Source organism: Cytobacillus sp. Bac17 (assembly GCF_024519925.1).
Taxonomy (GTDB): domain Bacteria; phylum Bacillota; class Bacilli; order Bacillales; family Cytobacillaceae; genus Cytobacillus; species Cytobacillus pseudoceanisediminis.
In genome coordinates this window covers 1-57474 of sequence record NZ_JALJRC010000023.1, presented here as the reverse complement: position 1 = coordinate 57474, position 57474 = coordinate 1, and the positions used below count along the sequence as shown (strand labels likewise).

62 protein-coding genes are annotated in these 57474 nt (G+C 40.5%); 17 read left to right on the top strand and 45 right to left on the bottom strand.

The genetic code is table 11. The features are described from left to right. Positions 1-316 precede the first annotated feature (316 nt). Positions 317-1138, top strand: a complete 822-nt coding sequence (locus tag NR125_RS21695) for an EcsC family protein (RefSeq protein WP_256816120.1) — start codon at positions 317-319, stop codon at positions 1136-1138. Positions 1139-1158: 20 nt separating this feature from the next. On the opposite strand, the gene NR125_RS21690 is transcribed toward NR125_RS21695, so the two are convergent. The 9 genes from NR125_RS21690 to NR125_RS21650 all read right to left on the bottom strand — a co-directional run bounded on the left by NR125_RS21690 (position 1159) and on the right by NR125_RS21650 (position 8811). Then, the gene (locus NR125_RS21690; protein WP_071157309.1) at positions 1159-1734 is read right to left on the bottom strand and encodes a TlpA disulfide reductase family protein; all 576 of its coding nucleotides are present in this window, start codon (positions 1732-1734) and stop codon (positions 1159-1161) included. Between the two features lie 89 nt (positions 1735-1823). After that, positions 1824-2612, bottom strand: a complete 789-nt coding sequence (locus NR125_RS21685; RefSeq protein WP_019379668.1) for a hypothetical protein — start codon at positions 2610-2612, stop codon at positions 1824-1826. Positions 2613-2816: 204 nt separating this feature from the next. Then, entirely contained in the window at positions 2817-4157 is a 1341-nt protein-coding gene (locus NR125_RS21680) for a S8 family peptidase (protein ID WP_217026252.1), read from the bottom strand. Between the two features lie 263 nt (positions 4158-4420). Then, complete coding sequence (locus tag NR125_RS21675; RefSeq protein WP_009332530.1) at positions 4421-5266, bottom strand: patatin-like phospholipase family protein; 846 nt, start codon at positions 5264-5266, stop codon at positions 4421-4423. Positions 5267-5360: 94 nt separating this feature from the next. Continuing rightward, positions 5361-6137, bottom strand: a complete 777-nt coding sequence (locus tag NR125_RS21670; protein ID WP_256816119.1) for an ABC transporter permease — start codon at positions 6135-6137, stop codon at positions 5361-5363. Beyond that, positions 6134-7039 (bottom strand): ABC transporter ATP-binding protein, encoded by a 906-nt coding sequence (locus NR125_RS21665; protein ID WP_009332532.1) that lies wholly within the window; start codon positions 7037-7039, stop codon positions 6134-6136. Before NR125_RS21665 ends, NR125_RS21670 begins: the two co-directional genes overlap by 4 nt. Before the next feature lie 2 nt (positions 7040-7041). Next, positions 7042-7239 carry a PLD nuclease N-terminal domain-containing protein gene (locus NR125_RS21660; protein WP_009332533.1) on the bottom strand — a complete coding sequence of 66 codons (198 nt, stop codon included), beginning with the start codon at positions 7237-7239 and terminating at the stop codon, positions 7042-7044. Between the two features lie 138 nt (positions 7240-7377). Further along, entirely contained in the window at positions 7378-8340 is a 963-nt protein-coding gene (locus NR125_RS21655) for a helix-turn-helix transcriptional regulator (protein WP_157380202.1), read from the bottom strand. A 132-nt stretch (positions 8341-8472) separates the two neighbouring features. Beyond that, positions 8473-8811 carry a DUF4870 domain-containing protein gene (locus NR125_RS21650; protein WP_009332537.1) on the bottom strand — a complete coding sequence of 113 codons (339 nt, stop codon included), beginning with the start codon at positions 8809-8811 and terminating at the stop codon, positions 8473-8475. A 232-nt stretch (positions 8812-9043) separates the two neighbouring features. Between NR125_RS21650 and NR125_RS21645 the strand changes: the two genes are divergently transcribed. From NR125_RS21645 to NR125_RS21630, 4 genes are all read left to right on the top strand, one after another. Then, positions 9044-9823, top strand: coding sequence for an undecaprenyl-diphosphate phosphatase (locus NR125_RS21645; RefSeq protein ID WP_034296678.1), 780 nt, complete (start codon positions 9044-9046; stop codon positions 9821-9823). Positions 9824-9846: 23 nt separating this feature from the next. Continuing rightward, positions 9847-10431, top strand: a complete 585-nt coding sequence (gene uptA / locus NR125_RS21640) for an undecaprenyl phosphate transporter UptA (RefSeq protein ID WP_009332540.1) — start codon at positions 9847-9849, stop codon at positions 10429-10431. Positions 10432-10573: 142 nt separating this feature from the next. Next, positions 10574-11698, top strand: a complete 1125-nt coding sequence (locus tag NR125_RS21635) for an amidohydrolase (RefSeq protein ID WP_009332542.1) — start codon at positions 10574-10576, stop codon at positions 11696-11698. Between the two features lie 313 nt (positions 11699-12011). Then, positions 12012-12572 carry a GNAT family N-acetyltransferase gene (locus NR125_RS21630; RefSeq protein WP_009332545.1) on the top strand — a complete coding sequence of 187 codons (561 nt, stop codon included), beginning with the start codon at positions 12012-12014 and terminating at the stop codon, positions 12570-12572. Positions 12573-12625: 53 nt separating this feature from the next. Here the strand turns inward: NR125_RS21630 and NR125_RS21625 are convergent, their stop codons facing one another. Then, positions 12626-12784 (bottom strand): hypothetical protein, encoded by a 159-nt coding sequence (locus tag NR125_RS21625; RefSeq protein WP_192908920.1) that lies wholly within the window; start codon positions 12782-12784, stop codon positions 12626-12628. A 233-nt stretch (positions 12785-13017) separates the two neighbouring features. Here NR125_RS21625 and NR125_RS21620 point away from each other — a divergent pair, with 233 nt between their 5' ends. Continuing rightward, positions 13018-14382 carry an MATE family efflux transporter gene (locus tag NR125_RS21620; RefSeq protein ID WP_009332551.1) on the top strand — a complete coding sequence of 455 codons (1365 nt, stop codon included), beginning with the start codon at positions 13018-13020 and terminating at the stop codon, positions 14380-14382. Between the two features lie 42 nt (positions 14383-14424). Here the strand turns inward: NR125_RS21620 and NR125_RS21615 are convergent, their stop codons facing one another. Continuing rightward, positions 14425-15198, bottom strand: coding sequence for an SDR family oxidoreductase (locus tag NR125_RS21615; protein WP_009332552.1), 774 nt, complete (start codon positions 15196-15198; stop codon positions 14425-14427). 228 nt (positions 15199-15426) lie between these two features. Here NR125_RS21615 and NR125_RS21610 point away from each other — a divergent pair, with 228 nt between their 5' ends. Further along, entirely contained in the window at positions 15427-15909 is a 483-nt protein-coding gene (locus NR125_RS21610) for a hypothetical protein (protein WP_009332554.1), read from the top strand. 13 nt (positions 15910-15922) lie between these two features. Beyond that, on the top strand, positions 15923-16417 hold the full coding sequence (locus NR125_RS21605; RefSeq protein ID WP_009332556.1) for an Hsp20/alpha crystallin family protein: 495 nt from the start codon (positions 15923-15925) through the stop codon (positions 16415-16417). Here NR125_RS21605 and NR125_RS21600 read toward each other — a convergent pair. The 7 genes from NR125_RS21600 to NR125_RS21570 all read right to left on the bottom strand — a co-directional run bounded on the left by NR125_RS21600 (position 16414) and on the right by NR125_RS21570 (position 22242). Next, complete coding sequence (locus NR125_RS21600) at positions 16414-16911, bottom strand: GNAT family N-acetyltransferase (RefSeq protein WP_009332558.1); 498 nt, start codon at positions 16909-16911, stop codon at positions 16414-16416. The two genes, NR125_RS21605 and NR125_RS21600, sit on opposite strands and share 4 nt — an antisense overlap. A gap of 172 nt (positions 16912-17083) precedes the next feature. Next, positions 17084-17866, bottom strand: a complete 783-nt coding sequence (locus NR125_RS21595) for a CAP domain-containing protein (RefSeq protein WP_019379680.1) — start codon at positions 17864-17866, stop codon at positions 17084-17086. Positions 17867-18315: 449 nt separating this feature from the next. Then, on the bottom strand, positions 18316-18777 hold the full coding sequence (locus NR125_RS21590) for a FixH family protein (protein ID WP_256816118.1): 462 nt from the start codon (positions 18775-18777) through the stop codon (positions 18316-18318). A gap of 17 nt (positions 18778-18794) precedes the next feature. Beyond that, entirely contained in the window at positions 18795-20198 is a 1404-nt protein-coding gene (locus NR125_RS21585) for a sensor histidine kinase (RefSeq protein WP_217026250.1), read from the bottom strand. Further along, positions 20195-20869, bottom strand: coding sequence for a response regulator transcription factor (locus tag NR125_RS21580; protein WP_009332562.1), 675 nt, complete (start codon positions 20867-20869; stop codon positions 20195-20197). Before NR125_RS21580 ends, NR125_RS21585 begins: the two co-directional genes overlap by 4 nt. A gap of 1 nt (position 20870) precedes the next feature. After that, positions 20871-21851, bottom strand: a complete 981-nt coding sequence (locus NR125_RS21575) for a YncE family protein (protein ID WP_009332563.1) — start codon at positions 21849-21851, stop codon at positions 20871-20873. Between the two features lie 124 nt (positions 21852-21975). After that, complete coding sequence (locus NR125_RS21570) at positions 21976-22242, bottom strand: hypothetical protein (protein WP_009332564.1); 267 nt, start codon at positions 22240-22242, stop codon at positions 21976-21978. A gap of 115 nt (positions 22243-22357) precedes the next feature. Here NR125_RS21570 and NR125_RS21565 point away from each other — a divergent pair, with 115 nt between their 5' ends. Next, a complete protein-coding gene (locus NR125_RS21565; RefSeq protein WP_009332565.1) occupies positions 22358-22600 on the top strand; it encodes a hypothetical protein in 243 nt (80 codons plus the stop codon). Positions 22601-22645: 45 nt separating this feature from the next. Here the strand turns inward: NR125_RS21565 and NR125_RS21560 are convergent, their stop codons facing one another. From NR125_RS21560 to NR125_RS21550, 3 genes are all read right to left on the bottom strand, one after another. Continuing rightward, on the bottom strand, positions 22646-23479 hold the full coding sequence (locus tag NR125_RS21560; RefSeq protein ID WP_009332566.1) for a hypothetical protein: 834 nt from the start codon (positions 23477-23479) through the stop codon (positions 22646-22648). Positions 23480-23605: 126 nt separating this feature from the next. Next, complete coding sequence (locus NR125_RS21555; protein ID WP_256816117.1) at positions 23606-24526, bottom strand: CobW family GTP-binding protein; 921 nt, start codon at positions 24524-24526, stop codon at positions 23606-23608. Then, entirely contained in the window at positions 24519-24920 is a 402-nt protein-coding gene (locus NR125_RS21550) for a hypothetical protein (RefSeq protein ID WP_019379686.1), read from the bottom strand. Before NR125_RS21550 ends, NR125_RS21555 begins: the two co-directional genes overlap by 8 nt. 115 nt (positions 24921-25035) lie before the next feature. Between NR125_RS21550 and NR125_RS21545 the strand changes: the two genes are divergently transcribed. Next, a complete protein-coding gene (locus tag NR125_RS21545; protein WP_019379687.1) occupies positions 25036-25650 on the top strand; it encodes a class I SAM-dependent methyltransferase in 615 nt (204 codons plus the stop codon). A gap of 61 nt (positions 25651-25711) precedes the next feature. Here the strand turns inward: NR125_RS21545 and NR125_RS21540 are convergent, their stop codons facing one another. From NR125_RS21540 to NR125_RS21530, 3 genes are all read right to left on the bottom strand, one after another. Beyond that, complete coding sequence (locus tag NR125_RS21540) at positions 25712-26641, bottom strand: LCP family protein (RefSeq protein WP_254786579.1); 930 nt, start codon at positions 26639-26641, stop codon at positions 25712-25714. 127 nt (positions 26642-26768) lie between these two features. Then, positions 26769-28265, bottom strand: coding sequence for a lmo1851 family serine protease (locus tag NR125_RS21535; RefSeq protein ID WP_009332571.1), 1497 nt, complete (start codon positions 28263-28265; stop codon positions 26769-26771). 132 nt (positions 28266-28397) lie between these two features. Then, positions 28398-28604: a heavy-metal-associated domain-containing protein gene (locus NR125_RS21530; protein ID WP_256816116.1), complete on the bottom strand. Its 207-nt coding sequence runs from the start codon at positions 28602-28604 to the stop codon at positions 28398-28400. A gap of 281 nt (positions 28605-28885) precedes the next feature. On the opposite strand from NR125_RS21530, the gene NR125_RS21525 reads away from it, so the two are divergent. Beyond that, complete coding sequence (locus tag NR125_RS21525) at positions 28886-29131, top strand: hypothetical protein (RefSeq protein WP_009332573.1); 246 nt, start codon at positions 28886-28888, stop codon at positions 29129-29131. 19 nt (positions 29132-29150) lie between these two features. On the opposite strand, the gene NR125_RS21520 is transcribed toward NR125_RS21525, so the two are convergent. Continuing rightward, positions 29151-30032, bottom strand: a complete 882-nt coding sequence (locus NR125_RS21520; protein ID WP_009332574.1) for a D-Ala-D-Ala carboxypeptidase VanY — start codon at positions 30030-30032, stop codon at positions 29151-29153. Between the two features lie 226 nt (positions 30033-30258). Then, positions 30259-30963, bottom strand: coding sequence for a purine-nucleoside phosphorylase (gene deoD / locus NR125_RS21515; RefSeq protein ID WP_009332575.1), 705 nt, complete (start codon positions 30961-30963; stop codon positions 30259-30261). Positions 30964-31118: 155 nt separating this feature from the next. On the opposite strand from deoD, the gene NR125_RS21510 reads away from it, so the two are divergent. Together NR125_RS21510 and NR125_RS21505 are read left to right on the top strand one after the other, a co-directional pair. Next, entirely contained in the window at positions 31119-31247 is a 129-nt protein-coding gene (locus NR125_RS21510; protein ID WP_009332576.1) for a hypothetical protein, read from the top strand. 14 nt (positions 31248-31261) lie between these two features. Then, positions 31262-31411: a hypothetical protein gene (locus NR125_RS21505; protein ID WP_009332577.1), complete on the top strand. Its 150-nt coding sequence runs from the start codon at positions 31262-31264 to the stop codon at positions 31409-31411. 327 nt (positions 31412-31738) lie between these two features. On the opposite strand, the gene NR125_RS21500 is transcribed toward NR125_RS21505, so the two are convergent. Beyond that, entirely contained in the window at positions 31739-32047 is a 309-nt protein-coding gene (locus NR125_RS21500; protein ID WP_009332579.1) for a YodL domain-containing protein, read from the bottom strand. 295 nt (positions 32048-32342) lie between these two features. Between NR125_RS21500 and NR125_RS21495 the strand changes: the two genes are divergently transcribed. Next, complete coding sequence (locus NR125_RS21495) at positions 32343-33200, top strand: glycerophosphodiester phosphodiesterase (RefSeq protein ID WP_251175752.1); 858 nt, start codon at positions 32343-32345, stop codon at positions 33198-33200. 82 nt (positions 33201-33282) lie between these two features. Here NR125_RS21495 and NR125_RS21490 read toward each other — a convergent pair whose 3' ends face one another. After that, a complete protein-coding gene (locus NR125_RS21490) occupies positions 33283-34053 on the bottom strand; it encodes a sporulation protein (RefSeq protein ID WP_256816115.1) in 771 nt (256 codons plus the stop codon). Positions 34054-34391: 338 nt separating this feature from the next. After that, positions 34392-34565 (bottom strand): YozD family protein, encoded by a 174-nt coding sequence (locus NR125_RS21485; RefSeq protein ID WP_009332582.1) that lies wholly within the window; start codon positions 34563-34565, stop codon positions 34392-34394. A 178-nt stretch (positions 34566-34743) separates the two neighbouring features. On the opposite strand from NR125_RS21485, the gene NR125_RS21480 reads away from it, so the two are divergent. Next, complete coding sequence (locus NR125_RS21480) at positions 34744-34905, top strand: hypothetical protein (RefSeq protein ID WP_019379694.1); 162 nt, start codon at positions 34744-34746, stop codon at positions 34903-34905. 25 nt (positions 34906-34930) lie between these two features. On the opposite strand, the gene NR125_RS21475 is transcribed toward NR125_RS21480, so the two are convergent. From NR125_RS21475 to NR125_RS29655, 16 genes are all read right to left on the bottom strand, one after another. Beyond that, positions 34931-35626 (bottom strand): hypothetical protein, encoded by a 696-nt coding sequence (locus tag NR125_RS21475; RefSeq protein ID WP_019379695.1) that lies wholly within the window; start codon positions 35624-35626, stop codon positions 34931-34933. A gap of 432 nt (positions 35627-36058) precedes the next feature. Further along, positions 36059-36280, bottom strand: a complete 222-nt coding sequence (locus tag NR125_RS21470) for a YozE family protein (RefSeq protein ID WP_256816114.1) — start codon at positions 36278-36280, stop codon at positions 36059-36061. Positions 36281-36405: 125 nt separating this feature from the next. Beyond that, positions 36406-36699 carry a YokU family protein gene (locus NR125_RS21465; RefSeq protein WP_009332585.1) on the bottom strand — a complete coding sequence of 98 codons (294 nt, stop codon included), beginning with the start codon at positions 36697-36699 and terminating at the stop codon, positions 36406-36408. Positions 36700-36709: 10 nt separating this feature from the next. Next, entirely contained in the window at positions 36710-38140 is a 1431-nt protein-coding gene (gene kamA / locus NR125_RS21460) for a lysine 2,3-aminomutase (protein ID WP_256816113.1), read from the bottom strand. A gap of 166 nt (positions 38141-38306) precedes the next feature. After that, the gene (locus tag NR125_RS21455) at positions 38307-39749 is read right to left on the bottom strand and encodes a sigma-54 interaction domain-containing protein (RefSeq protein ID WP_071157290.1); all 1443 of its coding nucleotides are present in this window, start codon (positions 39747-39749) and stop codon (positions 38307-38309) included. A 73-nt stretch (positions 39750-39822) separates the two neighbouring features. Beyond that, positions 39823-40698, bottom strand: coding sequence for a putative beta-lysine N-acetyltransferase (ablB, locus tag NR125_RS21450; protein ID WP_009332588.1), 876 nt, complete (start codon positions 40696-40698; stop codon positions 39823-39825). Between the two features lie 321 nt (positions 40699-41019). Further along, positions 41020-42441: an aldehyde dehydrogenase family protein gene (locus NR125_RS21445; RefSeq protein ID WP_256816112.1), complete on the bottom strand. Its 1422-nt coding sequence runs from the start codon at positions 42439-42441 to the stop codon at positions 41020-41022. Between the two features lie 11 nt (positions 42442-42452). Continuing rightward, on the bottom strand, positions 42453-43787 hold the full coding sequence (gabT, locus tag NR125_RS21440; protein WP_256816124.1) for a 4-aminobutyrate--2-oxoglutarate transaminase: 1335 nt from the start codon (positions 43785-43787) through the stop codon (positions 42453-42455). Between the two features lie 11 nt (positions 43788-43798). Next, complete coding sequence (locus NR125_RS21435; protein ID WP_071157286.1) at positions 43799-45064, bottom strand: peptidase; 1266 nt, start codon at positions 45062-45064, stop codon at positions 43799-43801. Between the two features lie 48 nt (positions 45065-45112). After that, positions 45113-45775 carry a 3-oxoacid CoA-transferase subunit B gene (locus NR125_RS21430; protein WP_009332592.1) on the bottom strand — a complete coding sequence of 221 codons (663 nt, stop codon included), beginning with the start codon at positions 45773-45775 and terminating at the stop codon, positions 45113-45115. Further along, the gene (locus NR125_RS21425; protein WP_009332593.1) at positions 45760-46452 is read right to left on the bottom strand and encodes a CoA transferase subunit A; all 693 of its coding nucleotides are present in this window, start codon (positions 46450-46452) and stop codon (positions 45760-45762) included. The genes NR125_RS21430 and NR125_RS21425 overlap by 16 nt, the downstream gene beginning before the upstream one ends. Before the next feature lie 2 nt (positions 46453-46454). Beyond that, positions 46455-47813 carry an aspartate aminotransferase family protein gene (locus NR125_RS21420; RefSeq protein ID WP_019379704.1) on the bottom strand — a complete coding sequence of 453 codons (1359 nt, stop codon included), beginning with the start codon at positions 47811-47813 and terminating at the stop codon, positions 46455-46457. 212 nt (positions 47814-48025) lie between these two features. Then, positions 48026-52231: a tetratricopeptide repeat protein gene (locus NR125_RS21415; RefSeq protein WP_256816111.1), complete on the bottom strand. Its 4206-nt coding sequence runs from the start codon at positions 52229-52231 to the stop codon at positions 48026-48028. A gap of 120 nt (positions 52232-52351) precedes the next feature. After that, positions 52352-53329 carry a S66 family peptidase gene (locus NR125_RS21410; RefSeq protein ID WP_019379706.1) on the bottom strand — a complete coding sequence of 326 codons (978 nt, stop codon included), beginning with the start codon at positions 53327-53329 and terminating at the stop codon, positions 52352-52354. Between the two features lie 129 nt (positions 53330-53458). Beyond that, positions 53459-54925 carry an NAD(P)/FAD-dependent oxidoreductase gene (locus NR125_RS21405; protein WP_019379707.1) on the bottom strand — a complete coding sequence of 489 codons (1467 nt, stop codon included), beginning with the start codon at positions 54923-54925 and terminating at the stop codon, positions 53459-53461. A gap of 228 nt (positions 54926-55153) precedes the next feature. Beyond that, positions 55154-55324, bottom strand: a complete 171-nt coding sequence (locus tag NR125_RS29655; RefSeq protein ID WP_009332599.1) for a YjcZ family sporulation protein — start codon at positions 55322-55324, stop codon at positions 55154-55156. Between the two features lie 190 nt (positions 55325-55514). Here NR125_RS29655 and NR125_RS21395 point away from each other — a divergent pair, with 190 nt between their 5' ends. Both NR125_RS21395 and NR125_RS21390 read left to right on the top strand, forming a co-directional pair. Beyond that, entirely contained in the window at positions 55515-56606 is a 1092-nt protein-coding gene (locus tag NR125_RS21395; protein WP_019379708.1) for an SGNH/GDSL hydrolase family protein, read from the top strand. 31 nt (positions 56607-56637) lie between these two features. Beyond that, the gene (locus NR125_RS21390; protein WP_009332601.1) at positions 56638-57237 is read left to right on the top strand and encodes a DUF502 domain-containing protein; all 600 of its coding nucleotides are present in this window, start codon (positions 56638-56640) and stop codon (positions 57235-57237) included. Positions 57238-57474: the final 237 nt, after the last annotated feature.

Genomic DNA, 57474 nt, shown 5'->3' with positions numbered 1-57474 from the left:
TCGCAGAAAAGGCGTCTTTTGCCTTTTTGGGAGGATTGGCTTGTGACCTCGAGGGGGTAGGCGCTGGAGCTAGACAATCATTAGAAAAGCGCATGTTCCTGCATCTCTGCTAATAAAACCGGGTCACGGACTAAGAGGGCGTACCCTCATCACCGCCGGTTGGGAATTTCACCCTGCCCCGAAGGAAATCCTATTCTATTATAAGAATCTTACCATGAATAGTCGGAATATACAAAGAGAATTGTTTATAAAGAATTGAAACTTTTGCTTTAAACTGACGTATAGGTAATTATAGAAGAAGGAGAGGAATTTAAATATGATTGAACCGAGGGAACTTCTTATAAATGAACTAAAAAAATGTGAAGAATGGGAAAAAGACCAAGGTGATTTATGGTTTTGGGAGAAGCTGGGAAGACTCCCTTTTAAGTTAATTGATAGATTCACACCGGAGTTCATACAAAAAAAGGTTGGAGTGATTCTTGATGAGCTTGGCACATATATTCAATCAGGAGGAAGATATTTAAGTTCAGCTTCGGCGTTAAAGAACTATTATCCTGAACAAAATATTCATACCTTAGAGGATGTAGAAAGCCTGCCCATATCAAAGATGGATGAAGCCGCTGGAAAGCTAAGCTCAAACCGTAAAAGAACCGCTGCATTGCAAGGTGCCAGTACTGGGGTTGGAGGGATTTTCACCCTGACGATTGATATCCCTCTTCTACTTGGCATTCAGCTAAAAACCCTTCAGGATATCGCGATTTGCTATGGCTTTGATCCAGCTGATAAGAATGAAAGAATGTTCATCGTAAAAATTCTGCAATTTGTTTCCAGTGACATTGTAGGAAAAGAAGCCATTCTGCAGCAGCTTTCCATGTTTGGTTCTAAAGAAGCAGGAGCAAAAAGGGAAGTCGTTTCCGAGCTTCAGGGGTGGAGAGAAGTTGTGTTTTCTTACAGGGACCAAATTGGCTGGAAAAAACTTTTTCAAATGATCCCGATAGCCGGACTGCTGTTTGGGGCTTTCATAAATCGCTCAGCCGTAAATGATATTGCCGAAGCAGGCATTATGCTATACCGAAAAAGAGTAATCGTTAATCGTCTGCACCAGAATATGATTACAGAAATAAAACCGGAGAGCTGACAATGGCTCTCCGGTTTTATTTATGGAAGCTTTTTGATTTCCTTCTCCATATACTCTTCATTTAAAGCTCCCAAAACTTTCTCTCTAATAACACCATCGGAATCAATAAAATAGCTTGTAGGATAGGCCATTATATTATAGTCAGAACCTGCCTCGCCTTTTACATCCATAGGAATTGTAAAAGTCAGCCCCAGCTCTTTTACGAATTTCTCTGCGTCACCGCTATTTTTTTCAGTGTTTGTAAGATTGACTGCAAGAATATCGAAATTTTCATCTTTATACTTATTATACAGCTTCTCCATATGCGGCATTTCTGCACGGCAAGGAGGACACCAGCTTGCCCAGAAATTTAACAAAACTGCCTTGCCTCTATAATCGGAGAGTTTTACTGGGTTTCCTTCCATATCTGTCAGTTCAAAATCAGGAGCAAGGTTTCCTTTCTCCAAACCAACAGGCAAATCTTCAGGGTCTTCCATTTTATCGTATTTCTGCATTTGTCCGGCTTGCTCTACTACCCCTTTTTCCTTGAGAATTGTTTTGTCAACAATAAACAGCAAAACGACAATAACTGCGGCTGCGAATAGAAACTTTTTCATTCCAACACCTCTATACTGATATCCCTATATTTAAACTGAACTTATCATACTATATGGGGAATATAGAATCTATAAATGTGCACTCTGTTTTAGTGATTGCGGTAAAGAAAAAGCGTCGCAAGAATGGCATATATTCTAAGCTTTTCTTTTGCTGTCAGACCCTCCTCAAAAGAAAGTACAGGTGTATTGGGATCCCTGAACTGCTGCCCCCATTCTAGCGGCATCCATCCTTTGCGAAGGCGCGCTATCCTATTTGATTTCTCATCAAGAACTTGAAAATCCGTATGGAAAAAGGTTTTAGGAATGGAATATCGATCACAGCCATTCTCATATACCAGTTTGGATCCATCTTTTTTATTTATGATTGTTTCTTTGCAGGAGTCTTTCACAAACGAAATATCAACGCCGTTTCTATCGATTAGGATTGATGCCTCCAGATTATTGTTATAATCATAGATACCCAGCCTTCTTGGAAAAAGACGGTCCAAAAAATAAGGCAAGAACCATCTAAACTTCCACATTTTCATATCCCTGATTTCACCAACCTGCCTTCCTTCCGGATCAAAAAGCACCATTCTAAGGGAAGGAGCCGGCATAAAAGCGATCATCAAATTTGACTGGCATAACAATGAGAGAAGGGCTTGTCTGCTATTATTGGAATTTCTCTCCACTATCTCGGCCGCCCTTTGCTTATTCAGCAAGTGAATTTGATGGCACAGAAAACTATATATGATGAAAGGGATTAGAAAAAGGATTAAATTCGTCCGTTGAGATTCTTTTATGAAAATCAATAGAAAGAAAAATGGAGGTACAAGTGCGGCCAGGCTCGCATTTATTGAGATGTCAGCTGTTTTCCGGTAATATTGCTGGATATTCATCAGTATGTCTCCCCCGCTATATGTATTTCTCTATATTCTATTAAATAGTTCCAAAAAAAATGAATTTTTGGGAGGATTTTTGGAGGGTACATATTGCCGCATCTGCAAATAGTCTGTTTGAGTTATTCGTTACCATCTTTATTCGCTGATTTTCCTTCAAATAAAAAAGCTGACGGAAACTTTCCGCCAGCTCGTTTGATGGAATTACTTTAAAGCATTAACCGCATTAATTAGCCCATGGCCAGATTGTTCGTCGTATCCAGGCTTGAAGATATCTTCTGATGAAGATTGAATGATCTGCTTTACTTGTGCAGGAGAGATTTGGTCTTTCCCATGTTTTGCGATAATAACACCAGCCAGGGCCGCAACTTTCGGAGCGGCCATAGAAGTACCGCCTTTATACCCATATCCGCCGCCAGGGATTGTTGCTAATGCCAAATAAGAATTGTCTCTGCCAGCTCCAGTATTTGGATCATAGTTTGGTCCCAAATCTCCGCCAGGCGCCATGACATCAATTTTGCCGACACCGTAATTGGAATAGAAAGCAAGATTCTTTAAAGCTCCTCCAGCAGATACACGAATCATCAATTGACTGCTTGGGCTTCTGTGTGTTGCACCGTTATCAGAACCTGACAGCTGTCCCGGGCTCTTTAAATCAACAGCGTTATTGCCTGCAGAACCAACTACAGTAACACCTTTTTGAATCGCATATTTGATGGCTCTGTTAAACATCTGCACGTCCGCTACGGTTTCTTTCGTTGTATACTCGGGATTCTGGAACCAGTCATACCCGCCAAGAGACATGTTGACAACATCCACATTGTCGTCCGCAGCTGTTATTAAGGCTTCGGCGATATGGGAAGTCGCTGCACCGCCATCAGGGCCGAATACACGGTATGCTGCTACCTTCAAGTCAGGTCCGACACCCATGGTTCTTCCTTTTGCTGCAATGGATCCTGCAACATGGGTTCCATGGCTGTTTTCATCCATTGGATCCGGGTAGCCTGGAACAAAGGATTTACCGTATGCATAATTTTCTTTTAAATCTGGATGAGTATAGTCAATCCCTGTGTCAATTACACCAACAACGATATCTTTACCGTCAGCTGTCTTTCCAGTTCCTCCTGGAAGATTCCATGATGCACCATTATTTGTTACTTGTTTGATATCCCACTGCAGATTGTTATATAAATCAGCATTATCTAATGGAAGATCTGCATCTACTGCAGGAGCTTCGGGATAAATAACATTTTCAGCGCCCGCAGACAATACCAAGGAAGATTTCCTGATTTCATTAAGAAAATTAGGATTTGCTGATGAAACCTCAACAGCTCCTAATTTTTCGAGCTTATTCTCTATTTGTCCTCCAAATTTTTTCAATAGGTCTGTATAGCCTGCAGGAAGCTTTCCTTCATCTTTAAAAACGACTAAGTAACTCTTTTCAACCGTTTGGGCTTGTCCAGTGCTGACAGAACCCGCAAAAACGGCTGAGGCACATAATGCCAAACTTAATGTACCCGTTACGATACCCTTCTTGATATTCATTTTTTATTGAGACCCCCCTTATATTTTCTAATTTTCATTATATTCGAAATAAAGATATCAACAATCTTTGTATTTCGACATGCCTCTCCGTCATTTCGCAAAAAATACTACTTAAAACCCATTACTCCTTTATATATTTTAAGTTTTTCCGGGTCTATTCGCTTGATTCTCAATCAAAAACTTTGCTTGCTCCCTGTCAGCCCTGTCGAAAAGATAAGACTATTTCCTTAAGAAAAAACCGCATCTTATTAGATACGGTTTGACTAAAATTGATTGATTCTCTCAATGGATTTTCTTGCATCTTCATATCCTTGCAGATATAACTTTTCCAGTTTTTGAGGATTCCGCTCCATCCGGCCCACTGTTAATGGCTCCTGAGGCTGGATGACAAGAACTGTCCCATTCTTCTCTTCCTGTTCTACATAGCGGAGGGTCTCATTATAGGTCCGGCAGCGTTCCGTCAATGCTTTCTGAAGCCCAGTGTAATGCGGATATTTTCTTTTGACCATAAAAGTAAATTTAGATGGCTTTTTGGTATATCCCCTGTTTCTTGTCAAGATGACTATATTTTTTTTCAATCCATCCTGCTGAGCTTTTTTGATTGGTATAGGGTCGCTGATTCCGCCATCGAGGAGGACCCGGCTATTAAATTCTACCTCCGGAGCAATAAAAGGCAAGGAACTGGATGCTTTTAAAACCTTAAGCATATCTTTGCCATAATCTTTTTTACCGTAATACACCGGTTTACCTGTATGGCAATCAGTTGTTCCAATAACAAATTCAGACTCATTTTTATAAAACTCATCATAGTGATATGGGACAAGCTTATTCGGTATTTCATCAAAAATAAAATCCATCCCGAAAAACTGGCGGGATTTAAAGTAATTCCGCCATGAGATATATCGGGGATCTGTAACATAATCCACATTCACAATTCTATTCCTGCCCCTTTGCTTGGATAAGTAAGAAGCTGCATTGCAAGCCCCTGCAGAAACCCCAATGACATAAGGAAAGCAGAGGTCCTGTTCAAGAAAATATTCGAGAACCCCCGCTGTGTATACTCCTCGCATCCCTCCGCCTTCAAGTACCAGACCCGCTTCACTGATCACCGCTCATCTTCCTTTCAGTCTTTTAAAGCTATACTACCAAAATATTAACCTCCCATATACATATATGCCCACAAAGATAGACCATGCCATGAATTCAGGCAAGTTCCCTTCTTTTAAAGATAGCAATTGATGCAAGCAGGGAAAGCGTGATCATGACTACAGAAACAATGATGCTCGGCAGCAATTCATCCGGGAGATTACTGCCCATGATAAAAGCATTCGAATAAGCAGACAGCAGCGCCGGACTCCATTCCAGCAAATGAGGGAGTGAACTGCTCAATAGGCTTAATATGACAATGATGCCAATAGAGATAAATCCGACTGCTCCAGGCGATTTCATAAACGTATTGAACAGTATTACTACAGTTACTATAAGAGTAAGCCAGATGCCGTTAACAAAGAAGGACTGGAGAAAATCCGCAAAAGAAATAAATTCAAACAATACGCCTACATAGTACCAGGAGAGGAAATAACTCAAAAAATATGAAAACCAAATGAGAATCATAGAGCTAGCCCACTTCGCCGTTACAAACCAGGCATAAGAAACAGGTTTTACCAGTATAAGCCCCGCCACACCGCTTTTCCTTTCTCCAGCAATAGTCCCCATTGTAATTAATACAATAATAAGCACACCAAACGTATTGAACTGGCTAAGACTTGCAGCAAGCGCTTCACCTGCAGATGGGACAGGAAGCTCGATGACTGCTCCTTCCGGCAGCCCGCCAAGAGAATCAATAATCTGAGGCATATAATATAATGTCAGCGGCTCTTTTACAGCTATCATAATAAAAGTAAGCGGCACCCATATCCATTTGAAATTTCTGGACATTTCAAGCATTTCCTTTTTAAATAAAGTCATCCATTTATTCATTTTTGCACCACCTTCATGAAGACATCCTCCAGCCTGGTTCTGCTGATTTCAAACTTAACAAGCGGCAGGTTCCGTTTCATAATCTCAGTTAAGAATAGTTCTCTAGCATATTCTATATCCTCTACCAAAAAGCTCGCATACTCTCCATCCAATTTCATTGAAGAAACAGGCTGAAGCAGAGATAATTCTTCTGCATATTGCAGTGTATTCTCTTTAAAAGCCAAGTCAATTTTTGCCTGCTGATGTTTAGTTCTCAGGCCTGCCAATGTCCCTGATTCAACTAGTTCACCATTATGGAGAAATAATATTTCATCACAAATCTCTTCTGCATCATTTAGTATATGAGTTGAAAATAGGATAGCTGATTCTTTTTTCAGCTTATCCATCAGCTCCAGCACTTCTCTGCGTCCAAATGGGTCGAGTGCAGAAACCGGCTCATCAAGCATGACGAGCTTCGGACGATGGATTATAGCCTGTGCAATGCCAAGCCGCTGCTTCATGCCTCCTGAATATTTTCCAATCCGCCGATTCTTAGCTTCAGCTATACCGGTAAGTTCAAGAAGTTCTTTTGCTCTGTCTTTGGCTTCTGATTTAGAAAGACCTGCAAGCTGGCCAGCATATTCGAGAAACTCGTTGCCTGTCATCCATTCATAAAAAACAGGAAATTGAGGAAGATAGCCTATTAATCTTCGGAAATCCGCTTTTTCTGCCCCTTCAAACACGATCGCTCCTGAATCTGGCTTCACCAGGCCGGCAAGCATTTTTAATGTAGTTGTTTTTCCTGCCCCATTTGCTCCCAGAAGGGCAATACATTTTCTTTCAGATAATTGGAAGTCCAGACCTTTTATTACTTCCAGGTCCTGGAACCGCTTTTTTAGGTTTATTATGTTTACAACTGGCATTATCAGCTTCTCCTTCCAAAAATAAAGTAAATAATTGGCCCCAGCAGGTTTATAAATAAAATAATAAGAGCCCATACCCATTTAGGCCCATTTGCTTTTTCTATTTTTACCAGATCAATAATGGCAATGGCGATTAATATAAGCTGAATGATGACTATAGGTGCAAGAATTGCCCAGTTAATGCTTTCTAAAAATTCCATTATGTTGTCCTCCCTTATTTGTTATGTCATTCATATGACGTGCAAGTTCCTAAAACGTTCACTGGTAATTCAATTGTTTTTAAACAAAAAAAACGCCCCAATCCTGGAGCGCTTCAAAGTTTAATAGATAAAGAAGGGTTAATCCGTTTCTTTTTCATAAACAGACATCATATTGCGGATTTCGTTTGTTACTTGATCAATGAGTGAGGACGGCGAGAGTACCTTCGCCTGGTTACCCCAGTTGAGGAGCCATTTGACAAGACCATCACTTACAATGGCTTTTGCTGTTAAAACGAAATAGTTTTCATCAAGCTTTCTTATGTCTGCATCCCGCCCGAATTTATCAATTATCACGTTGATCAGATCGTTATGGAACCGGATTTTTATCCACTCTTCAGAGCCGGCATACATATGAAAGGTTGAGCTCACATACCTGGATACATCAAAGGGTTCATATGCAAACTGTTCTTCCGTTATATTCACATTGCGCAGACGGTCGATCCGATAATGGCGGATTTCTTCTTTAGCAAAGTAATAGGCTATTAAATAATAAAAATCATTTACCCAGGTGAGCGCCAGCGGCTTGACCCTGTATTGCCCTCCATTGTGGCTTAAAACAAATTCCTTGTTAAGATTATATCTTCCATATTGAAATGTGACGATTCTCCGCTCGGAAATGGCTTCATGCAAATCATTGATAGCCAGCCGAACCAGTTTGCTTTCACTTTTTACAGAGGAATCGATCAAAATTTCATTATGCAGCTTTTTGGCATGATGAAGGCTTGTCAGCTTCTTAATTTTCCGGATCAGCTGTTTCGTCTCATCTTTCGTAATAAAGCGTGCAGAAGCAACAGCATCAATCAGCATACGCAATTCATAAAGCTCGAATAGACGGTATTGATGGCTGTAGAACTTCGGCATCCCCTCTTTTTCCTGGTTGATGGTAATATCGAATTTCGCTTCAATCAGATGCTCAATATCGTCCCTCAGTGAGTTTTTGTTTAATTTCACATCAGGTCCATATTCCTTTTTAAAGCATTCAGTTATATCGTCCAGTGTATATTCATTTTCTTCATCAGTTTGCTCTCTTAGAATCTCCATAAGCTTGAGCATCCTTTGTTTGTTATCGAGTCTATTCATTACATCACCCCGTGTACTGTATAACTAAAAGCTCTGCAGAATTAATTATCCATTAAAAAAAGCCCAGTGGCAACGGCCCTGGACTCTGTTTAATTACTTTAAAATCCTGAAAACTAAAGGTATTCTGTACTCCTTGCCTTCATACGCTTTGACAGCAGCTACTATTGTGAAGACGAAAGCAAGGATTCCCACGATCCAAATAGTAATCACCCCAATTAAGATGATCATAAGCACTACGCTGATGACGCTGTAAATCGTATAGGAAATTAAAAAATTTAAATATTCCTTGCCATGATAATCTACAAACTCCGAGTCATTCTTTTTTAAGAGCCAAATGATCAGCGGTCCAATAAAAGTTGTAAAAAAACTGGTTACATAGATGGCTGCTGCTAAAAGCCTTTCATCATTGGAAGGCATTTTATAATCATTCATTCTGTTTCCTCCTAATAATCCTCAATATATATTATGATTTCTTCTATATTATTTACGTTATTCATTTTAAAAGGTTTCATGTTTTTTTTAATTTTTGCACCCATCCATAAAATCCGTAAAACCTTAATTTCAAGTTCTTGATTAGGACAACTTGAATACAAATGTTAAAGACAGGCATTGCGTCATGACTTTGCCAAATTTTTTACCTGCTTAGGAAGGTGATATATAGATGATGTCAAAGCTGGAGGCTTTCATTCTGGGAATCATACAGGGGCTCACAGAGTTCCTGCCTATATCCAGTACAGGACATTTATATTTGGGGAGACATCTATTTGGGCTTGATGAGGCAGGCCTCTTCCTTGATACAATGCTGCATATAGGAACTTTACTGGCAGTCCTTGTCGTATACAAAAATGAATTGCTTCAAATCGTAAAGAAGCCATTCGGCAAGCTATCTATCCTTCTGATTGTCGGTACGATTCCAGCCGTAATCGTTGGGCTGCTGCTGAGTGACATGTTTGATTCAATTTCAAAATCCGGGGTTACAATCGGCTGGGAATTTCTATTTACGGGGTTCATACTCTGGATTGCTGATGGTGTTAAGAAAGGTGCCAAAAAGATGGACAGCATCACATATGGAGATGCCCTGTTTATCGGCACCTTTCAGGCAGCCGCCATCTTTCCGGCAGTCTCCAGATCCGGATTAACCATTGCAGCAGGCCTCTTTAGAAAGCTCGACAGGGAAACAGCGGCTTATTTTTCATTTCTGCTATCCATTCCTGCCATCGCAGGCGGCATTGTTATGCAATTTGGGGAATTGATGTCCGGTCACACAGAAGCCATAACCCTTGGAAGTATGTTGATGGCAACTTTGTCTTCAGCACTCTTTGGCTATGCAGCAGTCGTTTGGATGATTAATTTTCTAAAACGAAAATCCTTGAAGATATTTGCTGTATACGTTTGGATATTAGGGTTCACCATTATACTCCTGCAAATGACCGGGATTTTTTAAATTTCTAATGGGGAGGTATCAGAATGGAAGAAATTATTGCCAGCATTTTTGAAATACTTTCCCAGCTGGGTTATGCCGGCATTGCACTTGGATTAATGGTTGAGGTGATACCAAGCGAAATTGTCCTGAGCTATGGCGGCTTTTTAGTCAGCACCGGAGACATCCATTTTACAGGTGCCCTGCTTGCGGGGATTGCAGGCGGAACATTAGCTCAGCTGTTTCTTTACTGGCTTGGCGCGTATGGAGGAAGGCCTGTTCTTGATAAGTATGGAAAATATTTACTGATTCAAAAAAAACATTTGGATGCTTCAGAGAAATGGTTTGAAAAGTATGGAACTGGAGTGATCTTTACGGCCAGATTTATTCCTGTAATACGGCATGCCATATCCATCCCTGCCGGAATTGCCAAAATGCCATTATCGGTCTTTACAGTATATACAATAGCAGCCATGGTGCCATGGACGGTTCTCTTTTTATTATTGGGAATGGAACTTGGTGACCATTGGAGAGACATTAAAGAATACGCAAAACCATTTATATTGCCTATCATAGTCATCGCGTTGGGTTCGGGGGTATTCTATTTTTTTTACAAAACGCGAAAAAGTTAACATAACCTAAATCAGCTTATTACTCAAAAGTGTAGAATTGATTATTTTACACTTTTTTATTTGTTCAATCAGAAAATGTTCACCCTTTCTTTTCATTTTTGTAAAATAAAGCAAATACTACAGGATCAAAGGACGAGACCATGTGATGAAAATTTTATTAAAAAACGCATTCATTTACCCTGTTGCTTCCCCTGCTTTTCATGGGGATGTCTTAGTAGAAAACGGAAAGATATTAAAGACAGGCAAGAACCTAAAGTCTGATTCAAATGTAAAAATTATTGACTGCCATAGACACCACTTGCTTCCGGGCTTCATAGATGTTCATACTCATTTGGGCCTGTATGATGAAGGCACGGGATGGGCAGGCAATGATGCCAACGAAACAATTGAACCGCTAAGCCCGCACATTCGAGCGATGGATGGAGTATATCCTCTTGATCCGGCTTTTGCGGATGCTGTGAAATATGGCATCACAACTGCCCATATCATGCCAGGCAGCGCCAATGTAATTGGGGGAACTACTTCTGTTATTAAGACTGCAGGAAAAAATATCAGCAAAATGATTATCCAGGAAACAGCCGGACTTAAGATTGCCCTTGGAGAGAATCCAAAACGGATTCACAGCCATGGGAACAAGGATTCCATTACAAGAATGGGGATAATGGGCATGCTGAGGGAAGCCTTTTATGAGGCCTTACAGTGCGATAACCCTGACTCTTTAAGGTTCGCACCGCTTGTAAAAGCACTTAAAAGAGAAATTCCCGTCAGAATCCACGCGCATAGGGCAGATGATATTATTTCTGCTATCCGCTTTGCAGAAGAATTCAATCTGGATCTTCGGATCGAACATTGTACAGAAGGCCATTTAATTGCGGACGAATTGGAAGGGCTGAATTTAAAGGTATCAGTCGGGCCCACTTTAACAAGAAGGTCTAAAGTGGAGCTGAAAAACAAAACCTGGAAAACGTATCAGCAGCTGACAGAGCATGGTGTTGAAGTTTCCATCACTACAGATCATCCCTACACACCTGTACAGTATTTAAATATGTGTGCAGCTATTGCAGTCCGGGAAGGCCTTTCCGAACAAAAGGCCTTAGAAGGAATCACCATTCTGCCGGCAAAAAACCTCAGGATCGATAACCAGCTAGGGAGCATCGAGGAAGGAAAAGATGCCGATTTAGTTTTGTGGAACCATCACCCATTTCACTTTCTTTCCAAGCCGAAATGGACAATGATAAGCGGAAATTTTGTGTACAGGGAATCGTGAAAACGTGTCGAATATCGCTGGTGTAATTTGACATAAAATCGCAAAAAAAATAATCAAAAAACCTATTTCCTTTTTGATTTTTTTTTAGTATTATACCTAAAGTGAAGTGAAAATTTTGCTTCTTTATGACAGACAATCTAATATCGGAAACGATAGTAATAGGGAAGGCAAATGGTGCGCCACCAGTTATCTGGTTCTAGTGGGTTCGATTCCCACCCCGAAATTTTTTAGCAGCATAATAAAAAATTTCGAGGGTGGACCGATGGCTCTATTTGGCATGGAGTAGGACTGCCCTCAATTGGAGGGATATCCTATGCTCAAGAAACGTGATCTTCACGACTGCCATGCTTTATTCGATTTAATGACGCACCCTGATGTCTTCCCTTTTGTTCGCCAAAAAGCCAATTGTTATGATGAGTTTATGTTTATTACAAAGCAGACAATCGAAGCAGAAGAACGCGGTGAATTGATTTCACGCACAATTCTTGATGAATGGGGCACTCCGATTGGGACAATCAATTTGTATGACATCCAGGACAATGCCGGCTTCCTAGGCACATGGCTTGGCAAGCCCTACCATGGCAAAGGCTATAACAAATTAGCAAAAGATGCTTTCTTTGAGGAACTCTTTTTTGAAACCGGCATTGAAACAATCTTTATGCGGATCCGCAAGGAAAATATCCGCTCGCAAAAAGCTGCAGAAAAGCTTCCTTATGTCATTCTTGCAAATGAAACGAGAAAGTCTGTTTATGATCAGCTGAATGCCAATGGAGATATTTACAATTTATATGAGATCCCAAAAGATCTATATACTCTTCATGTAATGCGTCATGGAGCAGCAGTCCAAGAATCGTCCCAATTACTGGAGGCTTAATTGAAAAGCGGAAGAAAGCACTTGCATACAGGCAAGTGCTTTTTATTATTCTTTCAATTGATAATATTGGATTCCGGTTCATCTGTTTTTTCTCTTATTCCGTACTGGGTCAGCAATTCTTCCAGCTCTTCATTTGTAAGTGTCTCAAAACGCCCGTCCACGAATGAAACTTGAGTCTGATTTGGATTAATCCTATTTATATTGAAGCTCATCATTCTGCCTCCTTCAAGTCGAGTTTTGGAAATGGCTGCTTTTAATATTTATACTCGCCGTTGGAAGGATTTTTATTCTCGTTATTCAAAAGTTCACATAATTGAAACACTTCTTTTAATCGATTTGTTCAGATTACGATAGCTGTTTTTCCCAGAATAAAGGCCTGCTTTGCACCGTCCTCTGTTTAGTATGATATAATTCTCTAGTCACTTTAAAGAAAGAGGAAAGAATCATGAATCAGACATACAGCAAAAAACAAAAGCTGCATCAGCTGCTGGTGATTTTAGTTCCAATACTAGTAACCCAGCTGGCGATGTACTCCATGACATTTATTGATACCTTAATGACCGGCCGCTATAATTCTCAGGACCTGGCAGGTGTAGCGATTGGATCCTCACTTTGGGTTCCAGTGTTCACCGGTCTAAGCGGCATACTCCTTGCTGTTACACCGATCGTGTCCCACTTGGTGGGAGCAAAGAAACAGAGTGAGGAAGTTGCCTTTTCTGTCATTCAGGGTGTTTATCTATCCGTCATTATGGCCGTCCTTGTATTTGCCGGAGGAGCACTCTCCTTAAATCCAATCTTAAGTGGAATGAATCTCGAAAACAGGGTCCATGACACAGCTTTCAACTACCTTGCAGCCTTAAGCACAGGATTGATTCCCCTTTTTGTCTACAATGTATTAAGGTCGTTTATTGACGCTCTTGGCAAGACTAGGGTGAGTATGATTATTACACTTCTTTCACTGCCGATCAATGCTGTGTTTAACTATATGCTTATATATGGCAAATGGGGATTTCCGGAACTCGGAGGAGCAGGTGCAGGTTATGCTTCTTCTATTACTTACTGGCTGATCATGCTTATTTCATTTTTTATTATTCATAAAAATTCCCCATTCTCGAATTATGGAGTTTTCAGGAATTTGCATGCTGTTTCAATCGGCAAATGGAAAGAAATTCTTATGATCGGCATCCCAATTGGCTTATCGATTTTTTTCGAAACAAGCATTTTCTCAGCAGTTACTTTATTAATGAGCACATTCGAAACAGCCGTTATCGCCGCTCATCAGATTGCCCTCAATTTTGCATCACTTCTTTATATGATACCGCTCAGCATCTCAATGGCATTAACAATAGTGGTAGGATTTGAAGCAGGGGCTTCACGATTTAAGGATGCTAAAGAGTACAGCTGGATCGGGGTAGGCATTGCCGTAATTATGGCATTAATTTGTGCAGCCATCCTTTTGGCTTTTCCAAGAGAAGTTGCATCTATTTATACAAAAGACAGCGATGTATTAAAATTAACGGCCAATTTTTTAATCTATGCCATGTTCTTTCAGCTTTCAGATGCCATTCAGGCACCTGTCCAGGGAGCGTTAAGGGGGTATAAGGACGTAAACGTCACCTTTATTATGTCACTTATTTCTTATTGGATTATCGGACTGCCCTTTGGCTATTATCTAGCCAATCATTCAAACTGGGGGGCATATGGTTATTGGATAGGCTTAATTACAGGACTTGCAGCTGGCGCCATTACTTTAACAGGCAGGCTGATTTATCTTCAGAACAAAAAATACCCAGCATCCATGAAAGTTTAAAAAAAGGCAGAAGAATTCCGTTCTTCTGCCTTTTTTATAAGTTTATTCCTGATAAATTTTTCCAAGGACATCTTTGCCCCCTGTAACCGGGATAATGCTGCCTGTAATAAAATCGGATTTTTCATCGGTCAGAAAGCTAATTACTCGGGCAATATCCTCACCTGTTCCCGGTCTTCCGACTGGTGAGGCATTTTCCTGAACCTCTGCGGCTTCTTCAATTTTTTTTTCCTTCCATTCACCGACGATATCTCCCGGACAAACCATATTTGCGGTAATTCCATTCCCGGCCTCTTCAAGTGCGATGGATTTCGTCAAAGACGCAGCACCCGTTTTCGCAGCCGCAAAAGCGGAACGGTATATCCAGCCGGAAGCTGACTCTACGCGATCAAAGCCAATCGTAATAATCCTTCCCCATCCAGCTTCACGCATTTTCGGGATAAACAGCTTGGATAAATAAAATACCGCATTTAAATTACCATTAATCAGATAATTCCATTGTTCGAAGGTATATTCCATCATCTCTTTTCTTTCATGCACGTAAGGGCCTGCATTATGAATGACTATATCGATGACTGGGAAATCATTTAAAGCAGATTCTGACATCTTTACACATTCTGCCGGTATTGAAATATCTCCCTGCAAAGCAATATTTTTAGTTCCATATTTTTTGGTCAGTTCCCGGCATAATGAGACAGCTTCCTTTTGACTGCTACGGTAATTGATCACCAGATCGATGCCTTTTGCGGCAAGCACATACGCCGTTCTTTTCCCGATCCCTGTTGCTCCTCCCGTTATTAAAGCTGCTTTATTTCTCACAAAATTACCCCTCAGTATTTAATAAATTTTATATACATCAATACCAATATACTAGTAATTACAGTGTATTAATGCAAATAATAAGAAATTTTTTTCACCTTGGCTGCAGGGGCTGTGCAAACCTTATTGATCCATTATTAACGGATAGGCATTTTTCCGCATAGAATATATGACATAGTGAAGAATCATTAGCCTTGCCGGCAGTTTAGCATGGAAAGGATGAGAAGGATGTTTCCATGGAACTTTTTTCCATTTAATAAAGATATGAAAAATCCTCCCCATCAAATGAAACCGGAGGATATTGATAAATATGTCCGAAATATCATGGGGCAAATGTTTCCTCAAAATATGCAGGAAATGAGCGGAACACCAGATTTTATGAAAGGTTTTAATACAGCAGCCCCTGGAACTAATCACCAGCCATATTCTGCACCGCTGAATGCATCCGTCTTTGAAACACATGATTATGTTTTTGTGAGATTCCCTATTAAAAACGAGGACTGGTTAAAAGAAATGAAACTTTACCACACATCCAACCAAATGATTATTGAACATATTCCTGAGAAAGACGATAAGCATATCCTAACCCTCCCTGCTATTGTCAGAAAAAAAGGATCATCAGCAAGCTGCAAAGAGGGGTATATGGAGATAAAAATACCTAAAAACGTCGATATGCAATTTTCTGAAATTGATGTAACGGAAATATTATAAAGGGGGCATCTTTATGGAACTGAAAAAATGGAAAGATTTAATAAAAATGTCCGCTCAATATCAGAACCAGGATTTTTGGGACACCTTATCGCCTGAGAATTCCAGTCACAATAAAAAACATTCCTTTTCAGGACTGGAACAGGATAAAATCAATCGTTTCCTATCTAATCAGAATATTTATCCTCGATGTGACATGTATGAGTGCAATGGGGATATCAAAATTGAAGCAGAGCTCCCCGGAATTTGCAAAAATGACATTAAAGTATCTCTCGTAGGAAATGAACTAATTATTAAAGGAAAATGTTCTTCATTTCATCAGCACTTGCGCTATTTTCTGAAAGAAAGACATAGCAGATCCTTTGAAAAAGTGCTTACTCTCCCCATGCCTGTTGATAAATATTCAATAGAATCGTCATTCGAACATGGGATACTTTCCATTTCTCTCCCCATCTTAATCCAAGAGGAAGAAGCAATACCCATTTTTGTAAAGGGTGAAGAAACCCTTTAATCAAGCAGTTTATCATAACAATAAAAAGGGTTGACCCGATCCATGAAGATTGTACCTGCAATGACATATCCGTTTTTTTCAAATAATCTTTGAGCCTTTGTATTCAGCGAGTATGTATCGGTTCTCATGTACGGTATCCCTTTACTGACTGCATGTTCTTCAGCAAATAAAATTAACTTGCTCGCAATTCCCTCACCTCTGATCTCTGGATCTACTGCCAGACGGTGAAATACAAAACACGGCTCATCTTTTCTCCACGAGGCATTTTTATATTCCTCAGCCTGAGTTTGATCGACAGTAATGGAACCTGCAACTTTTCCATCAAAGATGGCCGTGTACAAATTGCCCGCTTCAATATCAGCTAAAAAGTCCTGATCCTGGGGATAAGTCCGGTTCCATTGGTCATTTCCCTCGGATTCCATAATGCTAACAGTCTGCTGGACGATGTCCATAATTTTTTTCAAATCTTCTTTTGTTCCTTTTCTAATATCCATTCAAATCACCTATTGCTTCTGATTTTAGTGTCTTTTACTAATGTTCCTATGAAGGATTGAATACATACATAGAGTCCAAGTAAATACTACTCATAACGTAAACGACAGTATTCAGGTGACAGTGCAACAAAAAAAGGCAGCCTAAAGAGGCTGCCTTTCACTCGATCACATATTATTTGCCAATGAACATTTGAGTCCAGTAGTTACCGTCAGCAACATGGCCTACACCAAGATGCGTGAAGTTTGCATTCATGATGTTTTTACGGTGGCCTTCACTATTCATCCAAGCTTGTACAACTTCTTCAGGAGACTGTTGGCCCATAGCAATGTTTTCGCCTGCTGTAGTGTATGAGATGCCGAATTGCTTCATCATATCAAATGGTGAACCGTAAGTTGGGCTGTTATGGTCAAAATATCCTTTAGACTGCATATCACGTGATTTTTCACGAGCAACTTTGCTTAATTCTACATCCAATTTAAGCGCAGGCACTCCTGCTTTTGCACGTTCCTGGTTAGTTAATTCAAGTACTTTTTTCTCATAAGCACTTACTTCAGAAGTTGCAGGTGCCGCTTCTTTTGTCTGCTCAGCAGGTGCTTGCTGCTGTGCTGGCTGCTGTGCAGGAGCCTTTGCTGTTTCCTGTGCTTTTGCAGGCTGCGCTGCTGGAGCTTTTGCTGTTTCTTGTGCTTTTGCAGGCTGCGCTGCTGGAGCTGCCGGCTTTTGAGCTTCCTGTTTATTTACTTGAACATTTCCCCAATTAATATTGTAGTTTTTAAGGTATTTTTGAAGAATGCTATTGATCTGTTCCTGGCTTAGGTTACCAGATTGAGAAACTACCATTTTTTTAGCTTGTTCAGGAGTAGGACAATTTGAAGCTGCGTCCGCTTGGTTAGCTCCTGGTGCTGATACTAGTAATGCTGCTGCCGCTGCTACTGAGTAAATAACTTTCTTATTCATGTATTTAAATCCTCCCTGTGTTTGTTTTCTTTGTTGTATGGTGCTGTGTGACTTGCACAATCATCATATCACAGGGTTTTTCGTAATATTTTTGGACAGATTTTACAACTCCCTGATTTCAGGACACCTAAGAGACTTTTAAACTAGTAAAATCAGGGCTGCACCTTTTCATAAATCCTTATATTAATAGGTTTAGGGTTATTCATAATCGGGTAATTGAATAATTGGATTTTTTTCTCTTTAGTGGAAGCCGCTCTGAACAAATACCATTTATATACTAAAACATCACTATTGACAGGTTTTTAGGCTGACAATATTCTTTACTTTTATTACACCATTGTAACAAATGTTATAGGTATATGTGCCCAAATTTGGGTATTTATGCCCCTAAAGGAAAAGTTTTTGGAGAATTACCCGGATCCCAAACAAAAAGCAGCCATCGCTGCTTTTTAATGGCCGCTATCATCATTCTCTTCCATATTTTCTATTTCCGGGCTGGCTGATTCTTTTTCAGGTTCACTAGGCTGGCCGATCACAAATTCTTTTTTAGGCATATTATGCATCCTTCGTGCCGTTACGTGTGAATATATATAGTAGGTTCCTTCTTCTTCGAATGTTTTGTCGAGGCGATAAATCCCGTTTTCAGCATGTTTAACAAGAATTTTTTCGTGTTCTTCCGCATTTGCTCTCCAGATTTCAAACTTTACTTCATCTGCATCCGTGACCTCTTCTTCCCCATATGTAACTTTTGCTTCAAAAACTACCGGCTCATTTGCTTTTGCTTTTTCAGGATTAATCGATAATTCGACTTCCAGGAATTGCGGTTCTTCCTCAGCTGCATTGTGATTGCTGCAGGCTGTCAGGCTTACCATGAACATTACCGGGAGCCAAATATTTAGTAGCTTCTTCATCATAAATCTCCTTAATCTTACCTTATTTCGAACAGCGGCAGCACGATTCTAACCGTCGTACCTTTATTTAATTCACTTAAAACAGTCAGCTCACCTTGATGGAGCTTAACTAGCTTTTCTGCAATCGCAAGACCAAGACCTGTACCGCCATCTGATCTCGTTCTGCCTTTATTCACTCTATAAAACCTTTGTTTAATTTTGCTTAAATGTTCTTCAGAAATCCCAATCCCTGTATCCTCTATTTCAATCACGCATTTATCTTTCTCTTGAGATAAACGGATGCTGATTCTGCCTTCTGCTGTATACCGAATTGAATTATCCATAATATTTTGGATGATCTGCTCAATCCTGCCTTCATCCCCGTTGATGATTACTTCAGGATCCAGGCGGTATTGTAAATCCAAATTTTTTTCACGGAGGATAGGCTTGTATTTTTCAATAGCATCCTCTATAAGCTGTCCCAAAGGCAGCGGCATTTTTTCGAGTTTGTATTCATCTGATTCAAGTTTAGATAAATCAAGCAGGTCTCCCACCAAACGTTCCATCCTTTTTGACTCTCTAAGTATCAGCTGCAAATATTTTTGCCTGTCCTCCTCAGATTCTGCCATCTCGGAAATGAGTGCTTCACTGTAGCCTTTTACATAGCTGATGGGAGTTCTTAATTCATGCGATACGTTTGCCAGAAAATCCTTTTTCTTTTCGTCTTCTTTCTGTATAGATGAGGACATATGATTAAATGCATTTGCCAGCTGGCCAATTTCGTCCTTCGAATCAATGTTTAAATGAATATCATAGTACCCCTTTGAAACATGGTCAGCTGCATCCTTCATATCCAATAGAGGCTTTGTCAGTTTTTTAACCAGCATGGTACCTAAAATGATGCTGATAACTGTAAAAATCATCGCGGCAGCAAACCAAAGATACGCAAAATCCTGGGTAATCTCTGAAATTTTCGCCAGGGGAACATATAAATATATTATGCCCTGCAGCCGATTATCATCGAGAAGCGGAATAATGACACCCATAATCTTTCGGTCAAACCTTTTTTCATATCCCATTTTTTCAACTGCGCTGCCTTTTAGCAACTCTTCACGTTCTTCTTCACCAATTAGTGTCTGATAGTCAATTTCAAAAGGCAGACAGGCACTAAGCTCTCTAGGGTTACTGACGATAAAAACCTCTGTTTCTGATTTTGAATTATACCAATCGATTTTTTCCCTGAGATCCTCTGTCAAAGGCCCCCCCATGTATTCTGAAGAAAGGCTCCTCCCTTCAGTAAGCAGAGATTCCCTTACATTTTCCACATAAATTTTTTCATAAAATAAATAAGATAGAAAGTAGGAATATAAGATCGTAATGATAATCGCCGCAGTCACGGTCAGCCACATTTTTTTCGCCAGGCTATTGGTCAGGAATTTCATTCACTTGGCACCTCGAATTTATAGCCTACTCCCCAGACTGTTTGGATATAGTCACCAACCCCCAGCTTCATTCTCAGCGTTTTTATATGAGTATCCACGGTTCTTAAACTTCCTGTATAATCAATGCCCCATATATATTCAAGCAGCTGTTCCCTGCTTAATGCCTGGTTTTTATGTTCGATAAAAAATAGAAGCAATTCATATTCTTTAAGAGTAAGCGTGACCTGTATCCCCGCAACCGTGACCTTCCTTGCTTTTTTGTCAATTGTGATTTTTCCAATTTGAATAGAATCCATGTCACTTTTTAATCCGCCCGTTCTTCGGAGAACTGCATTCATTCTGGCAATAAGTTCTCCAGGACTAAAGGGTTTGACAATATAGTCATCCCCTCCTAACTGCAGGGCTTTCACTTTATCCCATTCCTCTCCCTTGGCAGAGAGAAATATAATTGGTACATTTGATTTTCCCCTGATTCGAGAACATACTTCAAATCCATCTTCACCCGGCATCATAATATCTAGAATAACTAAGTCCATCACATTATTTTCAAGTATGCCATATGCTTCAAAGCCGCTTTCTGCTGAAAAGCATGTAAATCCTGAATTCCCCAGGTACATTTCAATCAAATGCCTCATATCTGCTTCATCATCTATAATCAGGATATTCAGCATGTCATTTCACACTCTCCCTAATGACTATTTTAAAAGGGCCCTCTCCAACCTTAATATTTTTAAGCGTTTTTAAATTTTTTGGCTCTAGTATATGTAAATCATTGCTGTCATAACCGGCGACCAAAAGTATATCTTTTGCAAAAGCCATTTCAAAGGGATTTGCTGCAACCGATACAGAGGCAGTTTCTTCCCCTGATTCATTAATTTTATATAACATATTTGATCCATGGCTTAAGACATATACATGATTTTCTTGTCCAAGAAAATTAATCGGCATCGAAGCAGCCTTAATCCTCTTTTTTAACTCCCCTGTTTCGGTATTATACACATGGATATTCTGTTCAATCTCAACACCTTCTCCATGTCCGCCAATCCAGATTTCACCGCTTTTCTCATTAAGCCAGGCACCGGCTGCTGAAGGATGAATTGTAAATTCCCCGCTTTTTGCTTTTGACTCAAGATCGATAATTCCCAATTTCTCATGGTTGAAGCTTAGGACAAATAGCTTTTTCTCTGCAGAGGATTCAAGGAGGGTAAGCGGATCTCTTTCTGTCTCGACCTGTTTTTCCTCCTCTCCATTTAAATTAAAGAACCTTATTTTGTTCAAGTTTTGATCTGCAAAAGCTATTTCATTAGTATCAAGCAGGATGCCGTTGACAATTCCTTCTCCTGTCTCCCAGCTATCAATCAGTTTTCCTTCCTTTAAGGAATATTGATCAGCCGTCTCCAGCTGTTTTCCATAAAGAAGTATGGAGTCATTGTCCGGGAGAATCAAAGCCCCTGTATAAGGTTTCTCCATAATCCACTCTGCCGCCATCTCCTTCTTAGCCAAGTCTACATAAGATATGGTCATATCCTTGATATTGACTGTAGCAGCAAAAGTTATATCTTCTGGAATTGCAGGCTGTCTCTTTTCTGAGCAGGAAGTAAGAAAGGCTGCTATTATCAATAATAAGAAAAACCAATATTTATTTTTTGACATACCATTTCTCCTTATGACTATCTTACCTTCATCTTACCTTAATATTGTGAGATAAATGTGAAAGGATCTTGAAACCTAAAGAAAACCTGCTGAATTCAAAAAAAAATAGGAAGCTTAACCCTTCCTATTTCAAACATTCACATTCATTGATATGCATTTGGATAAGTGCGTTTTTTGATGTTTCATCCAAGTCTGACTGTGTAATTCTCTTAACCGCAAGGTAGAATTTTTCATAGATAGTCTTACGGACTCTAGGATGGGAATTTTCATCCTTTAGCTCCCTGGAGATTGCTTCCTTCAATATCATTTCAGCATTATGATCCTCTTCGAGTTTCCGGTTATTCCAAAGCTTCCGGTATTCATTCAGAAGCTTTTCATAGTCTGGACTCATTACTGCCACATCCCTTCCAAAACAGGAACCATTATATATCCCTAAATGTATTTTTACATAAATAATTTTATAAATGCAAAAAATATAGCTAATATGCCAGAAAGGAGAATGATTAATGAATTCACCTTATCGGTGCCCAAACTGTAAAACCAACAGAAGCCGATTCAATATTATTCAGCAGGTGCCTCAATCCATTAAAATGGATCCACAGACAGGGAATGTATTGGAAGAGTACAGCAGTGAACAGCTGTCCCCTTTTCATATGCCTTATAAAGGCCCTGATAAGAGAGTGCAGTGTGCTGCTTGCGGACTAGTGGAAGACGAACGCACATTCATCAAATTTGGCGAAAAACAGTAGTATTGCTGAAAACGAATAAAAGCTTGAGATTTTATTCTCAAGCTTTTATTCGTTCACTAACTTATTTTCCTTAAAGAATCTTTTATTGTCCACTTTCCATGCGTCGGCTTGTGAATAGCGCACAAGATAGATGCTGCCTCTAAAATGCATTCTGCCGCGGTTCTTTATAAACCAGTCAACTTCCACCGGCACTTCCAGGCTCAGCTCGCCTGTCAAATCCTCAGCAGGAAGCACAGGCATCGCACTCAGCCTTACATTTTCTATGATGGGCAGGATTTTATTCCATGGCAAAGGCTGCAGGGAAATGGGCTGTACGATCTTGGAATCCTGCTGTTTTAATCCAGCCATGAATGCACTGATTACTTCATATGGATTTGCTTTATAGAGATATCCATCAAGTTTTCCTGCTGCTTTTAATATCATCAGCTTGTGCGATAAATCCATGTAATTGGTACGGTGGGTGGTACTGCCATAAAAATGAATACAGAAGTGGCCGGGAAAGTTGTTTTTCAGTGCACCGCCTCCATGGGGCATTCCATGCATGGAAGCGGCAATCCACTGATTTCCATTAATAATAATGATTGCTCGCCTCTTCCAGCTCCATTTTCCTCCATAAATGCTTTTCATTATTTTTGTTTCTTCTGCGTCTAATGGCTGTACATCTGCATGATGGCTGCCGGCTCGTCTTTGAACTTTAAACTTCTTGCCTGTTTCAACATCCAGAACAGTAAATTTACTGTATTTAGGCAAGATCCCATTCACTTTTTCCCAAGGGATCATCTCAATTTTCCAGCTTATCCCCTCTTCCGCTGCAGTAGTGTGTGTGGCTCCTGCAGCAAAAAGAACAATGAAGATAACGATTGCGTGTATTGTTTTCATAAGTTCCACTCATTTTTTATGTTTTTTCGGTTCAGCATTATATATTGAGTTTCCCAAAAACAGGTTTTTTTCATTCATATGAAGGAATAAAAAAATCGCACAAGTTGAGTGCGATTTTTCTTTTCTTTAATGAATACCTTCAAGGGTTTTTAATCTTTTCTCCATTTCTCCCCAGTCAAGATTTTCTCCTATAAAAACCATATTCAAGGGCAAATTCATGTTTTCCTGCATATACAGCGGCATTCCATAAGAATACTGAAACAGCAACGGATACTGTGATGAATGCAGTTTCAAATATCCTTTTATTCTGTAAACAGTATCAGGGAGGCCTCTTAGAAACTTCTCAAATTCAGTCTGGTTAACAGGTTTTTGAAACTGATAAACAAAAGTGCTCAAGCTTAGATCAGAAAAAACATGTGAACTGGAAGCCGGGCTCTTTTTCCCGGAAGTCATACCTCTTACCTGCTTCACAGCAATCTTTGAGTACGATGTTAAGATGCTGAAAGCCTGGCTGTTTAGACCCTGTACCTCCATTGTAAGCCTGGCCTGTTCCGCTTCAGTAAGGTCATCTGCTTTATTTAAAATAATTAAATCCGCATGCCTCACCTGCTCAATTAATAGCTGCTGAATCTGAGGGCTTAACAGCTTTCGACTAAGCCATCTTGGACCATCAACAACTGAAAGAATCCCTTTTACCAGCATTCGATCTGCAAAGAGGGGGGAAAGGATACTATCCAGAACTTCAATGGGATGAGCTGCGCCTGTTGTTTCAATATAGATCGCTTCCGGCTTATCAACCATCAATAATTCCTGAAGCTGAGCTTCCAGCTTATCTGAGATTGTACAGCATATGCATCCATCAAGCAGCTCCTTTAATGGTACATCCTCATCGACCACGTCCGAGTCAATTGATACTTTTCCAAGCTCGTTCATCATGACTGCCACTTTCCTGCCTTGCTTTTTTTCCTCCTGGAGCAGCTGCTTAAGAAGTGTAGTCTTCCCGCTCCCAAGAAAGCCTGATAATATATATATTTCTGTTTTATTCATATTTTTCCCCTTCTTCACGGTCTGCAAGCATTTCTTCAATCATAATCATCATTTTCTTCTCTATTGAATCAATATCCAGATTTGTTAAGTAACCAACGGAATGAAACATTTCCTGTTTGCATTTCCAGATGGGAATATATGCATTTGGATAAAAATCATCTTCCGTTTCAATTCCCAATTCCAAAATGGACTCATAGTCAACTTTAAATACATCATTTTCTGAAGCACTGCGGCCTTTAATGGTTCTGATCAGGTCTACTACCAGATTTTCCCCGCCGGTTTGAAAGTCTGTTTTATAGTTATTAAGAAGTTTTTCTGCAAGCTTTTCGCATTTTTGTTCTATATCTGATATTTGATTACGGGTCTGCTCATTAAGTTCCACTATCTGCTTCAAAGGATCACCTCTTTATAGCTATCCTGTCTAATGACACATTGTATATGATTTTCTCAGTCCATACAAACCTTAAGTCATATTTGCTATAATCTCTAATAAGGATGGTGGAGTTAATATGCTCGAAAATACCGGGGAAAGAATCATACCGGAGGAAATGCCGATTACAAACGGAATGCTTCTGGAACATTTGGCGCGTTACTATTTTGCCCTTTATTATGCCAGAGGAAGAGTCCTCGATATTGCCTGCGGAACGGGGTACGGCTCAAAAATCATGGCAAAAGCCAAGAAAAAAGAAATCAATGAAATAATCGCAGTAGACGTTGATGGAGATACACTGAAATATGCCAGGCAGCACCATTATCATCCTCTTGTGCAATATGTACAGGCCAATGCAGAAGATGAAATCCTCCCAGATCAATTGGGATTCTTTGATGTGATAACGAGCTTTGAAACGCTTGAACACCTGGAATCAGAAGAAATATTTCTTAACAGCCTTTATAAAATGCTAAAGCCTGGAGGGACTCTCATTTTATCCACTCCATTCGGCGCTGGAAGGGGAAAACCAACAAGAGAGCCATTCCATTATCATCAGCTGACTGAAAATGAATTCACTGATCTGTTTAAGGCATACGGAGAGACGGAATTTTATTATCAGAGAAGTGTTCTTATTGAACCGAAAAGAGAAGGCAAACACTACCCTTTTGGGATTGCGGTCTGCAGAAAAAAGTAAATGAGGAGCCCCACTGGCTCCTCATTTACTTTTTTAGAGCTCTTCGGCTCTTTTTTCGGAACTATTCTTTTTCAGCCTTCAGAAACTGCTTCAGTGCTTCTGAGTTTTCTTCAAAATCCAGCTGGAGAACCGATCCGGCATGCTCATAGGTTTTATTTTCAAAACTGTCTGTAATCGGCACCCTCAGTGTTTCAATATCAGTAACAGGATCCATTAAAAATGAAACACCTAAGGCTATTGCTTCCTCAATCTTTAAGTCAGTTTCAACGTATTTCAATGCCTGGCTGATCACTTCCGGAAATCTTGCCAAACCAGCAGGTGAAGAGAATTGATTCATCACTTCATCTTTAAGCTCTATCAAAATCTCCTGCTGCCTGTCCACTCTCCCAAAATCACTTTGTCCATCATGGCGAAATCTGACATACGATAATAGGTCGCTCCCCTTAAGTTTTTGCTTGCCAGGATCCAATTCCAATCCCATATCGTCAATCATTGCAGAACTGACTTCCACTTCAATTCCATCCGGAGCAATGGCATCAAGCATTTTTGTAAATCCCTTAAAATCGATAATTGCTGTATGATCGATTTGGACTCCGAAGTTTTGCTCTATTGTATCCTTTAATAAGTCCTTGCCGCCTATATAATAAGCATGATTCAGTTTGCTGTACATATATTCATAATCAGGAATTTTTACATAGCTGTCCCTCATTAAAGAGACCAATTTAATCGATTCTCCAGAAGGTATATAACTGGCCAGAAGAATAGCATCTGAACGTGAATCCTCTTCTCCCCTGCTGTCAACACCAATGAGCAAAAAGTTTTTCGTTTCATTTCCAATAGCGGATGGCTTTTTACCTTCCTTTTCAACCCCATCAGCTCCAGAATCCTGCCTTACCTCATTTGGATCTTCTTTTTGCTGATAGGAAGTACAGCCGGACAGGATGGCTGCAGCCAATAAAAAGACAATTATTATATTCTTCAAGCGAATCACCCCTGCACTGCTTATAGTAAAGTTTACTATCATTGTGGGAAAGATGAATGCTTTATATACCCATTTTCTATAACAGGAATACATGTATCAACAGAAAAAAGCTCTCCAAAAATGGAGAGCCTTTGCCTTAAGATTCTATTTGTTCTTTCAGCACTTCGGCTGCTTTTTGAATTTGCGTATCATTTTGATCAATTTTTTCACGGAGTTTTTCCATCAGTCTAAGGGTAGACTGCCCTGATAATACTCCATTTTGCTCAAGCTTTTCGGCGGCCTGAAATTCTTTGACAGCCTGTTCTGTTTTTTCATCAAAGAAACCGTCTTCTCTTCCAGGATCATATCCAAGTGCTTTTAGCATTTGCTGTCCTGCTTTAACCTGAGCTGAAGAAACAGAAAGCTTTAATTCAGTGTCAGGATTAATAAATGGCAGTGTAGCATAATCCGGCAAGGCCACTTTGTGATCCGGTGTTATTCCCTTTTTATGAATCCAATTCCCATCCGGTGTGAGCCATTTTTCAGTAGTGAATTTCATGTTTGATCCATCGGAGAAGTCCTGTGCACGCTGGACTGTGCCCTTTCCAAACGACTTTTCACCGACAAGCGGCACATCTGCAGACTCGTGTACTGCGGCGGCCAAAATTTCTGATGCACTTGCGCTTCCTTTATCAATTACAACTACTAAAGGAATATTCGGGTTTTCCTCTTTCGTTGATTTAACTTCTTCCCTGTTTCCATTGCGGTCTTCAATTTGGAATAAAATCTCGCCATCCGGGACAAACAGGCTGGAAATTTCCACCGCCTGATCCAAAAGACCCCCAGGATTCTGGCGAAGATCAAGAATTAACCCTTTCATGCCCTGCTTCTGCAGATCATTCAGAGTTTCCACCAGCTCTTTAGAAGTATTTTCCGAGAAAGTAGTAATCTGCACTTTTGCAATACCATCTTCAAGCATTTCCCCATAGACGGTTTCAAGGGGAATAGTATCACGAGTAATGGAAATATTCATAGGCTCATCTGAACCAGGGCGCTGAACTGAAAGTTCTACCTTAGTGCCCTTTTCACCTCTGATCAGCATAACGGCCTCAGTCGAACTCATCCCCTGAAGACTTTTTCCATCAACGGACAGGACCTTGTCATTCGGTTTAAGCCCGGCTTTTTCAGCAGGTGAACCTTTTAATGGTGAAACAATTACAATGTAGCCTTCCTGTTCCTGGATTTCAGCTCCGATTCCTTCAAATGAGGATGAAATACTCTGATGGAAGCTTTTGGCTTCTTCCTCATTCATATAGTCTGAGTATGGATCATCCAGCGCTTCAAGCATACCGTTAATAGCGCCATTTATAAGGTTATCCTGGTCAACTTCCTGGAAGTAGTTTGTTTTAAGGGTATCATAAGCTGTATAAAACTTATCAAATTCCCTTCTATCGCCAGTTCCAACATCTACTGCTTTTTCATCTCCAAAAGCCAGTGCAAAGGTAGTAATTCCAGCTGAAAGGAAAACAATAAAAAACAGCAGCATTACAAAATGAAACTTTTTCATGCGGATAAAACCTGAATGGTTATTATCGGGTGTTTCGGAAGTTTCTTTGTTTAGATCTTCATTTTGCAAACTCTTCACCACTTTCATTACCGTAAAATAACTATGTAGAATCCTTAATGATTAGAATAACATTTTTATCGAAAAAATAACAAAGAAAAATGCATATGTGTAAAAATTGAAAGAGCGCCAGCGAAAAATGCTAAAGCGCTCCTTCTTATGTTAGGCTACCCCATAGCCTTGATCTTTTATCGCTTTTATTAAGTTTTCCTTATCAGCTTTTTTCGGGTCATACTCGATTTCTGCATGTTCGTCGTGAAAGGCAATGGCGACGCTTGCCACACCATCAATGGAGAGAAGGGCATTTTTGACCGCCTCTTCACAGTGGCTGCAGGTCATGCCCGCAACTTTAAGTGAAACTTTTTCCAATGTATGAACCTCCTTTTCACCTGTAAAACCTTAGTTTATTATTACCTCATTTAAGGGTGTTAATAAACATCGAGTCAACAGTCGGCGGCTTGATGTATGCCAACACAGGAATCATACTTCCCCTCAATATAAACATCGAGAAAAATAAAAGATTAATGTTTAGCCGGCATAGACCATATTTTATTATATAGTCTCATTTTAAAAATCCACAAGCATCCGCCTAATCCTATACACCAGCCTTCCCTCGAGCCTCCCATCACTTTTTTAAGGAGTGAATTATAATGATAATCGCAGTGTTATGGTTAAGTTTCGCAGTTTCATTGATCTGCCTTATTGCAGGAATCATGAATCAGTCATGGAAACTTGCTCTATCAAGCTTTTTTCTACTTCTGCCCTTAGGCTATTATTTAACTGGGGCAGAAAACGCTCTCCGCATCCTGTCTGCACTTCCCGCTGTTCCCCTCATTTTAGCAGTTATATTTTATTTTCAATCAGGGAAAAGCAGCCCCAAGCAAAAAGGAAAATAAAAGAGGCCTTTGTGGCCTCTTAGATCTTTTTAACAATATCGAAGTATTCTTCCAAAGTCCATTTCTTTTCGTAAATGACTGTTGCTGCTTCAGTCCCAACATAGCGGAAATGCCAAGGCTCATATTTATAACCTGTGATGCCTTCTTTTCCTTTAGGGTAGCGGAGGATAAATCCGTAGCGATGTGCATTTTCAGCAAGCCACTTTCCTTCCCTGGTTTCCCCGAATTCTTCTGAAAGTTCAAGATTTGCACTTCTGCTTGAGATATCCATTGAAAGGCCTGTCTGATGTTCACTGCTGCCCGGAATGGCAACTGCCTGAACTGCTTTTTCTTTTCCTACTTTGCTTACCTCTGCTTCAAAAACCTGTGATTGCCTGGTAAATGAACGGTATCCGGAAACTGCAAACAATTCAACACCTTCATTTAGCGCTCCGGTAAATAGCTTTTCCAAAGCCTGGGCAGCGTCCTGCCGCAAATAGCTTTTTTCCAAATCTAATTTCCCATAAGAAAATGCGACATCAGGAATCATTAACTTGGAAGGTTCATAGCCATCCGGAAGACTGAACTGTTTATTCACGAGGGCCATCACATTTTCAGGATTCTGAATTATATTTCTTCCATCGACAACTTTAACATCATTAAAATATGCCGCTTCCAATGAAAGAGGATCATTTTGAATTTCTTCTTTGCCTTCTTTGCCTTCATTGCCTGCTTCCTCAGCACTGTTTTCTTCTTCTTTTGAGGATTCATCTTCTAGAGGAGGTTCCTCAAGACTTTTTTCTCCTCCCAGAAATGGAATTTTTTCAATAAGCGGCTGAACCTTCTCCATATAAGGATCGAGCTTGCTGCAGCCGGAGAGCAGGAGGCTAAGGGTCCCTGCCATAATTATGATTTTCTTCATTCATTTTCACCTGACTTTTTTTGTCTAGCGCAATCACCCTGCCCCTCGGGCTAGGCGCTGCTGCTTTTCTTTTTCTTTGCAACATTACTATTTTAACACTACAAGTCAACTAGTCCATAATTGTGTGAAAAACAGGACAAACGGCACAAATTGCTTTTGGCAGATTTTTTTTATTTAAACTCAAAAAAAATAAAACTGGCTCACAATGAACCAGTTTCCATTTCCTTTATTCTTTAACAGCCGCCTCAAGTGCAACTTCAATCATTTCATTGAAGGTGGTTTGTCTTTCTTCAGAAGTTGTTTCCTCACCTGTAAGGATATGATCGCTGACTGTTAAGACAGAAAGCGCCTTACGGCCAAACTTCGCTGCAAGTGTATAAAGCGCAGCCGTTTCCATCTCAATCGCCAAAATCTGATATTGTGCCCATTTTTCGTGTTCAGCATTATCATTATAGAACATATCTGCTGTGAATACATTTCCGACTTTGAGGTTTAATCCTTTTTCAACACCTGCATCATAGGCTTTTTTCAGAAGGTCAAAGTTAGCTGTCGGCGCAAAGTCTACCCCTCCAAATGTAAGCCTGTTCATTTGGGAATCTGTAGAAGAGCTCATTGCCAGGATTACATCCCTAACTTTCACATCTTTTTGAATTGCACCGCATGTGCCTACTCTAATTAAGTTTTGAACATTGTAGCTCTGCATAAGTTCATTAATATAAATGGAAATGGATGGCACTCCCATGCCTGTGCCCTGAACTGATATGCGTTTCCCTTTATACGTTCCTGTATAGCCAAACATGTTGCGGACTTCATTGTAGCATTCTGCATTTTCCAAAAATGTTTCTGCAATATATTTTGCACGCAGAGGGTCTCCAGGGAGCAGGACCGTTTCCGCAATTTCGTTTTCTTTAGCACCGATATGTATGCTCATAATCAAAACCTCCAAATTAATTCTGAAGCCACTGTAAATGCTTCCAAGTCAAACTATACCATATGTGTGCCATCACTTAGAAACAAATTACATAAGGCATGTTTTTTCACTGTACGGGAAAGCTATTTTTAGCTTTTCCAAAGGAGGTTGTAATCATGCCGCAAAAAGGAATGAGCAAAAAACTCAGGCAGGCCGTACAGCATGCCAACGAGACAAATCCATCTTCGAGGGCTAATACCGAGCCCCATACATCCAAAACAGTCAAAACAAAAAGCAATCGATAATCGGAGGGATTAGGATGGGAAAAAAGCACCGCAACCGTATAAATTCTCCAAAGAAAAATAATCATATTCCTGCTGAAGCCATTATTGCAGAGCAAGAAGCCCACGGCAAGGAATACACTGCCAATAAACGCAAAAATAGTCCAGGATCAAACATTACGGAATAAAATATTTAATAAAATAAGCAGGAGAGCTCTAGTGCCCTCCTGCTATTTCATTGTTAAGGGAATTTATAAAAAATAACGATGTGAATAACTTTTAGAAAAAGATATCTGCATCAGCTCCACCGCCCAGCACCTCGGGTCATAAGCCAAATTACTCCAGAAATCGGGCCAAGGAATGCTTCGGCAGCGATACATCGCTCCGACCAAAGTAGCTTTGGGAGATTTCCTGTGATTCGACTTATGCCTGTCGGACCTGCACAGGGTGTGCGCCACAGGAAGTGGCGGTTTTAGTTAGAGTTCATCTGATCAAGGCACTTCCGCTTTTGTTCTTTAGCGTATATGTATTCGATTAACTTCTTCCCAGCCGCCCGGCTTTAGCTGATAATAAAATTGCCCTCTTCTGCCTTCATCAATATAGAGTATATCCCCTGTGGAAATAAATCGGCCATCAAAATCCCCGGGAATCCTGTCAAGCACATTAAACTTCCTAAAAACTGAATCAAGACATTCCACATGGGTTAAAGCTTCGACATTTAGGCGATATACTTGCTGAAAGCCTTTTTTGTCCCTAAATTTCGGTGTTTGAAAGATTGTCACATCATATTCTTTTCTTTTGATTCTTGTTAGTTCCTTCAGCATTTGCATCCCCCTCACATTCTATGCATCCGCTTTTTTGTCTGATTTACCTATCAGACAAATTCAGCTGTTTTGACAAATAAGGTCTTCATAAGCATTTTTAATGACATTTTTTTACTTGCCCGCCAAATTTCTAAAAACAATTTTGTATTACTGTTTAATTAGCCATTTTTCTTGTCGTTTCCTCCATCAAAAAAATACTACTTTTGTCGATTTAAGGTTTTTTTCACAGAGAAAACGCTTTCAAAAGTGTTTAATCTGCATATTATGTATAAAAGTCTTTTAAGGGGGTGAAGAATTGCGGGTATCTAAAAAGCCTGTTTTATATTCAATCCTCATCGGATTGTTACTAATGACTATTTCTTATTTTTTTCAGCCACTCATGCCTTTTCAGTCTATCGCACACAGAGGTGCATCCGCTCTTGCACCGGAAAATACGCTGGCATCCTTTGAAAAAGCTATTGAACTGGGCTTTGACTATATCGAATTAGATGTGAGGCTGAGCAAGGATAAACAGCTTGTCGTAATTCATGACGCTAATGTTATGCGCACTACCGACGGAGAGGGGCTGATTGAGGATTTGACGGTTAAGGAAATAAAAAAGCTGGATGCAGGATCCTGGTTTTCTCCTGCGTATGCCGGGGAAAGGATCCCTTTATTAAATGAAGTTTTAAAAGAAGTCAGCGGAAAAACAGGAATCATAATTGAAATGAAATCACCTGAAAATCAGCCTGGCATGACAGAAATTCTGGCAAATATGTTACATTCTTTTAAACCTGACAATGAGATTAAGGTCCAATCTTTCCATATTAATGAGATAAAAAAGTTTCACCAGCTTGCTCCCGAAATTCCTGCAGGCCTGCTGCTGAGCAAGCACCTGGATTTGTTTCATTTGGCATCCTACCGCGAATTTGCCTCTTTCTTATCTGTTCATCATCTCTTACTTTCCAAGTCCTTCATTAATCAAGCTGAGTTATTCGGTTATGAGATATACTCGTGGACCATTAGCAAACAATACCAGTTTGCAGACATGCAGCGGCTTGGTGTTCACGGAATTATTTCCGATGATGAGAAGAGAATTCCCGACTCAATCATTTACGTGTTAATAACCCCCTTTTTAAAAGGTCAGGATTTTTTCAAAACACTTCTTGCATAGCTATATGCAGTCCCATGCTGCAGTCTGAGTCTGAGCATGTAAAAAAGATGGGCGTCACCCATCGTTTTCGTCAGCATAAATTTTAAGCATATTTTGCAATGACAGACTGAAGCTTTTGCTGCATATAAGGAATATCTGCATTTGTAACAGTGAAACGGACAAAGGTTTCATCCATTTCCAGTGCCTCTGCCAGGAATCCTCCCAACCCTCTCGCTTTGCGGTCTACTTGAATCATGATCTCAGTCTCTCCATTTGCCTGTGGAAAAAATACAACTTCCAGTTCATCCAGCTTTCCTCTGTAAGGACCGGAGACTGGAACAAATTCAAACTCTTGGATAAACGGCAGCCTGCTGCGGAGACGATGCGGAGCCTGTTCGCATTCTGCTTCCCGCAAACGGAATCCCATACTCGATACAGCGTTCAATACAGAATCCATTAGCGGGTTTGCCACGACTCGAATATAATCCTTATCAGCAGGATTCACCGCGTTTTTTATATCCAGTCCTGTCGCCACCCAAATTTTTGTCTTCCCAAAAGACAAAGGTGTGTCAGTTGGAAGATTAAAGGTAAATGGAATTTCCTTTCGTTCATTCGCCGCCAGGGTGAAGGAGTGAGCGAGCCTGAAACGGTCAATCAAACCTGAGACTGTATATTTTTTATCATCTGATTCTTTAATGTAAGTAGTATTCAATGAAAGATAAATATCATCGATTTTCTGTTCGGTGCTTCCCCCTGTAATCTCAACAACGCCTCTGAGAGCTTCTCCTGGAGCTGCTGAATCCTTCTCAAGTTTCGTATCGACTTTTGCCGATCCAATTCCAACACTTGCCAGGACTTTATTAAAAAATGACATATGCTTCTCTCCCTAGTTCTTTTTTTATTTTTTTCCTTTCCAATAGAAGGTTTACCTTCCATCCGGCCAACTTTTTAAACATTTCCGGCGGTCTTTATTTATAAATAACACAAAGCACTAGCTTCATTTAGATATACGAGCTTATAACAAGAAAAGTTTCATTTTTCAAATGTGCTGCCATAAATTTTTTATATTTGCGGAAATCGCTTTATATTTCTCAGCGTTTTCTTGAAAAATGATGTATGCTTGCAATTCGAATTTTCAGAATATGTATGCGCATGGTGTTCCTGCTGCTCCGCAAAAAAATGACGAGCACCTTTCCTCGTCATTTTTCTATATTAATCATCTTCAATTTCTTCATCAATGATGCACTTTTGCAGCAGGTATTCAAATGTGATATCTGCAAGCTCATCCAATTCTCCTTCAGTAGGCACATAACCTCTTTTTGCCAGCTCATGAAAGAAAAACTCAGCAATTTCTTCCGTATCTATTACGACCTCTATTTCCTTCACAGCAACGCCCCCTTTGTACAAAATGTATGAAGCACTACCTGGATTCATGCAAACCAACTTTCAGAAAAGTCATATTCTTTATTTTGTCTTAAAGTGCATTTTTCTTCAATTAGGACATACATATAGGATAAGCATCTAACAACGATCCATTTTATTCAGAAATTGAGGAGGCAGCGACATGTCAAGTATATCCAGACTGGCCCTAATCATTAAAGAAGATGTCAATCGTGAAGAAAGCTCCATTATCAATTTTTATAGCAATCTATTAAATGTCTGGTATAAGCTGGTCATATGGTTTGGCATACCATTTTTACTGTATCTCCTAATCACATGGCTCTAAGAAGAGCTGAGACCCCTAAGCTGCTTTACACAGTGCTCTTATCATCATTATTGGCAATATGCTTCAGTTTTCTGAGTATAACCCGCATGATATGCTTATACTCATCATCCTGAAACATTTCATAAAGTATACGATAATCATTATATATATCAAGCAAACCATCAATAAGCACTTTTCTTTCTTTAATGCCTTCAAGCAATTCCTTTTCTGCCTTGCGGAATGAATGAGCAGAATCCTTTAATTCAGGCAGCTTTTCTTTTTTGTTGATCATATAAAGGAGTCCCAGCTTCTGAATAAAAGCATCTGCACTTTCAGCATCCGCAACGAGTGTCAGCTCTTCCTCTCCAGCCTCCAGCCATTCCCCGTCATTAATTCTCGAAAGCTCATAAATAACATCTTCCCATGCATCTTCTTTGTATCTCCAAATTTCCGTCCTGAAGCCTACTATTTTGAAGAGATCCGAACCATACCCCTTGACTTGGACAAGGTCACCAAAAAAGTATTTATATTCGATGTCAATATGCTCCTTTTCCATAATCTCACCTTCATACTCAGAAAGCATTTGAAGGCTGGATTCCATATATAGACCTTCACTTTTATTGACTTCATAGACGTACATATCATCTAGCCATTTCACATCTGTTACTTTTCCGACTGTACCATAAATAGTGATCACGACTGTATCACCGATTTTGTACTTTGGTTTCTTCTTTTTGCTCATTTCCTCCATCCTCTCAATGACTGAGTCGTGAGTATTGAATACAATAGTATATGCACTTTTTATGAAAATCGTCCGTACGTTCATCACAATCAATCAAAAGCCATTCTCAAAAAATGGCTCTTTTTCAATGATTGATGATTTTTATTTTTGAATACTGCCCGTTGATTTCCAGGCACTTGCTTTCCGCGGGGAGGAATGCGAGCCTCCTCGGCTTCGCCTGCGGGGTCTCACACTTCCCTCTCCTCCCGCAGGACATTGAATAAGCTTCCTCGAATGGGCACAGCACGAAGGAAATGCGTCAGCATTTTCGAGGATCAAGTGCCTTCCGCTCCAATCAACTCATAAATTAGTTACCTGCCCAAAAGCAACAACCTTTACGAAAACAGCCAAATAAAAAAACACTCCTGTGCCGGAGTGTTTCAAAGTGTTCATTTAGCTTTCAGAAAGTATATACAATTGCCAGACTTCATCAAATACAGACATGCTCTCAGGATAACTTCCATTCAATTCGAGGTAAGAGCTGACCTCATCATACTCATAGGCTGTTTTCGGAAAGCTGTGATCCTCATATGCCTCATTGGCAAAACGGCTGATGTCGTCCATTGGTGCAGGGTGTCTGTATTTCATTAAAAAGTGATAGAAAGTTTTGGACATACTAACGCCTTCCCCTTTATTCTGTCGTTCATTAATTTATTTTCTACTATAATCGAATTGTGCTCAGTTCGTCTACTATTACATAGAAAAGCAGCCCGCATAGCTTTGCGGGCTGCCCTTATCACTTACTTATCATAGGAAGAGAAATCGAAATAATTTCGCTTCAGCAGCCTTGGCTGCTCCATCAGCTTTTCGAAACTAATCTCTTTTCCAATCTTTTTCACATCAATCAAAAATAGTTGGTCCTCAATCTCCTTAACGAGATCATCTGACTGGTAAACCATTTCACAATCCCTGCAGGAAATGGAAGGGGTCTCATTAATTTGGATGGCCCTTGTTCCATCAGGCAGCTCCCAATAAACGGTTTCCCTGCTTTCATTTATATTCTGGCTTTCACACCATGCACATTTACTTTGCATTATGAGCCTCCTATTCCTTTGCCGATGCGGTCTCTGAATTCGTTTCAGCTGCTGGTTTCTGTTTCGTCTGCTGGGCATTGAATTTCTTTTCCTTTAGTTCATCGCGTTTGTCACGCTTATCCTTCAATGAACTGTGGGACGGATCGCTTTCATATTTTTCGCGGCGGTCAAGTCTTGCGAGCCCTTCAGGTACAAGATTAAACTGCTGATCATTCATCAGCGCTGCTATTCCGACATTGGACCGTTTTTCATCCATTTCCGGGTAAACTTCTTTAAAATACCCTTCAGCACGGCCCGGAACATAGTTTTCCGGCTCCGGATAAGTGGTTATAACTCCTTCAAAATTACGAAGGACCACTTTATCGGCACTTTGTGAGATCAGGTAATTTGGCTGCAAGGAGATTTTTCCACCTCCGCCAGGCGCGTCAACAACAAATGTTGGAACCGCATATCCGGAAGTATGTCCTCTTAATCCTTCAATGATCTCAAGCCCCTTTGAAACTGGTGCACGGAAATGGCCAATGCCTTCAGATAAATCACATTGATAAATGTAATAAGGCCGGACCCGGATTTTAACAAGATCATGCATTAATTTTTTCATTATTGGAACGCTATCGTTTATACCAGCCAAAATCACGGATTGGTTGCCTACTGGAACACCGGCATTTGCCAGCATCTCACACGCTCTCTTAGAATCTTCGGTAATCTCAATGGAAGTATTAAAATGTGTATTCAGCCATACCGGATGATACTTTTTCAGGATATTGCATAAATTTTCGGTAATCCGCTGCGGAAAAACAACTGGTGCCCGCGTGCCGATTCTGATGATTTCAACATGATCGATTTCCCTCAAATTCTTCAAAATGTACTCAAGGATATTATCATTGATCAAAAGTCCATCCCCGCCAGATATGAGAACATCCCTAACCTGAGGCGCACTCCTGATATAGCTGATCGCTGCATCAAGCTGTTTTTTCGGCACTCCCATGCCAATTTGACCGGAAAATCTCCTGCGTGTACAATAGCGGCAATACATGGAGCATTGATTTGTCACCAGAAATAAGACACGATCAGGATAACGGTGCGTCAGGCCAGGGACAGGTGAATCTTCATCTTCATGCAAAGGATCTTCAAGATCATATTTTGTTTTATATATTTCTTTTGAAATTGGTACCGATTGCATTCTGATCGGGCATCGCGGATCATCCGGATTCATTAGTGAAGCATAATAAGGTGTAATGTTCAGCGGAATCGTCTTGGTCGAGATCCTTACTCCTTCTTCCTCATCCGGAGTGAGATTGATGACTTTCTTCAGATCATCAACAGTGCGAATCGTATTTGTCAGCTGCCAAAGCCAATCATTCCATTGTTCTTCTGTGACATCCTTCCACAGCTCAATATCTTTCCAGTACCGATCCGGTTTATATAAAAAGTTCTTCATTTAAATTCCCCCTATATGGATTTCTTTAAAAATATATACTGCAAGAATCATGCCAATTCTGAAGCTTTCGTATTATCATATGAAAACCCTGACTGAGTGGCGATTGTTAGCAGCTGAGGGGATATTTTTATTAAACTGGTGACTTTGAAACAAAAAAAAATGCCGATTATTCGGCACTTTCATAATTGCTGCAGACAAGACTCCCGTTATTTATATCAATATTATACTTTGCCAGTTTATATTGCAGCGTTTGCCGCGGAACCTCCAATAGCTTTGCGGCTCTTTTTATATTTCCATTGGTCTCTAGAAGGGCTTTTTTAATTAATGCTTTTTCCTGTTCTTCCATGCTCGCCTTTAATGGCTGAACCTTTAGTGAAACAGCCTGTTCATCCTTTTGCAGCTGCTGTTTCATTATCACAGGCAAATCCTCTGCTTTAAGAAAATGATCTTCACAGACATTCATCATGTATTCGATTGTATGCTTTAATTCCCTGACATTCCCGGGCCAATGATATTGTCTGAAAAAGGCAAGCACATCCTCCCCGACTCCTGAAAGGTTTTTGTCTAAAACCTGATTAAATCCCCTCATAAAATGATGTGCAAGAAATTCAATATCTTCTTTCCTATCCCTTAGAGGAAGGAGCCCGAAAGTGAGAACATTTAAGCGGTAAAATAAGTCTGTTCTGATTTGATTTCTCTCCAGTGCTTCCACTGGATGGATATTCATGGCTGCAATCACTCTTACATCTACATGGGTGCTCTTCGGGCTTCCCACTCTTCTGACAATCCCATCCTCCAGCACTCTAAGAAGTTTTGCCTGGAGCTCAATTGGCATGGCATGTATTTCATCAAGGAAGAGTGTTCCCCCATCGGCTAATTCAAATAGCCCTGGTCTGTCTACAGCTCCTGTATAGCTTCCTTTAGCCGTTCCGAATAGAATGCTTTCAAGCAAGGATTCAGGTATAGCTGCACAGTTCTGGGCAATAAATGGCCCGGCTGCTCTTGAGGAAGCATGGTGGAGTCCCTGAACAAAAAGCTCCTTTCCGCACCCGCTTTCGCCAAACACCAGAATGGAGGAATCAGACTTTGCCAGTTTGGCTGCTTCCTTCTTAATTTTTTGCATTTCCTGATTTACAGTAAGAAGACTATCCAGTGTGTACTGTACATTCTGAACAGGAGTCTTTTTTTTGACAGGCTGTTTTATTTTTTTTCGCAAATCCAGAAGGCTTTCTGATAGAAGCTTTAATCTGGAATAGTCCTTAGCAATCTCAACAGCTCCTGCTACTTTGCCATCTACAGTAATAGGGAGAGTTGTATTAATGGTTTCTATTTGCGCGCCATGAAGGTTAACATAGGATTGCGTCTGATTATAGATCGGTTTTTTTGTTTTCATTACTTTTAGTAAGGTGCTTGTCTCTTTATCCAATGAAGGAAAAACTTTCAGAACAGGTCTTCCGATAACCTCAGAAACCTCCAGGCCATCGTGCCTTGCAGCAATTTCATTATAAAAAATGGTATTTCCATCCAAATCCACAACATGAATTCCTTCATCAATGCCCTTTAGTATGGCTGCCAGAACTTCTTTTGAAATGCTTTGAGTTTCAGTCATCAAAATCCCCTCCCATATTTATGTATATGAAAGGGTGCCGAAAATTTGTCAGGGTGGTGCCGAAAAACTGGCACTATTTTTTATGGCTCCAGGAATCTTCAGCAGCCAAATTCTTTACCCAGACATTCATATTTTCAAGTTTATCGAAAATATAACAGTTGTTAAGAAGCCGGCCCCGATAGGAATACCCCAGCTGATGCAGAACGGCATTCATTCCGAACGACAGCGCTCTGGCAATGGAGTAGGCACAGAATACACCCTGCGATTTTAAATCTTTTTCCAATTTTTCAAGGAGTATTTTCATTAAACCATGTTTACGGTGGGACGGAAGTGTTGCACAATCTGTCAGTTCTGCGTTTTTATAAAAAAGATTGACCTCCGCTGAAGCTGCACTGACAAGGTCATCATTATACTGAAATGCGTAATAGATGGTACCTTCCTGGATTGTCTTTTTAATATATGAGGGATCATGGAGTGGTGTTGGATAAATTTGAAATACTTCCCGATAAAGTGCAGCAAGTTTTTCAGCATTTTGCTCTGATATTTTCATAAGCTGATATTCGGATGGAGGCATGATGACATCCGGGTTTCTTGAAAGGGCAGCTACATTTGTAATAATGCTGTCTTCTGAAATCCAATGTGGATTGATTCTTCTTTCGTCCGAGAAATATTTGCAGAAAAAGTATTGATCAGATCCCCGGAAATATCCGTCAATAACAGCTTCGCACTGAAAACCCATAGCAAGCAGTTCCGTATAATTTTCCACTCTTCCTCTAAAAATTAATTTCTCACACTGGTGTTCTTTTGCCGTTTTCTCTGCTTCATGGACAGCATCTTCCAATTTCCCTGCATAATCGTCTACTCTTAAGCGTTTATTGAATGGATCAAGGTATAATTCGGCAAGAACGTTTTCTTTTTTTATTGTTTTTACAGAAGCTTTTTTATTCATTGCTCAGACCCCCTTCTATTAAAAAACTGCCCGGCCAAACGGCCAGGCATTATAGATGATGAAGGATATACGGGCCAATTCCGCCTTTTTTTCGGCCGAATCAGCGCTTTTACCGGCCAAATATAGTGAACTTCAATTTTCGCCACTGATTGCTAGTTGAGGCCCACAGGAAGTGGGTCACAAAGACGTTGCCACAGGAGGTGGCGTTTCTTAGTCTTTGTTCTTCTTTTCGGGCCTTCACGGGCAGTTTGACCCCCACTTATCCCTCAACGATTTTTCCAGATCCTCGAAGTGGAGGTCTTACTGTTCCTGTCCTTCATCTTAGTCAATTTTAAAGCTGATCAGCTTCATCTCTGTCATTTCTTCAACAGCATATTTTATGCCTTCACGTCCCATTCCGCTCATTTTTACACCACCATATGGCATATGGTCTACGCGGAAGGTTGGGAAATCGTTAACCATCACACCGCCGACATGAAGCTCCCTTGCTGCTTTGAAGGCTTTATTCACATCATTGGTGAAAACACCAGCCTGCAGGCCATAATCTGAATCATTCACAAGCGCAAGCGCCTCTTCAAAGCTGCTGAATGAATTAATATGGACAACAGGTGCAAATGCTTCCTCACAAGAAATTTTTTCTGATTTATCAACGTTCAGCAGGACGGTTGGATACAGGGTATTATCTGCTGCCTTTCCGCCAAGAGCAAGTTCTGCTCCGCTCTTAACGGCACTCTCGATCCAGCTTTGCGCGCGGTCGGTGTCGCTTTTGGAGATCATTGCAGAAATATCTGTTTCTTCATTAAGCGGATCGCCGATTTTTAGCTTTTTGGCTTCCTCAACAAAGCGTTCGGCAAATGTCTGGTACAGGGATTCATGGACATAAATGCGCTGAACGGAAATACATACCTGCCCCTGGAAGGCAAATGCCCCAGCTGCAATTCGCGGAACAATTCTCTCCACGTCTGCATTCTCATCCACTACAACTGCCGAATTGGAACCCAATTCAAGTGTTACTCTCTTTAAGCCTGCATTTTCCCGAATCTGCTTTCCTACTGCAGGGCTCCCTGTAAAAGTAATCATCGATATGCGGTCGTCTGCAACAAGCACATCCCCTACCGTTCCGCCGCTCCCTGTAATTACATTCAGAGCTCCATCAGGGAGTCCGGCTCTGTGAAAAATACCAGCTATTTTATATGCCGACATTGGCGTTTGGGATGCAGGCTTTAATACAACCGTGTTTCCGGCAGCAATTGCAGGACCCACTTTATGGGCAACAAGGTTCATAGGAAAATTGAATGGAGTGATGGCGCCGATAATTCCAAGCGGCTCCTTTACTGTATAGGCAACCCTGCCTTCGCCTCCAGGAGCAGCATCCATTGGGATTGTCTCTCCATAAAGCTTGCGCGCTTCCTGGGCAGCGAAGGTATATGTCATGATGGTGCGGTCCACTTCTCCTCTTGCAGCCTTTAGAGGTTTAGATGCTTCACGCGCAATGATCATTGCGCACTCTTCTTTTTCTTCCTTCATAATGGCAACTGCATTTTCCAGTATTTCTGCCCTTTTATGAGCAGGCATTTCAGCCATTATTTTTCTGGCATGATCTGCCGCATCAATCGCTGACTTCACATCGGAAGGAGAAGCCATGGCAACTTCTGCAATACCTTCCCCGCTATAGGGGCTTTTCAATGCTTTGTAGTTCTCTGTTTCCTTGAACTTTCCGCCAATCCATAAATGTTGTTTCATTGTATTCCTCCTTATGTGCAGCATTCACCTATTACTTCTTCCAGTACGGTTAAACCTTCATTGAGCTGTTCATCGGTTGTAATAAGCGGAGAAAGCAGGCGAATAATATTGCCATAGAGGCCAGCACTCATAATAATGAGACCGCGCTTGTGCGCTTTTGACAGGATCTCCTGAACGATTTCCTTATTCGGTTCCTTTGTATCCTGATCTTTAACAAATTCAATGGCACACATTGCCCCTAAAGAACGAACTTCACCCACTTGCTTATATTTTAAAGGAAGATCTGAAAATTTTTCAGTAAAAAGGCTTCCGATTTCATTTGCCCTTCCTAATAATCCTTCTTCCTCAATTGTTCGAATCACTTCTAATGCGGCTGTACACCCGAGCGGACTGCCTCCATAAGTTCCGCCAATTTCACCGATATTCGGTGAATCCATTATGTCAGCCCTTCCAGTTACAGCACTGATAGGCAATCCGGCACCGATTGATTTTGACATCGTAATTAAATCCGGCACAACATCATAATGCTCCATAGCAAACATTTTGCCAGTCCTGCCAAATCCCGTCTGAACCTCATCAGCGATAAAGAGGATTCCATACTTTTCACAAAGCTGTTTTACACCTTTTACAAAACGGGAAGATGGCATAACAAAACCGCCCTCACCCTGTACAGGCTCCATAATGACAGCAGCAATTTCTTCAGGAGGCACCTCGCTGAGAAAAAAAGTTTCGAATCTTTTAAGTAAGGCAAGATCATGTTCTTTTTCCTTCAGACCTTCGCTGCGGTAATAATAAGGGTAAGGCCATTTATATGTTTCAGGCGCAAATGGCCCGAATTCATATTTATATGGTTTAACCTTACTTGTTAAACTCATGGACATATAGGTCCGGCCATGAAACCCCCGCTCAAATGATATGATCCCTTTTCGGCCGGTATATTTCCTTGCTATCTTTACGGCATTTTCCACTGCCTCTGCGCCGGTGCATAAAAAGAATGTTTTTTTGCTGTGGTTTCCAGGTGTAATGCTGTTGAGCTTTTCTGCCAGTTTAATATAAGGCTCATACATCATGACATGGAAGCACGGATGAAGATATTGGTCAATTTGGGCATGCAGGGCTTCCACTACCCTTGGCGGGCAATGGCCAACATTTAATGTGCCGATTGCCCCGGCAAAATCAAGAAAAGTATTTCCGTCTATATCTGTCAGAAGTACTCCATTTCCCTTATCAGCAAATGTCTGAATCGTGTTAAACGGCCCCCTTGGCACATTCTGCTCTTTTTTAGCCAATAATTCCTTCGCTCTCGGCCCCGGTATCTCCGTTCTTATTTTTATTGATCCCATCATCATTTCCCCTCTCACTGATTAGTGCCGCACCATTCCATCATGGCCAGAGCAATGATTTCAGCAGCTTCAAAAACTTCCTGCAAGGAGATATACTCGTTAACATCATGGGCCGCTTCAGTTACACCGGGGCCAAAGACAACAACAGGTGTATTCCCCACTTTGGATAATATGCCTCCATCCGTGCCCCAGGGTGATGCTTCAACTGCCGGCTGCATGCCTTTTACTTCTTCAAAAGACTCCGATATTACGGTCATTAGAGGGTGATCCTGTTCCAAATCACCAGGCAGCCAGCGTCCGCCGAACCATTCAACTTGAGGAGGATTTTTTTTAAGCCACGCATCATTTTGTGCTGCTTCCTTCAGGCACTGTTCCAGCTCTTTTTCCGCAGATTTCATTTCCTCATCTGGCGCCACCCCCATCCTTCCCTCTATGATGGCAATATCCGGCACTGAAGAAGGCCATTCTCCGCTATTTATTTTTCCGATATTTATAGGGATTGGTATAGGAATCTTGGAATATAGCGGATCCTCAATTCTAAGGTTTCTTAATTTTTCAAGTTCCTGAAGCTTTGTCATAACTGTCATGGCTTTTTCGATTGCATTGATGCCTTCATATCTGGTTCCTCCATGAGCAGAACGCCCTTTTACCGTTATCCGAAACCACATCGAACCCTGCTGTTTTGGGAAGAGCTTCATATTTGTCGGTTCGGGAATGATTGCCCCGTCGGCTGTATATCCCCGGAGGACAGCAGCCAGAGTACCCGCCCCTCCGCTTTCTTCTTCTATGACACTTTGGAATATCACATCACCTTTAAGCTTAATTCCAAGCGTTATGATGGCTTCCATTGCAAGCAGGAGTGAGACTGTTCCCCCTTTCATATCCGTCGAACCCCGGCCATATAGTTTTCCATCTTCGATTCTGCCGCTAAATGGGTCATGATCCCAATCATTTCGGTCTCCCTCTGGAACAACATCAATATGGCCATTGAGGATAAGGGACCTTCCTCCGCCTGTTCCTTTCAAAACAGCCACTACATTGGGATTTCCGGAAAAATCCTTTCTATCCGAACAAAAAGCAGGATGTTTGGTCAATTGCTCCTTGCCAATCTCCCAAATATCCAGGGTTAGTCCAAGTTTGCGGCATTTTTCAATGATGACAGCCTGTGCACTGCTTTCTTTCCCACGGATGCTTCCTTCCTGGACAAGCTGCTGAAGAAGTCTTGTTCCCCTTTGCCTATTTTCTTCCAGCCACTGTTTAATCTTTGCATGAGCATTCATATTCCCACTCCTTTTCTGAGACCACAGCCAAACATAGGATACTATCTATCAATTAATCACTCTCACATTCCCAGCAATGGTAAAGCCGCAGCCGGTTTTCGCCCTTACTGCATGAATCGAGTGCGGTGCAAACAATTCTGTCAGTGTCAGACCATGATTTGTTATTTGAAAGACAGCCATCTCCGTAATAATCATGTCTACACAGCGGGCAGATGTAAGAGGCAGACTGCACTCGTTCACAATTTTTGAATTTCCATACTTATCTGTCTGGTTCATAAGGACAATTACTTTTCTGGCTTTTTGGGCAAGTTCCATTGCCCCGCCCATGCCAGGAACTTTTTTACCAGGGACAATCCAATTGGCCAGATCTCCCTTTTCACTCACCTGCAGGGAGCCAAGGATCGTCATATCAACTCTTCCTCTGCGTATCATCCCAAAGGCAATAGTACTGTCACAATACGAAGCACCTTTTACAACGGAAACCGGAAATCCGCCAGCATTACAGAGATTTTCATCTTCCTTCCCTTTCTCCGGACTTGGCCCCATACCTGTAATGCCATTTTCAGCATGAAACATCACATTTGTCCCAGCTGGCAAATGATTGGGAACAAGCGAAGGAATTCCAATGCCAAGGTTTACAATCATCCCGTTCTTTATTTCTTCAGCCGCACGTTTTGCAATGCGATCTCTGATTTCTACTCCCATGCCCATTTCCAATTCACTCCTTTCGAAGGGACAATATAATCCACAAAAACCCCTGGTGTTATAATTTCATCAGGATCCAGGCTGCCAAGGGGGACAATTTCCTCCACTTCTGCAATGGTCATATCTCCCGCCATAGCAACAAGCGGGTTTGTGTTTCTCGCACTTTTGTCATAAATTAAGTTTCCGTAAGGATCCGCTTTTTTTGCAAAGACAATGGATATTTCAGCTGTTAGAGCCGTTTCAACAAGATATTTTTTTCCACTCAAATTACATGTTTGTTTATTGCTTGTTACAATGTCATTATCAAGTCCAATATCGGAAAGAATGGCAGGGATGCCGACTCCCCCTGCACGGATTCTTTCTGCCAATATTCCCTGTGGCGAAAACTCCACTTCCATTTTCCCATCTGTCATTAATTGGCCAGCAACGGGATTTGATCCGATATGGGAGGCAATCATTTTTTTCGCCCTTCCCTGGCTTACCACTTTCCCGATGCCAATATGGGGAAACCCTGAATCATTGCCAATAAGCGTTAAATCTTTGAATCCATTATCCAAAATTCCGTCAATAAGGGCAGGAGGGGTGCCAATTCCTCCAAATCCGCCAAACATAATGATCATGCCATCCCGAAAATGCTTCATTGCCTCATCAATTTCAATGATTTTGTTATAAGTGTTCTCCATATTTATTCAGCCTCTTCCTCAGCAAAGATCAAGTGTTTTTCTGTGAAAATCTGCAAAGTCCCTTCAAACCTTTTCACCAGATCATCAATTTCCCTTTTGGTAATGGTAAGCGGCGGTGCAATCAATACAGCATCTCCATCGATGCCGGTTTTGCCTGCCCCCGCCGGGTAAATAAGCAGTCCCTGTTCCTGCGCTTCCTGTATTAATCTCTGTGTCAGATTAAACTTTCTCGAAAACGGCTCTCTGGACAGATGATCTTTTACAAATTCAAGTCCGATCATTAGTCCTTTTCCTCTTACATCACCAATAAAAGAAAATTTGGATTGCAGTTTTGTCAGCTTATTTTTCAAATACACACCTTTGCTATCCACTTCAGGGATGATGTTGTTTTTTTCAATATACTCAAGCACTGCGAGAGAAACTGCGCAGGACTGAGGATTGGCACTTAAGGTATGGCCGCTCATAATGCTCTTTGACCCTGCCAAAATAGGCTTCATAATTTCATCGCTTACAAGGGCAGCCGCAATCGGAGCATACCCGGCCCCCATTCCTTTACCAAGTGCGACAATATCAGGTTTTACATTCCATTGCTCGCAGGCAAGCATTGTGCCCGTTCTGCCAAAACCGGTCATAACCTCATCAGCAATAAATAAAATGTCATGCCGGTCACAAATTTCTTTTATTATCCTGTAGTAATCTTTTGGAGGGGTTATAGCACCCCCTGCAGCCCCAATGACTGGCTCTGCGATAAATGCAGCAATATTCTCTTGCCCTATCCGTTTAATGACGGTTTCAAGTTCATGGGCACACAGATATCCGCATTCAGGCGCTTCCAGCTTGTATGGACACCTATAGCAATATGGCGGATGAATGACAGGAAAATCTTCAAGCAGCGGTATGAAACGCGCCCTTCTGCCCGTATGACCTGACATTGATAAAGCACCCAGAGTTATGCCATGATAGCTCATCCACCTTGAAAGCACCTTTGTTTTTGTCTGAATGCCTTTTTCCTGCCAGTATTGAATCGCAATTTTCATAGCTGTTTCAGTGGCCTCAGAGCCGCTGTTCACAAAAAAGCTCCAATTTAAGTCGCCAATTGCCGCTTCCGCTATTTTAAGAGCCAGCTTTTCAGCTGCCCCGCTGGTAAATTGCGAACGATACACAAAAGAGACTTTCTTAGCCTGTTCATGCATTGCCTCAATGATTTCCTCAACACCATGGCCAATATTTGCCGTTATCGCGCCAGACGATGCATCCAAATATTCCTTTCCGTCAGTATCATATAAATAGACGCCTATGCCATAATCAATAACTGGATAATGTGCATGAAGCATTGGCTTAATTAGGTTTGATTGATCCATTTCAGAAACCCCTCCATTGTTATTCGTGGAAAAAAAGCGTCTTGGGCTCTAAAGTTGAAGCAGAATTGTAAAGTGTGACGCTATCTTCTGGGCCAATATATTAAAATATATGAAATGACTTCCAAAATCTTTCTTAAAGAATATTCATATCTTTAAAATGAACCATTTGCAGGAATTAAAAAAACAGCCGGTGTAATCGGCTGTTTTTTTGGTTAAATAATGCTTTTTTTCAGGTTCATCAGATCAATGTCTTCCTCTGCAAGTTCTTGAAAATATCCTTCTTCATCATGATGAAAGACATACTCAAGTTCTTCTTCAGCTTCTTTCAATTTATTTAAGATTGATAGATAGCAAGCTTTATTATATCTCGCTATCAAAAGATCAGGATCAATTTCAAGCGCTTCCTCCATTAGTTTTAGTGATTTTTCAACATCCTTTATTTTATGAAAAGAAATAGCCAGTTCAATATATAAGGAAGTATCATCGGTATGAAACTTTAATCCTTCTTCCATAATCTCTATTGCTTCTTCATACCGTTTTCTTTTATTTAATAATTGTCCGTATCTAAAATGGGCTTCTTTTTCATACGGATTTTCTGTTAACACCTTTCTTAAGATTGTTTCTGCCTGGGTGAATCGCATCCTGTGTGTAAATGCAACTGCCTTTAAGAGCATGAGATGTGTATCGTTCGGCTTTTCTTTTAGGCAGGCATCCAGCAGTTTTATTGCTGTGTTCATCTCTGCAGCTTCCTCAATGGGATCATTCCCGCCCGCCATATGGATCTGTACAAGCTGATAGGCTGTAATAAAATCCCAATCTTTTTCAAGAGAAGATTTCAGAACCTTTTTGGCATCCTCCTCAAGATTTACAGATTCATAGAATCCCGCAAGACCGATTGGTGCATTTTTATTAAACGGATTATGTCTGATTGAGGATTCATATAAGTCGATAATCACTCCAAACAAAGTAATCTGCTTTGTCTTCTCTCTCAACTTTTGAACAAACCTTCCAATGAAGGAGAAATTTTGATCAGCTTCCCAATCCACACCGCTTGCATGCTGGGCCAATGCATCAGCTGCCTTTAAGAATACCTGGCTTTTTTCCGTTTTTTCAGTTCTAATTTTCCCGAGGAATGCCGGAAGGTGTAAAATTTTATTGGTTTCGACAAATAGCACAATTAAAGTTTCATATATGTCTTCATCATCCCAATATTCTTTAATAAGTTCCTCCAGAAGCTTCCTAGCCTCTTTATATTTCTTATTCTCTATAAGCAATTTTGAATAGTGATGTTTTATTTCAGCTAATTGAGAATCCAGATTCAGGGCCTGCAAAAGACATTCCTCTTCCTTGATTCTGTCTCCTGCAGCTCCATAAGCATAAGCAAGGCTATCCAATCTCCATGTTTCCAGAACTTCACCCTGCATACGAATTAATTTTTCAATAACCCCCCGAAGCTCTTCCATGGATAGTAAGCTTGATAAATATTCAATATTAACTCTTAGAGGAGCCTTATCAATCAGCTTCAGCATATACTCTGCTTCCTTCAGTTCATTTCCTAAAATCCCATAGATTTGTGCAATGCGGCTATATGCCCCCTCTGTTTCAGGATTAAGATCAAGACATTTTCTAAATGCTTTAATCGCCGGTTCAAACTTTTCAAGTCTAAAATACGTTTCCCCCAGCCTGTAGTATGGAAAAGCTGTTTCATTTTCCCCGATGGCTCTTTTATAAAGGCTAATTGCTTCAGCATATCGCTCAGCACTTTCATATAAAGTGCCCGTATAGCATAGATAGTCAGTTTGAGAGTCTTCATCAGCCTTTGCTTCCAGAAAAGCGATTGCACGATTCACATAAGGCGACTCTTCTGCTATATTTACATATAGCTCCAGGGCTTCATTCAGATTTTGATCAACGTAGTTAAATCCCCTTTCAATTAGAGACATTCCTGCCTCCAGCAGGTGGGAATCCTTCAGGTCTTGTGCAAAGTCTGCAACCAGTTTGCCCCCATTTATTAAAAATTCGCTATCCTCACTGAAACGTGCTTCATGTTGTCTTATAAATTCTGCTGCTTCATCTGGCCTCTTCATTTCAGAGATAGCAAATGCATAACCCAGATAGGCAAAAACCTCATTAGGATTTTCTTCAATACAGGAGAAGTAAATACTCTCTGCTTTTTCATATTCCTCATGATCTTTGTAAAGATCACCCAAGCGAATTAAAATCTGCGGACTTCCTGATACCCCCGCTCCTTTCAGTAAAATCTCTTCAGCACGCATTTTATCTTCAAACAAATATTCATAGCAGTCGGCAAGAGCCAGATATGGATAAGAAATTTCAGCATCCAGGCTGGCTGAAATTATGTAGCCTCTTTCTGCTTTGCGGATTTTTCCTTCTGCCTGGTCAAGCTTCGCTCTCTCATACCATACATGCGCATCACCATGATCTTCACGAAGAAGCTGGCTGAATATCGAGCGTGCTTCATTGTACTTTTCCTGATCCGTAAGAATTATGGCATGATTTACTCTAATAAAGCGGTCTTGCTCATTTATATTTAGTGCAATGTCTGACATTTCTTTCGCATTTTCCGTCTCAGAATTATAGAGGAAGCACAGCGCAATATAACTCCAAATATAGTATTGGTCTGGGTCAAGCTGAAGGGATTTTCTGAAATAGCCAATCGCAGAATAGTATTGGTCCTTATACATCTGGATCCTTCCACTCAAATATTGGTATAATGGGCTAAAGGTTTTTCTATTGACAAGTGATAAAGTATTTTCCGCTCGATCGATTTCGTTTAAACGTATATATGCCTGAGCTGCATACAGCTTAAAAAAGTCTGACTCAGGAAAAATGGCCAGCAGCTTTTCGGAACATTTAATAATGAATTCTTTATGTTTATCCCCGGAAAAAAATTTTAATGTATATATGAGCGTATAAGGCTCATTCATTGAAGAAGATAAAAAGTCTGCCATAGCAGGTTCACTTTTCATTATGTCTTCTTCAACCATTTCCGAAAGGGAGTGAAGTTTTTTATAATACAGGTGATCATCCATAGGCAGGAATTCAAGCTCCGCCTCTCTCTCTATTGGCACTGCCGCAATCGACAAAAAGTTAGTATTTACAGCAAGCTTTTGGAACTCCCCATAAGGAACATACATTGTATCAAGAAAGTTTGGATCTTGTACCAAATAAAAGCCAAATCGTTCATCAATCCCAATCATAACCTGCACATGTGAAGATGCCTCAAAGTCCACACTAAGGATGATGGGTATCCCCTGCTGCAATAATGCCTTATAACGCTCCTTTTCACCTGTAAAGAAACGGTATGCGAAACCTTCTTTTTCAAGGTATTCCGCAGATGCAGACAGCTTTGAACCAGTCACATCAAAAATATGTTCAGCAATATCATCCTGAGTTTCCTTTTTACCAAAATAAGAAAAGAGCATTTCAAAGCTGGCAGGCACACAGTAATTGCTTTTCTGTACAATTGGATTGATTGAGAGCTTTACTGCATCACCTGTTTCAGAAAACCCCTTATCTCCTGAGAAAGGACTGTCCTTCATTTTCTTCTGAGAGATAAAGTGATGTAATTTTTCAAGTTCATCTTTTTGATAGTAGGAAAGAGCTCTAAGATGTTCAAAATAGCACTCATAGCTGTGAAAAGGAACAAGTCGATCGAGCTCACTCATTTCTGCTAGCATGTCCTCATGCAAGCCGAAATCTCTGTATCTGCGAATAAGCTCCAATTTTAATGCAGGCGCCTGCGGGTGGACTTCCATGCCTTCTTTAATCGTTTGAAGAGACTTTCCTCCTCCTCCATTTGATGCGTATAGATCTGATAACAAAAGATAACAAGCAAGTCCCCGTTCTTCATCTCTCAGGCCAGCAGTTAAATGAGATTCTGCCTTTGCACGGTCTCCTATCTGCAGATAATAAAATCCAAGTTTATCCCAGATTGGCTTTTCGCTGATCGCCTCCATTTCAACGAGCTTTTTCACTGCTTCTTTTGTTCTTTTTAACTCAAGAAGGCTATGTACTTCTGTAAATAAAGCACTTATCCTCAGCTCAGTTTCTGCTTCATGCGGCATCTTTTTCAAATATTCCGTTATAATATAATTTGCTTCCAGTGACCTTCCACTGTCAATTAACTCATCGCAATACCAAATGGCGGTTTGAAGTGTTTTAAAACGCCTGTGTGCATAGCGGGCAAGAAACCCGCTATATTGGTACATCACTCCGTGGTCAAATAATCGAATGAGCAGCTTAAAATCTTCAACTGAAGATATTTTTGCTAATTTATTCTTAATAATTGAGAATTTTGATTTTTTCATATCTTCCAACTCATTAGCCAGAACATTCAGCGCCTTTAAAAACTGCCTGTCTTCTGCCAGGCCTTTTAGATTTTCCAGAATTTCCATTGTGCACCTCATTTGGGTATGATAGAAATATAATACAAACATTTACAGAGATTTACTACAGGAAATGGTTGTATTTTTTTCTTTGCATAAAAATACCCCGGCATATGATCCGGGGATTAATTATCTCTGTTCAATCCAAATTTCACTTTCAAAACCTTTTGCTTTTATTGCTGCCCTTCCTCCAATCGGGATAGTGGCATAAGGCTGTACATGGCCAAAATTCACATCAGCTATCACAGGAATGCCGTGAAGCTCTTTTTTTGACTCAATAATCTTTCTCAGTGCCTCTTCGGTAACCTGGGAATTCTTCTGAAATCTGCCAATCAGGATTCCTTTGATGCCTTGAGCATCAGGCAGGTGCAGGAGTGATTGAAGATCCCGATCAAATGTAAGAGCATGTGATTCCTCATCATCTTCAATAAATAAGATTGAATCCTTTAATGATGGCATGAATTCTGTCCCCTGCAGCAAATTAAGTGTGCATAAATTCCCTCCAATTAATCTCCCTTCTGCATCCCCTTCCTGGATTACCGTATACCCATTATTTTTGATGAAATGCCTGTCTTCCTGATCAAGATACCATGGATCATCACTCCAATCTGACGAAGCGAGGATTTCATAGGGAGCGTCATTGGTTACTGCATTAATAAAAGAATCAAGAGTGTACTCAAACCCATGTTTCACACCGAAGCTTGAAAAATGCGGGCCTGAATAGGTGATCAATCCTGTTTTTTTATAAATTGCTCCCTGCAGTGCCGTGATATCACTAAATCCGCAAAGTATTTTCGGATTGTTTTTTATTATCTCGAAGTCTATGTAATTCAAAAGCTGGTTGGCGTTATAGCCGCCAATCACTGTGAGGATCCCCTTTACATTAGGATCAGTAAAAGCATCATGCAAATCTTCAATTCTCTCTTCAATAGAAGTACTGAAAAACTCATCATGCAATTCTGCATTTTTGCCGTATGTTATTGTGAATCCAAGCTGATTCAGCCGTTCCTGGGCAATTCGCAATTGTTCGCCTTTTATGATGGCCATGCTTCTTGCCGGTGCAATGACCCGGATTTCATCTCCTGGCTTTAAACGCTCTGCAAGCATTATGTCCTCTCCTTTGCTCCTTTGAGCCTTGTTTATTTTTTTTACATTTTATCAGATACAATCTCGTTAAGAAATGACTGTTTTTACATATTGAAAAAAGGCCAGCTTTTCAGCTTGGCCTTTCTGCTTTTATACTATTGCAGCTTCCCTTCTTGGTGCATTGCTTTTCTTTTCTACGATATCCCTTGCAATCCAGACTCCGCAAGCTCCCGCTTGTGCGAGACCTCTAGTGATGCCTGCACCGTCCCCGCCGACATAAAGGCCGCTAATTTCCGTTTCGAAACGGTTATTAAGTCTTGGGCGCGCAGAGTAGAATTTTGCCTCTACGCCATAAAAAAGTGTATGTTCTGATGCAAGACCAGGAGATACATGGTTTAAAGCCTCAGTCATTTCAATCAGGCTTTTCATTGTATTATATGGAAGCACAAGGCCTAGGTCGCCAGGTACCGCCTCTTTTAAGGTTGGCTCCAGGAAACCTTCTTTAATCCTCTTCTCAGTTGATCTTCTTCCTTTTAATATATCTCCATACTTTTGAACAATGATTCCGCCGTTTGAAAGGCTGTTGGCAAGCCTTGAGATTTCGTGTGCATACTCATTTGGCTTATCAAACGGTTCTGAGAATGTATGGGATACAAGCAGAGCAAAGTTTGTATTCGGGCTTCCCAGTTTAGGGTCTTTATAAGCATGGCCATTCGCCAGCATGATTCCGGAGTGGTTTTCCACTACGACATGGCCAGAAGGATTGCTGCAGAATGTCCGAACTCTTGTACCGACAGATGTATTAAATGTGAACTTTCCTTCGTAAAGATGTTTATTAATCTCTTCCATGACAATATTGGAAGTTTCGACCCGGACACCAATGTCGACTTGATTATTGATCATCTTTAAGCGGCGGGACTTCAGGAGGTTTGCCAGCCAAACAGATCCATCTCTCCCGGGTGCTACAACCACCTTATCAGCATGAACTTCATTTCCGGACTTAAGCTTAACCCCCATAATGCGATGGCCATCAGGCGTTTTTTCGGTTATAAGATCTTCAACCTCTGTCTTATAAGACATATCAATTTTTTCACGCAAATATTCATAAATGCTTTTTAGTATTTCAAGGTTCTGCTCCGTACCTAAATGCCTAACCTGTGCACGAAGAAGTTTCAGTCCCGCTGCATAACCGCGGCGCTCAATATCTCTCACTTCAGCCGTCATTGGATCTGTGATGCTTTCAGTTGCACCGTGTTTCAAATTAATTTCATCTACATATTTGATCAATTCAACAACCTGGGAATCAGGGAGATAATCTGTCATCCAGCCGCCGAATTCACTTGTAATATTGAATTTCCCATCTGAATAAGCCCCTGCTCCGCCAAAACCATTGGTGATTGAACATGCCGGCAAACACCCTGCATACTCTTTTCTTCCCGCGGCCGGCGGGCATTTCTCAATCTTTTTCTGTAAAATCGGACAATTCCTCCGATAAATATCATGACCTTTATCAATTAATAAAATATTTGCTTCAGGCATTTTTAGTGTTAGTTCATAACAAGTAAATATTCCAGCCGGTCCAGCACCGACAACAATAACATCATAATTTGCATTCATCGTCCTATTCCCCCAGACGCATTATTCGTTAATTTCATCAACCCTAGGTAACTATATCAAACACTGAATAAATGGTCAATCTTTTTACGAACTATTTAATAAAATTAATCAATATTGTTCGGTTTTACAAAAGTTTATGTAAAATTCCGCGAATAAACCGCAATTGCTGGCCCCTTAACAAACTGAAGGCTGCTCCTAAAGAGCAGCCTCCACAAGATTCATTTTATATTACCAATTTCCACAGCAGCATGCTCCGATAATGATCAATAGAATGAACAATACGACGATCAATGCGAAACCGCCATATCCGCATCCTCCATATTGAGCACCCGCTACAGGATATCCATATCCTGGAAAACATTGGTCGTAGCCAGCACCAGCAACTGCACCTTTATACATTAATAATCACTCCTCAACAAGATTTCTTGGGCATTTTCAATATTAATGTATGTGCGGAGAACTTGACCCGCATGTGCATTTGCCCATTTTTATAAAAAAACGCTGAACTCCATTTTAAATCTTCCCCCATAGCCATTATTAGGGTACGATAACATTAAGGATTCAGAAAAGAAGCGGGGGATTCAAACCAATGAAGAAAAGGAAGATCGGCATATATTTTTTTATCATCACTTTTATATATGGTTTGTATCATTTGTTTGATAGCCTATCTAAAGTTGAAGGGGCAAATCCAACTAACGTGTATCAAAAGTTATCATCAAAAGAGAATATCAATTACCTCATTATCGGGGATAGCATTGGCAGGGGGTCAGGTGCGACCTCCAAATCATCTGCATGGTTTACAAGGCTTGAGCGGCATCTTCATAGTGAATTTGAAATCAAAGCCAGAAGGCATTCTATAGTCCAAAGCGGTGCCACTGCCTTTGAAGGCTTATATAAGCTTCAGCAATCCGAACATTTAGGGAAAATTGATTTAACTTTTATCGTGTTTGGGGAGAATGACCGCAAATATATGGATGAAAAGCAATTTTCATATTTCTACGAAGGGCTTATCCGGAAAACCAAACAGCTCTACCCTGATACCGAGATCATAACCATTACAGAAAATCCGCTTGATAATGAAGCATTTGTCCAGGCCATTTCTGTTATTTCTAATCACTATGGCGCAAAAAATGTGGATATGAGAAAGCCGTTCGGACAATCCGGATTGCCTGCTCAGGAACTGACAAAGGATATGGTCCATCCAAATGATGAGGGCTACAAAATATATGCAGATACACTAATAAAGAAAATAAGAGAATTAGCCGGCAGTCATGCAGAAATTGCTGAACTTTCTGCCCCCATTCATGAAAATGCGGATATTGAAATAGCATCGATTCCTCATGTAACGGACATATCGGGTTCATTTATTCACAAAGACGGCATTTGGGAGAGCAGCAAGGCGGGTGACAGTCTTGAATATCAATTTAGCGGCCCCTTCCTAGGCGTCAATATGATTCGAAGTGAAAAAGGCGGAAAGATGGATGTTTTTATAGATGATGCATATATCACATCTTTATCCGCTTGGTGGCCATTAACTAAAGAGCGATACCAGTATATCATTAGCGGCCTTGATCACGGAACGCACCATGTGAAATTTATTGTATCGGATGAAAAATCAGTAAACAACAGCACGAACGATGCTGTTATTCAAATTTCTTCCATCCTGAGCAGATCAGAATAGGAAGGTTTTTCGTTCGATTGAGGAGAAATTCATGAAAAGTTTATTAAAGAATTTTATCAATGGGATTCTAACAATTGTGCCCATTATTTTAGCAATATTTGTTGTGGTAAAAACCTTTTTGTTTTTAGACAGCATTTTGGGGAATCTCTTAAAGCCTTATTTAAAAGATGATTATATCCCTGGAATCGGACTAATAGCTACACTTATCCTGATTACTTTATTAGGATGGCTTTCCACCAATTTCCTTACAGGTTCCATTATTAAACTTGTGGATCGAATGCTGGAAAGAATTCCTCTTGTTAAAACGATTTACACAGTCATTAAAGATACTGTCCATTCCTTCTTGGGTGAAAAGAAATCTTTCTCAAAAGTAGCATTGGTTACAATCCCTGGGACCGAAATGAAGAGTCTCGGGTTTATTACTTCAGAAGAATTGGAAGAATTTTATGACCCGCTGAAGGAATATGCGGCTGTCTATGTTCCGCAGACTTTCCAGGTAGCCGGCTTCACATTCTTAATACCAAAGGATCAAATCGAGATCATAGATGTTAAGCCGGAAAATGCAATGAAATTTATTCTATCTGGAGGAATGACCTCGAAGGGAGTTCCGGAAAAGGACCGGAGTTTTTAAGAAATAATTAGAAAAAGCCGCCTAAAAATTAGGCGGCTTTCAGTTTGTAGACAAATAGAGTTCGGAATAGTCTCATTCCGAACTCTTTTTTTGATTTTTTGTAGGACTTCAAGTAATTACAGAGAATTGCAGACCTCTCCGAGGTTATCATTTAGGCCATTTCTGGACCTTGCCAAGTCCAGTTGGCCATTTTCTTCAAATTCATGGCAGCGAAAGTAAGCATCGCCTGCATCGACA

Excerpts from the sequence above, each read along its gene's own strand:
- NR125_RS21695 (WP_256816120.1), top strand. The coding sequence starts at position 317 with ATGATTGAACCGAGGGAACTTCTTATAAATGAACTAAAAAAATGTGAA.
- NR125_RS21690 (WP_071157309.1), bottom strand. The coding sequence starts at position 1,734 with ATGAAAAAGTTTCTATTCGCAGCCGCAGTTATTGTCGTTTTGCTGTTT.
- NR125_RS21685 (WP_019379668.1), bottom strand. The coding sequence starts at position 2,612 with ATGAATATCCAGCAATATTACCGGAAAACAGCTGACATCTCAATAAAT.
- NR125_RS21680 (WP_217026252.1), bottom strand. The coding sequence starts at position 4,157 with ATGAATATCAAGAAGGGTATCGTAACGGGTACATTAAGTTTGGCATTA.
- NR125_RS21670 (WP_256816119.1), bottom strand. The coding sequence starts at position 6,137 with ATGAATAAATGGATGACTTTATTTAAAAAGGAAATGCTTGAAATGTCC.
- NR125_RS21665 (WP_009332532.1), bottom strand. The coding sequence starts at position 7,039 with ATGCCAGTTGTAAACATAATAAACCTAAAAAAGCGGTTCCAGGACCTG.
- NR125_RS21660 (WP_009332533.1), bottom strand. The coding sequence starts at position 7,239 with ATGGAATTTTTAGAAAGCATTAACTGGGCAATTCTTGCACCTATAGTC.
- NR125_RS21655 (WP_157380202.1), bottom strand. The coding sequence starts at position 8,340 with ATGGAGATTCTAAGAGAGCAAACTGATGAAGAAAATGAATATACACTG.
- NR125_RS21650 (WP_009332537.1), bottom strand. The coding sequence starts at position 8,811 with ATGAATGATTATAAAATGCCTTCCAATGATGAAAGGCTTTTAGCAGCA.
- NR125_RS21645 (WP_034296678.1), top strand. The coding sequence starts at position 9,044 with ATGTCAAAGCTGGAGGCTTTCATTCTGGGAATCATACAGGGGCTCACA.
- uptA (WP_009332540.1), top strand. The coding sequence starts at position 9,847 with ATGGAAGAAATTATTGCCAGCATTTTTGAAATACTTTCCCAGCTGGGT.
- NR125_RS21630 (WP_009332545.1), top strand. The coding sequence starts at position 12,012 with ATGCTCAAGAAACGTGATCTTCACGACTGCCATGCTTTATTCGATTTA.
- NR125_RS21625 (WP_192908920.1), bottom strand. The coding sequence starts at position 12,784 with ATGAGCTTCAATATAAATAGGATTAATCCAAATCAGACTCAAGTTTCA.
- NR125_RS21620 (WP_009332551.1), top strand. The coding sequence starts at position 13,018 with ATGAATCAGACATACAGCAAAAAACAAAAGCTGCATCAGCTGCTGGTG.
- NR125_RS21610 (WP_009332554.1), top strand. The coding sequence starts at position 15,427 with ATGTTTCCATGGAACTTTTTTCCATTTAATAAAGATATGAAAAATCCT.
- NR125_RS21605 (WP_009332556.1), top strand. The coding sequence starts at position 15,923 with ATGGAACTGAAAAAATGGAAAGATTTAATAAAAATGTCCGCTCAATAT.
- NR125_RS21600 (WP_009332558.1), bottom strand. The coding sequence starts at position 16,911 with ATGGATATTAGAAAAGGAACAAAAGAAGATTTGAAAAAAATTATGGAC.
- NR125_RS21595 (WP_019379680.1), bottom strand. The coding sequence starts at position 17,866 with ATGAATAAGAAAGTTATTTACTCAGTAGCAGCGGCAGCAGCATTACTA.
- NR125_RS21590 (WP_256816118.1), bottom strand. The coding sequence starts at position 18,777 with ATGAAGAAGCTACTAAATATTTGGCTCCCGGTAATGTTCATGGTAAGC.
- NR125_RS21585 (WP_217026250.1), bottom strand. The coding sequence starts at position 20,198 with ATGAAATTCCTGACCAATAGCCTGGCGAAAAAAATGTGGCTGACCGTG.
- NR125_RS21580 (WP_009332562.1), bottom strand. The coding sequence starts at position 20,869 with ATGCTGAATATCCTGATTATAGATGATGAAGCAGATATGAGGCATTTG.
- NR125_RS21575 (WP_009332563.1), bottom strand. The coding sequence starts at position 21,851 with ATGTCAAAAAATAAATATTGGTTTTTCTTATTATTGATAATAGCAGCC.
- NR125_RS21570 (WP_009332564.1), bottom strand. The coding sequence starts at position 22,242 with ATGAGTCCAGACTATGAAAAGCTTCTGAATGAATACCGGAAGCTTTGG.
- NR125_RS21565 (WP_009332565.1), top strand. The coding sequence starts at position 22,358 with ATGAATTCACCTTATCGGTGCCCAAACTGTAAAACCAACAGAAGCCGA.
- NR125_RS21560 (WP_009332566.1), bottom strand. The coding sequence starts at position 23,479 with ATGAAAACAATACACGCAATCGTTATCTTCATTGTTCTTTTTGCTGCA.
- NR125_RS21555 (WP_256816117.1), bottom strand. The coding sequence starts at position 24,526 with ATGAATAAAACAGAAATATATATATTATCAGGCTTTCTTGGGAGCGGG.
- NR125_RS21545 (WP_019379687.1), top strand. The coding sequence starts at position 25,036 with ATGCTCGAAAATACCGGGGAAAGAATCATACCGGAGGAAATGCCGATT.
- NR125_RS21535 (WP_009332571.1), bottom strand. The coding sequence starts at position 28,265 with ATGAAAGTGGTGAAGAGTTTGCAAAATGAAGATCTAAACAAAGAAACT.
- NR125_RS21525 (WP_009332573.1), top strand. The coding sequence starts at position 28,886 with ATGATAATCGCAGTGTTATGGTTAAGTTTCGCAGTTTCATTGATCTGC.
- NR125_RS21520 (WP_009332574.1), bottom strand. The coding sequence starts at position 30,032 with ATGAAGAAAATCATAATTATGGCAGGGACCCTTAGCCTCCTGCTCTCC.
- deoD (WP_009332575.1), bottom strand. The coding sequence starts at position 30,963 with ATGAGCATACATATCGGTGCTAAAGAAAACGAAATTGCGGAAACGGTC.
- NR125_RS21510 (WP_009332576.1), top strand. The coding sequence starts at position 31,119 with ATGCCGCAAAAAGGAATGAGCAAAAAACTCAGGCAGGCCGTACAGCAT.
- NR125_RS21505 (WP_009332577.1), top strand. The coding sequence starts at position 31,262 with ATGGGAAAAAAGCACCGCAACCGTATAAATTCTCCAAAGAAAAATAAT.
- NR125_RS21500 (WP_009332579.1), bottom strand. The coding sequence starts at position 32,047 with ATGCTGAAGGAACTAACAAGAATCAAAAGAAAAGAATATGATGTGACA.
- NR125_RS21490 (WP_256816115.1), bottom strand. The coding sequence starts at position 34,053 with ATGTCATTTTTTAATAAAGTCCTGGCAAGTGTTGGAATTGGATCGGCA.
- NR125_RS21480 (WP_019379694.1), top strand. The coding sequence starts at position 34,744 with ATGTCAAGTATATCCAGACTGGCCCTAATCATTAAAGAAGATGTCAAT.
- NR125_RS21475 (WP_019379695.1), bottom strand. The coding sequence starts at position 35,626 with ATGAGCAAAAAGAAGAAACCAAAGTACAAAATCGGTGATACAGTCGTG.
- NR125_RS21470 (WP_256816114.1), bottom strand. The coding sequence starts at position 36,280 with ATGTCCAAAACTTTCTATCACTTTTTAATGAAATACAGACACCCTGCA.
- NR125_RS21465 (WP_009332585.1), bottom strand. The coding sequence starts at position 36,699 with ATGCAAAGTAAATGTGCATGGTGTGAAAGCCAGAATATAAATGAAAGC.
- kamA (WP_256816113.1), bottom strand. The coding sequence starts at position 38,140 with ATGAAGAACTTTTTATATAAACCGGATCGGTACTGGAAAGATATTGAG.
- NR125_RS21455 (WP_071157290.1), bottom strand. The coding sequence starts at position 39,749 with ATGACTGAAACTCAAAGCATTTCAAAAGAAGTTCTGGCAGCCATACTA.
- ablB (WP_009332588.1), bottom strand. The coding sequence starts at position 40,698 with ATGAATAAAAAAGCTTCTGTAAAAACAATAAAAAAAGAAAACGTTCTT.
- NR125_RS21445 (WP_256816112.1), bottom strand. The coding sequence starts at position 42,441 with ATGAAACAACATTTATGGATTGGCGGAAAGTTCAAGGAAACAGAGAAC.
- gabT (WP_256816124.1), bottom strand. The coding sequence starts at position 43,787 with ATGATGGGATCAATAAAAATAAGAACGGAGATACCGGGGCCGAGAGCG.
- NR125_RS21435 (WP_071157286.1), bottom strand. The coding sequence starts at position 45,064 with ATGAATGCTCATGCAAAGATTAAACAGTGGCTGGAAGAAAATAGGCAA.
- NR125_RS21430 (WP_009332592.1), bottom strand. The coding sequence starts at position 45,775 with ATGGGCATGGGAGTAGAAATCAGAGATCGCATTGCAAAACGTGCGGCT.
- NR125_RS21425 (WP_009332593.1), bottom strand. The coding sequence starts at position 46,452 with ATGGAGAACACTTATAACAAAATCATTGAAATTGATGAGGCAATGAAG.
- NR125_RS21420 (WP_019379704.1), bottom strand. The coding sequence starts at position 47,813 with ATGGATCAATCAAACCTAATTAAGCCAATGCTTCATGCACATTATCCA.
- NR125_RS21415 (WP_256816111.1), bottom strand. The coding sequence starts at position 52,231 with ATGGAAATTCTGGAAAATCTAAAAGGCCTGGCAGAAGACAGGCAGTTT.
- NR125_RS21410 (WP_019379706.1), bottom strand. The coding sequence starts at position 53,329 with ATGCTTGCAGAGCGTTTAAAGCCAGGAGATGAAATCCGGGTCATTGCA.
- NR125_RS21405 (WP_019379707.1), bottom strand. The coding sequence starts at position 54,925 with ATGAATGCAAATTATGATGTTATTGTTGTCGGTGCTGGACCGGCTGGA.
- NR125_RS29655 (WP_009332599.1), bottom strand. The coding sequence starts at position 55,324 with ATGTATAAAGGTGCAGTTGCTGGTGCTGGCTACGACCAATGTTTTCCA.
- NR125_RS21395 (WP_019379708.1), top strand. The coding sequence starts at position 55,515 with ATGAAGAAAAGGAAGATCGGCATATATTTTTTTATCATCACTTTTATA.
- NR125_RS21390 (WP_009332601.1), top strand. The coding sequence starts at position 56,638 with ATGAAAAGTTTATTAAAGAATTTTATCAATGGGATTCTAACAATTGTG.